This is a genomic window from Paenibacillus sp. EB106-04-04-XG159 (genome assembly GCF_058791835.1).
In genome coordinates this window covers 1-57671 of sequence record NZ_JBYTDY010000021.1, presented here as the reverse complement: position 1 = coordinate 57671, position 57671 = coordinate 1, and the positions used below count along the sequence as shown (strand labels likewise).

The 57671-nt window shown below is 47.9% G+C and carries 45 protein-coding genes (1 of these 45 running past the window's edge); 29 read left to right on the top strand and 16 right to left on the bottom strand.

What is annotated here, in order from left to right:
• Positions 1–1052, bottom strand: partial view of an ATP-binding protein gene (locus AC3WTP_RS20360; protein WP_492396465.1) — the 5' portion only. Its footprint begins 412 nt before the window's first position; 1052 of the gene's 1464 nt are visible here — the first part of the coding sequence; it begins with the start codon at positions 1050–1052; its stop codon lies off the left edge, out of view.
• Positions 1053–1503: 451 nt separating this feature from the next.
• The gene (locus tag AC3WTP_RS20355; RefSeq protein WP_492396464.1) at positions 1504–1764 is read right to left on the bottom strand and encodes a hypothetical protein; all 261 of its coding nucleotides are present in this window, start codon (positions 1762–1764) and stop codon (positions 1504–1506) included.
• A 195-nt stretch (positions 1765–1959) separates the two neighbouring features.
• Between AC3WTP_RS20355 and AC3WTP_RS20350 the strand changes: the two genes are divergently transcribed.
• Positions 1960–2784: a divergent polysaccharide deacetylase family protein gene (locus AC3WTP_RS20350; RefSeq protein ID WP_492396482.1), complete on the top strand. Its 825-nt coding sequence runs from the start codon at positions 1960–1962 to the stop codon at positions 2782–2784.
• Here AC3WTP_RS20350 and AC3WTP_RS20345 read toward each other — a convergent pair.
• Positions 2778–3512 (bottom strand): N-acetylmuramoyl-L-alanine amidase family protein, encoded by a 735-nt coding sequence (locus tag AC3WTP_RS20345; protein WP_492396463.1) that lies wholly within the window; start codon positions 3510–3512, stop codon positions 2778–2780. The two genes, AC3WTP_RS20350 and AC3WTP_RS20345, sit on opposite strands and share 7 nt — an antisense overlap.
• A gap of 147 nt (positions 3513–3659) precedes the next feature.
• Between AC3WTP_RS20345 and AC3WTP_RS20340 the strand changes: the two genes are divergently transcribed.
• Positions 3660–3917 carry a YqzE family protein gene (locus AC3WTP_RS20340; protein ID WP_492396462.1) on the top strand — a complete coding sequence of 86 codons (258 nt, stop codon included), beginning with the start codon at positions 3660–3662 and terminating at the stop codon, positions 3915–3917.
• 90 nt (positions 3918–4007) lie between these two features.
• Here the strand turns inward: AC3WTP_RS20340 and AC3WTP_RS20335 are convergent, their stop codons facing one another.
• From AC3WTP_RS20335 to AC3WTP_RS20325, 3 genes are all read right to left on the bottom strand, one after another.
• Complete coding sequence (locus AC3WTP_RS20335; RefSeq protein WP_492396461.1) at positions 4008–5102, bottom strand: hypothetical protein; 1095 nt, start codon at positions 5100–5102, stop codon at positions 4008–4010.
• A 204-nt stretch (positions 5103–5306) separates the two neighbouring features.
• Complete coding sequence (locus AC3WTP_RS20330) at positions 5307–6455, bottom strand: YqhG family protein (RefSeq protein WP_492396460.1); 1149 nt, start codon at positions 6453–6455, stop codon at positions 5307–5309.
• A 47-nt stretch (positions 6456–6502) separates the two neighbouring features.
• Positions 6503–8278, bottom strand: coding sequence for a DEAD/DEAH box helicase (locus AC3WTP_RS20325; protein ID WP_492396459.1), 1776 nt, complete (start codon positions 8276–8278; stop codon positions 6503–6505).
• Positions 8279–8622: 344 nt separating this feature from the next.
• On the opposite strand from AC3WTP_RS20325, the gene AC3WTP_RS20320 reads away from it, so the two are divergent.
• On the top strand, positions 8623–11187 hold the full coding sequence (locus AC3WTP_RS20320) for an adenosylcobalamin-dependent ribonucleoside-diphosphate reductase (RefSeq protein WP_492396458.1): 2565 nt from the start codon (positions 8623–8625) through the stop codon (positions 11185–11187).
• A 317-nt stretch (positions 11188–11504) separates the two neighbouring features.
• Here the strand turns inward: AC3WTP_RS20320 and AC3WTP_RS20315 are convergent, their stop codons facing one another.
• Positions 11505–12002 (bottom strand): hypothetical protein, encoded by a 498-nt coding sequence (locus AC3WTP_RS20315; protein ID WP_492396457.1) that lies wholly within the window; start codon positions 12000–12002, stop codon positions 11505–11507.
• 175 nt (positions 12003–12177) lie between these two features.
• Here AC3WTP_RS20315 and AC3WTP_RS20310 point away from each other — a divergent pair, with 175 nt between their 5' ends.
• The 9 genes from AC3WTP_RS20310 (at position 12178) to AC3WTP_RS20270 (ending at position 32367) form a co-directional block, all read left to right on the top strand.
• Positions 12178–20988, top strand: coding sequence for a fibronectin type III domain-containing protein (locus tag AC3WTP_RS20310; protein ID WP_492396456.1), 8811 nt, complete (start codon positions 12178–12180; stop codon positions 20986–20988).
• A gap of 227 nt (positions 20989–21215) precedes the next feature.
• Complete coding sequence (locus AC3WTP_RS20305) at positions 21216–22205, top strand: substrate-binding domain-containing protein (RefSeq protein ID WP_492396455.1); 990 nt, start codon at positions 21216–21218, stop codon at positions 22203–22205.
• The gene (locus AC3WTP_RS20300; RefSeq protein WP_492396454.1) at positions 22202–23662 is read left to right on the top strand and encodes a sensor histidine kinase; all 1461 of its coding nucleotides are present in this window, start codon (positions 22202–22204) and stop codon (positions 23660–23662) included. Before AC3WTP_RS20305 ends, AC3WTP_RS20300 begins: the two co-directional genes overlap by 4 nt.
• On the top strand, positions 23637–25004 hold the full coding sequence (locus tag AC3WTP_RS20295) for a response regulator transcription factor (RefSeq protein ID WP_492396453.1): 1368 nt from the start codon (positions 23637–23639) through the stop codon (positions 25002–25004). Before AC3WTP_RS20300 ends, AC3WTP_RS20295 begins: the two co-directional genes overlap by 26 nt.
• A gap of 302 nt (positions 25005–25306) precedes the next feature.
• Entirely contained in the window at positions 25307–26650 is a 1344-nt protein-coding gene (locus AC3WTP_RS20290; protein WP_492396481.1) for a sugar porter family MFS transporter, read from the top strand.
• A gap of 588 nt (positions 26651–27238) precedes the next feature.
• Positions 27239–28843 (top strand): DcuS/MalK family sensor histidine kinase, encoded by a 1605-nt coding sequence (gene dcuS / locus AC3WTP_RS20285; RefSeq protein ID WP_492396452.1) that lies wholly within the window; start codon positions 27239–27241, stop codon positions 28841–28843.
• Positions 28844–28857: 14 nt separating this feature from the next.
• Positions 28858–29568, top strand: a complete 711-nt coding sequence (locus AC3WTP_RS20280) for a response regulator (RefSeq protein WP_492396480.1) — start codon at positions 28858–28860, stop codon at positions 29566–29568.
• A gap of 180 nt (positions 29569–29748) precedes the next feature.
• Complete coding sequence (locus AC3WTP_RS20275) at positions 29749–31101, top strand: 2-hydroxycarboxylate transporter family protein (RefSeq protein WP_492396451.1); 1353 nt, start codon at positions 29749–29751, stop codon at positions 31099–31101.
• Between the two features lie 81 nt (positions 31102–31182).
• Complete coding sequence (locus tag AC3WTP_RS20270; RefSeq protein WP_492396450.1) at positions 31183–32367, top strand: NAD(P)-dependent malic enzyme; 1185 nt, start codon at positions 31183–31185, stop codon at positions 32365–32367.
• A 124-nt stretch (positions 32368–32491) separates the two neighbouring features.
• Here AC3WTP_RS20270 and AC3WTP_RS20265 read toward each other — a convergent pair whose 3' ends face one another.
• The 3 genes from AC3WTP_RS20265 to AC3WTP_RS20255 form a co-directional block, all read right to left on the bottom strand.
• Complete coding sequence (locus tag AC3WTP_RS20265; RefSeq protein ID WP_492396449.1) at positions 32492–32977, bottom strand: DinB family protein; 486 nt, start codon at positions 32975–32977, stop codon at positions 32492–32494.
• 877 nt (positions 32978–33854) lie between these two features.
• Positions 33855–34382 (bottom strand): hypothetical protein, encoded by a 528-nt coding sequence (locus AC3WTP_RS20260; protein ID WP_492396448.1) that lies wholly within the window; start codon positions 34380–34382, stop codon positions 33855–33857.
• A gap of 191 nt (positions 34383–34573) precedes the next feature.
• A complete protein-coding gene (locus AC3WTP_RS20255) occupies positions 34574–34738 on the bottom strand; it encodes a hypothetical protein (protein WP_492396447.1) in 165 nt (54 codons plus the stop codon).
• A gap of 212 nt (positions 34739–34950) precedes the next feature.
• Between AC3WTP_RS20255 and AC3WTP_RS20250 the strand changes: the two genes are divergently transcribed.
• The gene (locus AC3WTP_RS20250) at positions 34951–35502 is read left to right on the top strand and encodes an NADPH-dependent FMN reductase (RefSeq protein ID WP_492396446.1); all 552 of its coding nucleotides are present in this window, start codon (positions 34951–34953) and stop codon (positions 35500–35502) included.
• Positions 35503–35603: 101 nt separating this feature from the next.
• A complete protein-coding gene (locus AC3WTP_RS20245) occupies positions 35604–36293 on the top strand; it encodes a DNA alkylation repair protein (protein ID WP_492396445.1) in 690 nt (229 codons plus the stop codon).
• Between the two features lie 60 nt (positions 36294–36353).
• Here the strand turns inward: AC3WTP_RS20245 and AC3WTP_RS20240 are convergent, their stop codons facing one another.
• Together AC3WTP_RS20240 and AC3WTP_RS20235 are read right to left on the bottom strand one after the other, a co-directional pair.
• On the bottom strand, positions 36354–37172 hold the full coding sequence (locus AC3WTP_RS20240; protein ID WP_492396479.1) for an SPL family radical SAM protein: 819 nt from the start codon (positions 37170–37172) through the stop codon (positions 36354–36356).
• A 107-nt stretch (positions 37173–37279) separates the two neighbouring features.
• Positions 37280–37699: a VOC family protein gene (locus AC3WTP_RS20235; protein ID WP_492396444.1), complete on the bottom strand. Its 420-nt coding sequence runs from the start codon at positions 37697–37699 to the stop codon at positions 37280–37282.
• Positions 37700–37983: 284 nt separating this feature from the next.
• On the opposite strand from AC3WTP_RS20235, the gene AC3WTP_RS20230 reads away from it, so the two are divergent.
• The 3 genes from AC3WTP_RS20230 to AC3WTP_RS20220 all read left to right on the top strand — a co-directional run bounded on the left by AC3WTP_RS20230 (position 37984) and on the right by AC3WTP_RS20220 (position 40445).
• Entirely contained in the window at positions 37984–38496 is a 513-nt protein-coding gene (locus AC3WTP_RS20230; RefSeq protein ID WP_492396478.1) for an AAA family ATPase, read from the top strand.
• Positions 38497–38578: 82 nt separating this feature from the next.
• Complete coding sequence (locus AC3WTP_RS20225; RefSeq protein ID WP_492396443.1) at positions 38579–39319, top strand: WecB/TagA/CpsF family glycosyltransferase; 741 nt, start codon at positions 38579–38581, stop codon at positions 39317–39319.
• Between the two features lie 64 nt (positions 39320–39383).
• Complete coding sequence (locus AC3WTP_RS20220; RefSeq protein WP_492396442.1) at positions 39384–40445, top strand: hydroxyacid dehydrogenase; 1062 nt, start codon at positions 39384–39386, stop codon at positions 40443–40445.
• Between the two features lie 395 nt (positions 40446–40840).
• Here the strand turns inward: AC3WTP_RS20220 and AC3WTP_RS20215 are convergent, their stop codons facing one another.
• The gene (locus AC3WTP_RS20215; protein ID WP_492396441.1) at positions 40841–41329 is read right to left on the bottom strand and encodes a hypothetical protein; all 489 of its coding nucleotides are present in this window, start codon (positions 41327–41329) and stop codon (positions 40841–40843) included.
• Between the two features lie 364 nt (positions 41330–41693).
• Here AC3WTP_RS20215 and AC3WTP_RS20210 point away from each other — a divergent pair, with 364 nt between their 5' ends.
• The 6 genes from AC3WTP_RS20210 (at position 41694) to AC3WTP_RS20185 (ending at position 49202) form a co-directional block, all read left to right on the top strand.
• On the top strand, positions 41694–41963 hold the full coding sequence (locus tag AC3WTP_RS20210; RefSeq protein WP_492396440.1) for an ACT domain-containing protein: 270 nt from the start codon (positions 41694–41696) through the stop codon (positions 41961–41963).
• Between the two features lie 68 nt (positions 41964–42031).
• Positions 42032–43387, top strand: a complete 1356-nt coding sequence (locus AC3WTP_RS20205; RefSeq protein ID WP_492396477.1) for a PFL family protein — start codon at positions 42032–42034, stop codon at positions 43385–43387.
• 232 nt (positions 43388–43619) lie between these two features.
• Complete coding sequence (locus tag AC3WTP_RS20200; protein ID WP_492396439.1) at positions 43620–44645, top strand: LCP family protein; 1026 nt, start codon at positions 43620–43622, stop codon at positions 44643–44645.
• A gap of 142 nt (positions 44646–44787) precedes the next feature.
• Positions 44788–46128, top strand: a complete 1341-nt coding sequence (locus tag AC3WTP_RS20195; protein ID WP_492396438.1) for a murein hydrolase activator EnvC family protein — start codon at positions 44788–44790, stop codon at positions 46126–46128.
• A 328-nt stretch (positions 46129–46456) separates the two neighbouring features.
• The gene (murA, locus tag AC3WTP_RS20190) at positions 46457–47758 is read left to right on the top strand and encodes a UDP-N-acetylglucosamine 1-carboxyvinyltransferase (RefSeq protein WP_492396437.1); all 1302 of its coding nucleotides are present in this window, start codon (positions 46457–46459) and stop codon (positions 47756–47758) included.
• A gap of 172 nt (positions 47759–47930) precedes the next feature.
• Complete coding sequence (locus AC3WTP_RS20185) at positions 47931–49202, top strand: ABC transporter substrate-binding protein (protein ID WP_492396436.1); 1272 nt, start codon at positions 47931–47933, stop codon at positions 49200–49202.
• Positions 49203–49244: 42 nt separating this feature from the next.
• On the opposite strand, the gene AC3WTP_RS20180 is transcribed toward AC3WTP_RS20185, so the two are convergent.
• Both AC3WTP_RS20180 and AC3WTP_RS20175 read right to left on the bottom strand, forming a co-directional pair.
• Entirely contained in the window at positions 49245–49997 is a 753-nt protein-coding gene (locus AC3WTP_RS20180) for a metallophosphoesterase family protein (RefSeq protein WP_492396435.1), read from the bottom strand.
• A gap of 78 nt (positions 49998–50075) precedes the next feature.
• Positions 50076–50432, bottom strand: a complete 357-nt coding sequence (locus AC3WTP_RS20175; RefSeq protein WP_492396434.1) for a hypothetical protein — start codon at positions 50430–50432, stop codon at positions 50076–50078.
• A gap of 679 nt (positions 50433–51111) precedes the next feature.
• Between AC3WTP_RS20175 and AC3WTP_RS20170 the strand changes: the two genes are divergently transcribed.
• The 4 genes from AC3WTP_RS20170 (at position 51112) to AC3WTP_RS20155 (ending at position 53852) form a co-directional block, all read left to right on the top strand.
• Positions 51112–51816 carry a hypothetical protein gene (locus AC3WTP_RS20170; protein WP_492396433.1) on the top strand — a complete coding sequence of 235 codons (705 nt, stop codon included), beginning with the start codon at positions 51112–51114 and terminating at the stop codon, positions 51814–51816.
• 73 nt (positions 51817–51889) lie between these two features.
• On the top strand, positions 51890–52435 hold the full coding sequence (locus tag AC3WTP_RS20165) for a hypothetical protein (RefSeq protein ID WP_492396432.1): 546 nt from the start codon (positions 51890–51892) through the stop codon (positions 52433–52435).
• A 52-nt stretch (positions 52436–52487) separates the two neighbouring features.
• A complete protein-coding gene (locus AC3WTP_RS20160; protein ID WP_492396431.1) occupies positions 52488–52835 on the top strand; it encodes a DDE-type integrase/transposase/recombinase in 348 nt (115 codons plus the stop codon).
• A 12-nt stretch (positions 52836–52847) separates the two neighbouring features.
• On the top strand, positions 52848–53852 hold the full coding sequence (locus tag AC3WTP_RS20155) for a Gfo/Idh/MocA family protein (protein ID WP_492396430.1): 1005 nt from the start codon (positions 52848–52850) through the stop codon (positions 53850–53852).
• Positions 53853–53918: 66 nt separating this feature from the next.
• On the opposite strand, the gene AC3WTP_RS20150 is transcribed toward AC3WTP_RS20155, so the two are convergent.
• A complete protein-coding gene (locus tag AC3WTP_RS20150) occupies positions 53919–54794 on the bottom strand; it encodes a serine/threonine-protein kinase (protein ID WP_492396429.1) in 876 nt (291 codons plus the stop codon).
• Between the two features lie 239 nt (positions 54795–55033).
• Between AC3WTP_RS20150 and AC3WTP_RS20145 the strand changes: the two genes are divergently transcribed.
• Positions 55034–55720 carry a PIG-L deacetylase family protein gene (locus AC3WTP_RS20145; RefSeq protein ID WP_492396428.1) on the top strand — a complete coding sequence of 229 codons (687 nt, stop codon included), beginning with the start codon at positions 55034–55036 and terminating at the stop codon, positions 55718–55720.
• A gap of 115 nt (positions 55721–55835) precedes the next feature.
• Positions 55836–57530, top strand: a complete 1695-nt coding sequence (locus AC3WTP_RS20140; RefSeq protein ID WP_492396427.1) for a M3 family oligoendopeptidase — start codon at positions 55836–55838, stop codon at positions 57528–57530.
• Positions 57531–57671 lie beyond the last annotated feature (141 nt).

Below are 57671 nucleotides of genomic sequence, written 5' to 3'. Positions count from 1 at the left end.
CTCATTAATGTTACGACATGCTTCAGCATAGACACGATCTCAGTAGGCTTGAGTGATTGAGTCGCTTGAGGCTTAGACAGAATCAGCAGTTCATTTACAATCAATTCAATCCGCTTCAGCTCAGAATCAATAATTTCAAAGTAACGAGGTTCATGCCGCTGTGATGAACTGATCAGCTTGATAAATCCATTGATAGAAGTCAGCGGATTGCGTATCTCATGGGCTATGCCTGCCGCTAATTGTCCAGCGATCGACAGCTTCTCAGACTGCATCAGCCGCTCTTCATCGCGTTTTCGATCCGTGATATCTCGAAACACACCGACCACGGCTCTTTCCTCTTTATAATTGACATGAAGCGAGAATCCATCGACGTATTTCTGTTCTCCATCCAGACAATTGATAAGGTAAGTGACAGCGCCGGTCTTCTCTGCGTCGCGATATTTTCGCCTTCTGTCTGACAGATGCTTATGGTAAGTGCGATCTACTATGCTGTCCGTACTCAATCCTAATACGTGCTCAAGTGTAGCGGCTCCAATCAAGCGGAGTCCTGCTCGGTTGACATACTGAATGACCCCTTCGCGAGTAATAAGCACGGAGAAAGGCAGGTCTTCCAGCAGCTGCTGGAATGACTCTTCAGACTTAGCGAGCCTCTCCTTTGACGCAAGAAGCAAGGAGTGGAGCTGCTTCAGGTCTGATCGTTCTTGGTATTGAGCGAGAATCGAGTGAGGCACCGCATTTTCATTTTGCAATATCGAAAGGGTTATATCTATAGGGATGTCATCACCGGTAGGAGAGACATAATGCTGTCGGAGCTTTACCTGGTTCGTATCATGAGACATTAAGATCTGACTATGCTGCACGATCTCGTCTATATGATTCCGGTATATTCCGTCATAAGAGGTCTTAGAGGCTAGTTCCATCTCTTCACATGCAAACAGATCACACAATGCGCGGTTTGCCTTAAGCAATGTTCCATCTAATGAAAATAACGCCATACCAATAACGGCATGATCGAAGGCTGAGCTGCAACCATGTTCAAGGTAGAGATGCACGGGAAACCCCCTTTCATTCATCAATGAAAGCACATGATAAAATATGGAATATTTAATCATATTATAAGCATCTCTATCCGTATCATCAATGGTAACCATTATGTTTTCATATGATTCTGTACAGTCAGTTCACAATCTCAGTCTTTCTTCCATATGCTGCGGTCGTCAACTCGATCTCGAAGGAAGATCATTTTCATATGTGAAAAAATCGTGAACGGGGTGCATCTGGCACTGGGGGACAGCGAGTGGAGGGTGACTTAGAGCGTTTTATGGCTATGCGGGAGCGGGTCTCCTTCAGCCTTGATACACTTCTTTGGGTATATCCCACTTATGGAACGATGTATGAGATGATGAAGTTCGGACACAATAACAATATACTCAGACGAAAAATCCCCTTGAACTGACCTGGAATATATTTCAGGACGTTTCAGGGGGATTTGTCATAATCACTTTATTGCTTCTGCCAGTCCATCTCTTCTAGTTGTTCGTCAATGGCTTCGACATAGCTGTCAAAGCATGAACAGAAGAAATCTTTGCGGCATATCGGGCAGGGCTTCGTCAACAGGCGAGTAATCGACTTCGTGCCGTTATTGTCGATGATGCGAAGTTGTGTACCGTCTTGAAGGGTGACAACTATCTGTCCCAAGGTCATATTGCGGTCTAGGTTGGCTTCGGATAGTCTCTTATGTTTCACGATCGGTTGATAAGACATCGTCATAATCACCTTCATTCTACAAATTTTGCGCACTTAACATCTTAGGGCTTTTGCTGTAGCTTGTCAATTCCAACTGACATATTATTATGCGATTGCATGATGATACCTAATGTTGGTGCATATTAAAGGGTAGATTCATTCCAATAAGCTGTCCCAGAATATTAGTTGAAGAAGGCGAGTCTTATGAAAATGATGAAAGTATTTCGACAACGAACGACCAGATGCTTCGTGATCATGATCTTATGCATGGTGTTGACATCAGGCTTGTGGGGACCTATCCATCCAGTGTTGGCAAATCCTGAGCGATCCATTCCTGATCACAATAAACAAGTTGCGATCGTAATTGATGACTTTGGCAATCGGATGGTTGGAACAGACAAGATGCTTCAACTGCCAGTGAAAATTACGGTAGCTGTCATGCCGTTCATGCCAACGACGAAAGAGGATGCTGAAGCAGCGCATCGCTATGGACACGATGTTATCGTACATATGCCAATGGAGCCAATGCAAGCCCATCCGAAATGGCTCGGACCGGGAGCGATCATGGTTAATCAATCCGATGCAGAAGTAGAAGCTAGGGTCAGACAAGCGATTGACAATGTCCCGCACGCTGTCGGGATGAATAACCATATGGGTTCCAAAGCAACAGCTGATAAACGAATTATGCGCATTGTATTGAAGGTTTGTAAAGAGAAAGGTTTGTTCTTTCTCGACAGTCGTACCAACTATCGCTCCGTTATAGGTGAGGTGGGAAAAGAGCTGGGTGTGCCTGTCATTAACAATCATCTATTTCTAGATGATAAAGTGACGGAAGCGCATGTTTCAAAACAATGGTCGAAGGTCATGCAGCTGTTGAACAAACAGAATCCCTTTGTCGTGATCGGCCATGTGGGAGTAGGCGGTGCTAAGACTTCCGCGGTGCTGCATCGTGTCCTTCCTTCCGCCCAACAGCATATTCAGTTCGTTCGTGTATCTGAATTGAAGGATAATCCGCCGCCTCCATTGTATACTCAATGAAATAGCAACAGATAATGTTCCAATGCATCACATATTTGCTGTGCAATTGCAGCTTGTCCACGCGAGGAAGTCAGCAGCTCACGGTCGTTCGGATTGCTAATAAAGCCAGTTTCGACAATGACAGCGGGCTGCTTCACTTTCCGCAGCAAATAGTAGGTATTGCCTATTTCAGTTGCATGTGAAGCTTGCTTGCCATACAAGGCATTCAGATGCTGCTGAATCGTGGCAGCTAATAAACGGCTGCGTCCTTCCTCTTGATGCAGCACGACTGCGCCGCGGGTGTTCTTATTTTTACCCCAATTGACATGGATACTGACATATATACTTACCGGCAATTCTTCACTTAGCTGATACCGTTGAGCGAGATCTCGGAGGTGCCGTGAACGCGTAACTGACCAACGATTATCTTCGCTTAAGGCATAATCGCCTGTTCGATTAAGGACTGTGGGAATACCCTTGCTCTTCAGAAGTAAATACAGCTTCTGTCCGATAGCCAAGTTGATGTGTTTTTCTAATATATCCTGATAGCTAGTTCCACCGTCGATGCCGCCGTGGCCTGCATCAATTAGGATGAGTGGCTTAGTGAACAGTTGGGTGTCCGAATTTGACGGATCGCCATCATGTTGCTCCAGTTGAGCCGAATCTGCTGCAGCCGCGGCTGGAAGCAATCCAATATCCATTAAGCACAGGCATATTATTAGTAAGAATATTGTTCTGTGCATCTTCATGGATCGCACCTCATTTCCGATACTGACTTCAATAATAGCCTGCACAAGCCAAGCTTTCGACATGCTATAGGTTTACTGGAAACGTGTTTAAAAGGGGGGACAGTCGTTCACAATAGTAGTAAATCAATCAATGATGAGGTGTGTATGATGAGCAAGAGCAAACGTGATGATCTGATTAAATACATTACACAGCAAGTAATCACATATATGGAAACGCCAAAGGCAGCTCGCAAAGAACAAAAGGTGCGCAAGAAGGAGCAATGGTCTGTTCGCTGGTTTGGAGTCATGCCATTAAGCATGAAGATGACAGCGGGACGGATTGGACAAGCTGGCAAGCCTATGAAGCATGTGATTATACGTATCACAGACCGTATGCGCAATCGCAAATGGACCAAAATGACCTAAATGAGAAAATCGCCCAGCATCATGCCGCGCAGTCATGCGCAGGTTAATGGAGGGCGATTTTTTTATGTTGGAAGGGGGTGACATAGAAAGCTAAGGAACAAGTGGGCGAACTGGAGACAGATAGCCTTGTTGAAGAAGACTCTTGTCGGATACATATCGCACGCTCTCTCCGCCTGGCGGCTGTACAGCTATGTATCGCATATCAGCATCAGTGGAGTAGTTACTGGTATCTTTCCAGACTTGATCGCCTACAACCGCGTAAGGAAAGTTCATCGCTGTATCGAATGTGCCGCTGTTTTCCACTCGCTGAACGTATACAAGCTGCTTCGAATTCTTAACGGGCTGCCATTGCTTCAGCATAAGCTGCGCAGTCTCACCCTCCAACCTGCGGGTTCCATCCATCCAACCGATCTGATCATAAGGATCGAATGCCTGAAGCTTAGAAGGCGCTTGCGCTGTAAGTGAACAGCCATCAGTCTGAATGAGTACGTTATCAGCGGGGATGCTGCTGCTTGCGCTGAGCTTAGCTGTCACCAAAGGATTCTTCTTCATCCATTGACCGTTCTGTGTCGGCAGTATCTCGCCTGATTGAGCATCTATCCACTGTACGGCTGATTCCTGCTCAAGCTTCCATACCGTTAACAATGGTTGCACGTAATATGGGGTAACGATAACCGGCTTCTGATCGTCCAAGCCCAAAGAAGCTAAAGCGTTGTCCAGCGTATGCTGCGCAAAAGGATAGTTATCGCCTGTACCGTATTCCGTTAGAGAATAATCACCGTTTTCCGTCGCATGGATGATGAGATAGCCAAGCGATTTGTTCTTTTGCGATGTGATGTGAACGATCCAGCCGTGGGTTCCTGGACCAAGCGGCTGAATGTTCGTCGTTGCATATTTCCAAGAGGTAAAGGGCTCATGCTGTGATAAAGCTTGGATTGCATCTTTTACAGCTTGCTGGATGCCTGTTGCAGAGGACTTCGGACGGACCTGAGCGCTTGCTGGAACGATATCGAGCTTATTGCTAACCAATTGCTTAGGCACCGAGGCATGCGACGGCTTATTCGATTGTTTCCAGGAGTCGTTTCCTGCAATGATCAGATAGGAGATCCCGGCAGACAGCGTTGACGTTAATACGGCTGCCGAGACGATTTGAATCAACGGCTTCATCCATTTCGAGCGGTTCATTTCTACCTCACCTCTACCTCAACCGACATTTTAATATAGCTATGTCCCAAAATAATCCATTTCACTCATTGTATGGGACAAGCCTTTAAAAGACTGTCACTTTAGGGGATGAGAGGAACAAAATATTCATTCTATTTTTGCCGTAATGTGGCGCAATTGCTCATAACACACGACAACAAGTGGATTCGAGCTGGCTGTACACCTTTAGGAAGGGAGCAATTCATCTCCGAAGGGAAGATGAACGATAGCTGTGTTAATCAGCTGAACGACAATTCGAGGCTCAAGCTGCCAGCGAATCTCCTTCTGCCGCATCTCATATTGCTCACGCAGCGTAAGTTGAGACGGCTTGACAGCTTCCGGTTCGTCCTCAGCTGACGTTGGTTCGTTCTTAACCGCTTGTGTTCGTTTTCCTGTAGAAGCAGGTGCCGGCTTTTTCTGTTCCTGCTCTTGTCCTTGTTCTTGTTCCAACAGCGGCTCGTAGTAGGAGGCTAGCCTCGCCATTTCGTCCTCCAATCGCTCACTTGCGTCAATTGCCCAATCAATATCATAAGGCTCAATCTGGATTCTGACTGCTTGCTCGACGATATCCACGAGCTGTTCGATCGAATACCGCCACGTCATCGTATGGACATGCGGCGGCAGCTTAGGAGTCATTTCACGTTGCATCAGCCGTTCCATGAAGCGGTCGAGTACTCGACCGGAGACACATGAGATGCCGAAGGAATGGATCTCCTCACGTTTCAAGTCGCAGGCAAATTCAAGCTTTAGATTGATCAGCAGCCACGGCTCGTATGCTTTGGACAGCCGTGTACCGCGTGCGGCGGGCGCTGGAGAGCTTGCAGAGGTTTGCTGGTCAAACAGCATGTGGAAGCGGCCGTGCTCGCGCGCGGCCTGCATGAGTTGCTCCAAGCGTCGGCTTCCGTAATTGACGTCTTCTCGAGGTATGCGTCCGATGCCGCCGCCTCCTCCTGTAAATGCAGGAGCCACACCAAAGTAACGATGCAGGATGGAGTCTGGCGGAGCATCTTGAGCAGGTGACTCTTGATCAGGCGCCTGTGCGGCTTCTACGGCCTGTGACGGCATGGGAGGAGCCGCAGCGGGTGAAGTGACATAACTGATAGGACCGCGCTCTACAGGCATGGCAGCAGGCTCAAAAACGAAGGTGAAACGCATCGTTTCTGCTTCTGCTCCTGTACGGTCCACAAAGCCCCAGTAATACGGGCGGTTGGTCAAAGCCCGGTCCGCCTGCTCAGAGAGCTTGACGGTGACGTAGACGGGTGTCTTTTCGATAATGTGACACCCCGTCGCTTCAAGATATCGCATAACGAAGCTCGTGACCTGCTCAGTGTTCATTCTGTACTGCCTCCTCATCATTGCGGCTGTTGGCCCTGTCGTATCGGTTAAGCTTCTGCTTGAGTTCCAAATCGGTTAATTAACGCTTGCAGGGCGTTGTCGTCCCCTTCCGCATTCACCTCTTCATGAAGCTCAGTCCGTATCGAATTCAAGGAATGTCCCAGCGAGTGCAGCTGAGCCTGAATATCGTCCTCGTTATCCGCTTCGAGCAGGATGCGGGAAAGGCTCTTCTCGAAGCTGTTCTGCTGCTCGAATCGCTCCAGAATCATATCCAATCTACCAATTACCATTTCAAACATATTGATTTTTTCGTGAAGCAGATTTAGAATATGTTCTTCGATTGTTCCTTGCGTAGACAAGTTGTAGATCTTGACGTCTTGGGTCTGACCGAGCCGGTGAACGCGTCCTATACGCTGTTCTACTCGCATCGGATTCCACGGCAGATCGAAGTTTATCATATGGTGGCAGAATTGAAGATTGATGCCTTCACCGCCGGCTTCTGTAGCGATCATCACTTGAGCGCGTCCGCGGAACAGGTCCATCATCCAATCCTTCTTGCCGCGATTCATACCGCCGCGATAGGGAACCGCAATGAGACCATGCTTGCGAAAATATTGCAGCAGATACTCTTGTGTCGCGCGATACTCGGTAAATAGAATCACTTTCTCGTTCATATCGCGGACCAGCTCGATCGCGGCTTCCGCTTTCGTATTCGCCGTGATGCTCTTGATCAAGTCAACCAGATCCCAGATCCGATCGCGGATAGGCGAATCCTCGGGCAGCTTCTTCGATAGGTTGACGAGTGTGAGAAATACAGCATCTCGGCTGGAGCACACTTCACGCTGCAGCGTAATGAGTGAGAAGGCGCTGCCTACATCCGCGCCGCCCGTTCGATACTGGTCGCGGATGAAGGAAGTTACACCTTGGTATAAGGCTTGTTCCTCCGGCGACAGCGTTAACGGAATATTTTTCACGATGCGCTTGGTAAACTGAACACCGCCTTCTCCGCGCCGATTGCGGATCATGATCTTGGACAGCTCATGCTGCAGGTCGGATTCATTCTTGGGCACGCGTTTCTCCGCTACGAAGTTGGCGCTGAATTCTCCTTGTCCGCCAAGCTGCCCAGGCTTGAGCAGGGTGATAAGATTGTACAGCTCATTCATGTCGTTCTGTACAGGTGTGGCGGTGAGCAGCAAGCAGTACTTTTTCCGCAGCTGAGTAATGAATTGGTAGTTAGTCGTCTTGCGATTTTTTAATTTGTGAGCTTCGTCAATAATTAGCATGTCGTACTCCTGCTCGAGCAGGATGGAGCGGTGTGGTTCGCGCTTTGCCGTATCCATAGAGGCTACCACGATGTCTGACTGCCACTGGTATGCCTTCTTCTGTGCGATGGCGGGGATGCCGAATTTATGATTCAGCTCACGTACCCATTGAAGCACAAGAGAAGCCGGAACGAGAATAAGCGCGCGTTTGACGAGCCCGCGGATCATATATTCCTTGACGACGAGGCCTGCTTCTATCGTTTTGCCAAGGCCGACCTCATCCGCCAATATCGCGCGTCCGCGCATCTCATGCAGAACCTTCTGTGCGGTATCTATTTGATGAGGAAGAGGCTCTACTTGGCTGAGATGGGTTAAGCACTGCAATTCGTCGAAACGGTGAATGACTTTGGCTTGCTCCGCTTCATATGCGAGCTGGAACAATGTCCAATCGTCCCACGGGCCATTGCGGTCAATACGGGCTTGCATCTCTTCAAGCCAACTGCGGTCAAATTGGAAGGGGATGCGCTCATCAGTAAAATTGTTAGTTGTGTTATAATTCATGTTTCAGACCTCCCTCCACATGGTTGTACAGTGTATTTGTAGTTTGGGGAATGTTGGACGGGTCTATACACAGCTAAACACAGGTCTTTCTAACAGAGAAGCTATTCTAACGAAGTGTCAAATTGCCAATGTGTTAAAATAACGAGATTCATAGAGAAAATAAAAGCTTGACCTGAATCTTGAGCAGTTCTTCGATGAAATTACACGATTAACCATTAGAGTTTCTATATGTAGTATAGTAAAATGATTTTCGCACACAATATATTGTGGTGTTTACATACATTAGTGTTAAATCTACACAGTGTGCGAGTTGTTGAAATAGATGAATCGGGAGGTTGTTTTCTTTGAAAACGGTGCGTAAACAACAACGTTTGGAAGGTTTAAGCGAAAAAATATTTCTAGATCGTTACGCTTGGAAAGATGCGGATACGAACAATACTAAGGTTGGAGATGTCGTACTGGTATTGACGAAAGACGATCCGAAGTTTCCTGCGAAGGAAGTTGGGGAAGTAGTGGAAAGAAATGGACGGAATGTATCCGTTAAGCTGCGCAACGGCGAAATCGTGCAGTCCACAACTGAAAAATTGACCCTTACGATCGAGAAAACCCCGGAAGAAATGTGGGATCGCTTAGCCTCCGCGATGGCATCAGTAGAAACAACCGCAGAGAAGCAGCTCGAATGGACAGAGAATTTCCGCTATGTGCTTGATGACTGGAAGCTCGTTCCTGGCGGCCGCATTGCTGCTGGCGCAGGAGCAAGCGAAGAGTTGACATTGTTCAACTGCTACGTTATTCCTTCACCTAAGGATAGCCGCGGCGGTATAATGGAGACCTTGTCTGAGATGACTGAAATTATGGCTCGCGGCGGCGGCGTTGGCATCAACCTGTCTTCTTTGCGTCCACGCAGAGCGATTGTAAAGGGTGTAAACGGCTCTTCCAGCGGTGCTGTATCCTGGGGTGGGTTGTTCAGCTATACGACCGGTTTAATCGAGCAGGGCGGCAGCAGACGCGGTGCGCTCATGCTGATGATGAATGACTGGCATCCTGACGTGATGGACTTCATCACTGTCAAGCAGACGATGGGACAAGTAACGAATGCGAACTTGTCTGTGTGCGTCAGCAACGCCTTTATGAAGGCTGTGAAGGAAGATCTGGATTGGGAATTTGTGTTCCCGGATACGACAGATCCAGAGTACGATGAGCTGTGGGACGGCGACCTCGACAAGTGGAAGCAGATGGGTAAAGAAGTTATCCATTATCGTACAGTAAAAGCTCGCGAGATCTGGAATATCATTATTGAATCCGCTTGGAAATCGGCTGAGCCGGGCGTAGTGTTTATGGAATACTACAATCAGATGTCGAACAGCTGGTACTTCAACCCGATCATTTGCACGAATCCGTGCGGTGAGCAAGGGCTTCCAGGCTGGGGCGTTTGTAACCTGTCCGCTCTTAATCTATCTAAGTTCTATGATGAAGAGAATCATGATGTGGCATGGGATGAACTCGCGAAAGTTACGCGCTACTCGGTGCGCTTCTTGGATAATGTAATCGACAAGACTCCATATCATTTTGAAGAAAATAAACAAAATCAACAAACAGAACGCCGTGTCGGTCTCGGATCGATGGGTCTTGCTGAATTGATGATTAAGCTTAACATTCGATACGGAAGCCCGGAATCATTAGAATTCCTTGATAAATTATATGGCTTTATCGCTCGTGAATCTTATCTGGCATCTTCTGAGATCGCTGCTGAGAAGGGCTCCTTCAAGGCATTTGACGGAGAGAAGTTCCTGCAGAGCGGCTTTATGAAAAATATCGTGGAGACGTACCCTGAAGTGGGTGAAGCTATCCGCGCTCAAGGTATTCGCAACGTAACCGTAATTACACAGGCGCCTACAGGTTCCACAGGAACGATGGTTGGAACTTCAACAGGAATCGAGCCTTACTTCGCCTTCAAGTTCTACCGTCAGAGCCGTCTAGGCTTCGATGAGCAGTTTGTGCCGATTGCGCAAGAATGGCTTGACGCACATCCAGGTGAAGAGCTGCCGGATTACTTCGTGACTGCGATGAGCTTGTCCGCTGAGGATCATATCCGCGCGCAAGCTGCGATCCAACGCTGGGTTGACAGCTCGATCTCGAAGACAGCCAACTGTCCGAATGACTTCACAGTTGAAGATACGAAGCGCTTGTATGAGCTGGCATTCGATCTTGGCTGTAAAGGGGTAACGATCTACCGTGACGGCAGCCGCGATGTACAAGTGTTGACGACAGAGAACAAGGACGAGAAGAAGGAAGAGGCAGTAGAGCAAGGCAAGGCTGAAGCAGCAGTTGCTGCTGCGCCAGCTCCAGCAGCTCCATCTGTGCCGGCAGCGACTGGCCACGGCAGCAGCTACATGCGCCGTCCGCAAGTGCTCCGCGGGGCAACCTATAAGATCAATACGCCATTCGGCATGGCATATATTACGATTAACGATTATGATCACACACCAGCTGAGATCTTCCTGAACGTTGGTAAGGCTGGTTCTGATGTATTTGCAATGGCGGAAGCGCTCGGCCGCGTATGCTCCTTATTCCTGCGCTATGGCGATCATGGCAACAAGGTTGAGCTCTTGATCAAGCACCTTAAGGGTATTGGCGGCACCGGCGCGATCGGCTTCGGCGCGAACCGAGTGGAATCCATCGCGGATGCTGTAGCCAAGGCGCTTGAGACTCACCTCGTTGAGCATGGCGGCCACGATCATCACATCATCGAGCCTGCGCCGATTGCAGCGGCCATCGCGCCTGAAAATATCGCGATGAAGGGCGAAGTGCAATCGCGCGACCTGTGCCCTTCATGCGGCGCGGCAGCGCTCCTGAACGTGGAAGGATGCAAGACTTGCGCGAACTGCGGATACAGCAAGTGTAGCTAAGCGAGTAGAGTAATCAATAAGATACAATTTTTGTGATTAAAATGAAAACCCCTACGATATTCATCGTGACTGCATAATTATGCGACGTGAATATTATAGGGGTTTTATTTTCATTTGGTGGTGAAAACGTAAAATGAATGTACAATCCCTGACGACGTGTTGTCAGGGATATTTGTTTTGGCAGAAGCATAGTGTGGAGGAGGCGGCCAAGTGACGGACCTAGGTCGTAACGAGAAGGATGGGAGGGGAAGATACACATTTTCAAACGGAAACGATTATAGGCATTGTACATGGGTGACAGCTTCTTTTGGATCGTGTCAGCGCCTTGAATCACGTATTTGTTTTTTAATAAAATCATGCTTTAGAACAACAGTAAATCCGCGTAAAACCGCTCGAGCCACAGCCTGCTGATAGCGTTCTGGCGTCAGCATCACAAAGAAGTACTCCTCCACGTCATTCGAGATCGACCACAGTCCCACGTCGATGCGGCGAGCGATCTGATTACGGTTCGCGCAATGCATCGTATCGACGGAGATGTCGGACGTAAGATTAGCTTCTACGAAAACGTTCCTCCCCCCGACCTTGAACTGAGCGTCGAAGTTCGTCGGACCTTCCAACCTTTCTTTATCTGTAGCCGCGCCGTGAACATCACAAGCTTGATGGCCGGCTCGTCCTTGTACCCCTGCAGTTCCTCCTTGATGTGTTGTACCGCATGACCGCCCGTAACAGGGCACTCCTAGGTGATTAGAATCATTTAAGAAAGAAGAAAACCGTACTTTGCGCTTCGAAAAAGATGAGTCTTGCAGCCTACCCAAATTGTAACAAGCACTATAGAAATTCATAAAAAACGGTAATATTCGGAAGCATCTTATTATTGGAGAGAGGGAAACGGAAATGGATTTGCGTAGGTTGCGCAGAAGTAAGGGGCTGACCGGATGGGTTAGAATCCTTACAGTAATTTGTGTGTTGTTTACGAGCGTAGTGCCGGTAATGCCGATGCTAGAGGCGACGGCGGCGGCACCGGATGCGATCACCTCGGTCATCGCGACGCCGAGCGCCGTGCGTCCTGGCGAACAGGTGAGCCTGAAGGCATTTGTGACGGCGTCGAAGAGCCAGAACATCCGAGTCGAGCTTGAAATCATCGACGCCGCTGGCGGGAAGGTTTATCAGAATCGCGTGGATCATCAAGCGGTAACGGCGGGGGAGACGTTGACGATTCCTTTCGTCTGGGACGTACCCGTCACGCAAGATGGAGGCACGTACACGGTGAGCATTGGCGTCTTTAAGGCCGTTGGAGCTGCGAAGCTCGCGTGGCATGCCGGCGCGGCGACGATCCACGTAGGCGAGCAAGCGAAGGGAATCAGCTTTATGGCGAACGCCACGCCGAATCCCGCGACCGCCAGCGATGCGGTGGAAGTGATGGTGCGCGCGGTGAGCACGGCGAATCTGCAGGACGCTTTCGTCGAGGTCAGCGTATTCACGGAAAAGGGGTTCGTCGTTGCGCAGGAGCGGTTTAAGAACGTTGGAATGGCCGCGGGCGAGGAGGCGACGTTCCCCCTCGTCTGGAACGTTCCAGCAGATATTTTGTCGGGGCAGTACGCGGTCGGGGTTGAGGTATTGAGTGCGGACCGATCTACAGTCTACGCCAAGGAAACGAACCTGCTGGGGATTCGGGTAAACGCTCCGAACGAAGGGCAAAAGCCGCAGGAAGCCGAATCGTACGAGATGTCTGCCGTCGCGATGCCGGCGCAAGTCGAAGCGGGCGGTCTTCTCGAAATTAAAGCCAGCGTGAAGGCGTCTTCGGAGTCCTATGCGTTGGTGAACGTTGAACTGTACAGTCCGGCAGGCGGGAAGGTGCATCAGAAAGTGTTCGATCACCAAGTTCTCAAGGGAGGCATCGCTTCCGATTATGCGGTGTCCTGGAAGGTGCCCGATCATGCCGAACGGGGTAAGTATTCGGTTCGGATCGGCATTTACAAGCCGGTATGGGGGAAACAGTACGCCTGGAATGGAGATGCGGGCTCTTTTGTTGTGACCGATCCGGTCGAATCGCCGACCGTTCCAACCGGCGTGACGGCCGTGCCCGGCGACGGAAAAGTAACACTGACATGGTCGCCTTCTCCGGATGCAAATACGGCAGGCTATCGCATATTCGTGAGCGAGGACGGTGTGAACTGGACAGTGGCAGGAACTGTCGGGAATGAGGCGTCTTATACGGTGACGGGGCTGACGAACGGGAAGGCATACGCATTCGCGGTGTCGGCGTTCAACGGTGCCGGCAACGAATCGGAACGGTCCGAAGTGGTGCGGGCAACTCCGTTTAAAGTGCCTCCGGCCGGGACGGTCGCGGCACCGAAGCTGACACAAATCATTCCGCAAGGGGACGGCCGCCTGATCGTGCTTTGGGAGCCAGTGAACGAAAGCGATCTCGCCTATTATCGTGTATATTACTCATCCGACGCGGGGGGAACATGGACGGCGGGACCGAACTGGTCGGCTGCCTTTTATCCGTTGGCAGGCCTGACCCCGAACACGAAATACTGGATCGCGGTCGTCTCCGTGGATATTCACGGCAACGAGTCCGTGAAATCGAACATAAAAACAGCGATTCCGGTCATCGGGCAAGACGCGAACAAACCGGACGCGCCGACGGGGTTGAAAGCCGTGGCCGGCGACGGCAACGTCGGTCTGACGTGGAACGCGTCGATCGAAGGGGACTTGTCGAACTATAAGATTTATATGGGTTCGAACGGTCAGCCTCCGGTCGTCATGACGTCGACGCAGGCGACGTCGTACCTGAAGACGTTTCTGGAGAACGGCGTGACGTACACGTTCCAGATCTCCGCCGTCGACATCTATGGCAACGAGTCGGCGTTATCGAGCGCCGTAGAAGCGACGCCGGTGTACGTACCGGATACGACGCCGCCGCCCGTGCCGATCGGGGTCGTCGCGACGCCGGGTGACATGAAGGTCGACCTGACGTGGGATGGCAGCCAATACGGGACAATGACCGATTTCGCGGGGTTCCGCGTGTATCGGTCTGAGAACGGAAGGGAGCCGGTCGTCACGATAGCCAGCTACAACCAGCACACAGCCTCAGGCCTGACCAACGATACGACTTATACGTTCACGGTGACGGCGTATGACACGTCCGGCAACGAGTCGGCGCATTCCGCACCGGTCACAGCGAAACCGTTCGGTCCGGATCGGACGGCGCCAGGCGTTCCGACCAACGTAACTGCTGTTGATGTGGAAGGCGACGTTACCGTCTCGTGGACGCCGGCGTCAGACGAAGATGTCGCGAAGTATAAGCTCTACGTGTCCGAGGATAACGGGACAACGTGGCAGCCCGCGATCGACGTCGGACTCACGTCGTCTTACGTCTTCCCGTCTTTGACGGCCGGGAAGCAATACGCGTTCGCAGTGACGGCGGTCGATACGAGCAACAATGAATCGGCGAAGTCCGAGCCGGCGGTCCTGCAATATTCCGGCTTCGTCATACCGGAAGGATTGAAGGCACAGCCGGGCGACGGCACCGTCACGCTTTCTTGGGACGCGGCGACGGATACCCGATTGGCGGGCTATAAGGTGTACGTCTCCGAGAACGGCGGCGCCGCCTGGTTGCCCGCGATCAACGCGGGCACGAACCCGGCGTACGTGGCAACGGGCCTGACGCCCGGCAGCACGTACACATTCGCGGTCACCGCAGTGAGCGCAAATGGCAAGGAGTCGGCGAAGTCCGACACGGCGATCGCGAAACTGGTGGAAGCTGCGTTTATACCGCCGGATCCTGTCGCTGTTGCGCCGGTGTTGCCGACAACGGGCTACACGTCGTTCGCCGACACGATCTCTTTCCTCTATGAAGGAGAGACGCCGATTCAGCAAGGCGGTCGTCCGGGCGCAATCGAAGCGGAGCAAGCGACGGTGCTGCGCGGCCGCGTGACGGACGCCGCAGGCGCGCCGCTCTCCGGAGTGAAGATCACCGTCCTGTCGCAGGCGGATGTCGGCCGTACGTACAGCCGAGCGGACGGCAGGTTCGATATCGCGTCCAACAGCCGTTCGACGCTAACGGTGCATTACGAGAAGCCGGGCTACGCGACGATCCAGCGGTCGTCGGAGACGCATCCGGAAAGCTTTGCGTTCCTCCCCGACGCCGTCATGACGGCGCTCGATACGAAGTCGACGGAGATAGCGGCCAACGCGGCGGACTATCAGTTGGCGCAAGCGAATCCGGTGACGGATCAGGACGGCACGCGCCAAGCGAGCTTGCTCTTCGCACCGGGTACGACGGCGACGATGGCGCTGCCGGACGGCACGCAGAAGCCGCTTCGCGAGCTTACCGTCCGCGCGACCGAATTTACGGTCGGGGAGCTAGGGCAGGAAGCAATGCCGGCCCAGCTCACGAACATGGTCGCATATACGTACGCCGTCGAGCTTTCGGTAGACGAAGCGATCGCCGCGGGTGCGGAGCAGGTCATTTTCAATAAACCGGTTTATGTGTATGTGGATAACTTCCTGAACCATCCGGCGGGCATTCTCGTACCGAACGGGTATTACAACTTCGAAACGGGCAGCTGGGAGGCGTATGAGGACGGTGTCGTGATTAAAGTCGTCGACGTCGCGAACGGCGTAGCGTCGCTCGATGTCGACGGAGATGATCTCCCGGATGGCGAGGAGAAGCTGACGATGCTCGACCTGCCGGAAGCGGAGCGGGTGCAACTGGCAACCCTCTACAGTCCGGGGGAAAGCTTCTGGCGGGTGCCGGTGAAACATTTTTCCACCTTCGACTTCAACCAAGTGCGCGCAGCGCTGCCGAAAGATTACATTGAGCCGCCGTACGTGTCGCCGGAGCTGAAAGAGCAACTGTTCAAGAACTTGGAGGAGAAGCTGTCACCGAAAACGGCGGATAAGAAAGACGAACCGATCGAGTGTAAGGAGGGCTCCCTGATCGGCTGCGAGCAGCAGTCGCTTGGCCAGTTCATCCCGATCGCAGGCACACCGTTCGATCTGACGTACGACAGCAAGCGCGCGCTCGGCTACTCGGATAAAAATCGCATCGTTGTGCCGGTGACGGACGACCGCAATCTGCCTCCAGGCCTGAAGCGCATCGAGCTGGATGTGTTCCTCGCCGGCAAACGATACTCGCAGACGTTCGGTCTCGAGAAATACCAGAAGTACGAGATCGTATGGGACGGCAAGGATGCGTTCGACCGTCCGCTCGTCGGGAAGCAGCCATATTTCGTGGAAGTGCGGTACATTTACAAGAACGATATTGAAGCAGCGCGTAAGGATTACGCGAGCGGCGACAAGACGTCCGTCTTCGGACGGATTCCGGGCGGCGACATCGCCGACGGCGGCGCGGGCGTGTCGAACACGCTCGATACGGAATACGTGGGCGGCCGTGACGAGATTGCGGTGAAGCAAGAGTGGAACGGTTACGTGGAGAGCCCGACGGACGTGTTCCAGGAGATGGGCATTGCGGGCTGGAAGCTGACAGACCATCAGTTCCTGAAGGATTTCGATACGTACGCGGTCGAGGATTGGACGTCTTTAATCCCGAGCACGCTGACGAGTCCGCAAGGCGTGTTCGCGCAGCAGATGGTGTACGGCGAAGACGGCAACATGTACTACATCATCGGCGAAGGACCTTATAACAATATTAAATACGTCATTTATCGGATCAAGCCAAATGGCTTTAAGGAGAAGGCTTTCGAGTCTTATTTCAACTACCGCCTCGTTGCGGTAGGCGCCGACGGTACGATGTTCGCCGCGCTTGACTCCGCGCGCATCTTCCGGAAGCTGCCGGGAGAAACGGCGTTCACGCATTTCGCGGGCGGCGGCGACAATTCGGAATTCGCCGACGGCTCTTCGGCCATCGAGGCGCAATTCGGTCATACATTCGAGAGCGACGCCGAGGTCGGACCGGACGGCAGCTTGTTCCTGATCAACGGCGACAGCGGCACATGGAAGCTCATTCGGATCGATACGAACCGGCGCATCTTCTCCACGTTCCACTACGTGTCGACGACAAACTACGGTGAAAATCTGCTACGCGTCGGTGGGCTGCTGGACGGCAGCGTCACGACGTCGAACTTTGGCGCGATCAACAACTTCGAGGTGGCACCGGACGGCACGATCTACGCGGCGAAAGGCGGCGTCGTATGCACGAACCCGGAACTGGGAAAAACGTGCGTCTCCGGGAACGCGATGTGGACGAATATGGCGATCCGCACCGTATCGCCGGACGGCACGATCAAGCATGTAGCGGGCAAATACAAACCGTTTAATTTCACGAATTTTCCGAACGACGGCTACTATCACCAAACGAAGATGCCCTCGAGTATCGTGAACGGGATGGACGCAAAGGAAGCAGCGTTTAACCCGCGCCATATCGAGCTCGACGATAACGGCTATCTGTATTTTGCGGACGTCGATTTGAACCGGATTTACACAATTACGCCGGAAGGCGTCATCCAGCCGTGGGATCCGGAGACGGTCGAGAAGATCAAAGCGATCGGCGGTCCGAACGCTCTGAACGTCGACGCCGACTTCCGCATGAAAGTGCAGCCGGACGGCTCGATGTACTTCTGGACAGGTGAGAAATGGTTCCGAGTCGCGAAGAAAAACCAAACGCCGGGCGACGTCATCGTACCGGCGGCATCCGGAGCGATCGCCTACAAGTACGACGGCTCGACGGGCCGCCACTTGCAGACGCTGAACGGTACGAACGGCAAGCTGATGGTCGAGTATCTGTACGACGACAAGGGTCTCCTCGTGGGCCTGAAGGACGCGCTAGGCAAGGAGATCGTTATCGAACGAGATCCGGTCACAAGTACACCGACGGCGATCGTCGCGCCGAACGGGGCACGTACGAAACTGACCGTCGTCGGCGGGGAACTTCGAGCGGTCGAGAATCCGATCACGCAGACGTACCAGATGACGTACGACGATCGGGGTCTGATGGAATCGTTCATCGATCCGGAGGACAACGAGAAGACGTATCAGTATGATGATAAAGGTTTCCTCACGAAGGCTATTACGCCGGAGCTCGGGGAAAAGACGCTCGTACGCACGGAGCTCGAGGACGGCCATCGGGTGACGTTCACCGACCCGGATGGCCGCGTCACGACGTACGAGATGCGATACGTCGACGGCACAATGATCTTTACGACGACCGAACCGACCGGGGAAAAGGTTGTCTCGACAACGAAGCCCGACGGCACCGTCGTGGTGACGTACGGCGACGGTTCGACGAACACGACGAAGATGGCGGCTGATCCGCAATGGGGCATGGCCGTCCAGTACGCGAGCGAGATCAAGCTGGTGACGGCGGAGGGAAAGACGTCCATCACGAAGATCACGCGGGAAACGACGCTCGCCGATCCGGCGGATCTGTTCAGCGTGAAAACGGCGAAGACCACCGTCGACACGGATGGCGACGTGAGCTCCAGCTTCTACGACGCGGCGACGCGGCAGAAGAAGTACACGGGCATTGACGGCGAGTCGTACATCTACACGTTCGACGAGCACGATCGCCTCGTTCGTGAAGAAGAAGGTAACGGCGTCATCGCGCCGACCGTATACGACTACGACGAAGCGGGTCGGGTGAAACGCGTCGCGCAAGGAGCTGAGTTCCTCGACTACACGTACGACGCAATAGGGCGCGTGGAGACGGTCACCGACGCGGTCGGCAAGATAAAACGTTATGGCTATGACGGGCTCGGACGCCTCGACCGTATCACGACGCCGGAAGGCAAGGTATACCGGAACGAGTTCGACGACAACGGCCGCGCCGCGAAGGTGATTTTGCCAGACGGCACCGTCTATGGGCAAAGCTTCACCGCGAACGGCCTGTACGAAGGGCTGCTGCTCGGCAACGAACAGGTATCGACAACGCTGTATTCCGCTGGCGGCTTGAAGGATCGGACGACGCTGAAGAGCGGCCGCGTCATCGAGTACGTGCGCGATTCGTCCGATAACACGGTGATCGGCGTCAACGATCCAGACATACAGCGCACGTTCGGCTATGACGACCAAGGCCGGATGGATGACGCCACGACGACGCTCGCCGGAAGCACGCAAGGGCTCGGCTTCACGTACGCGAACGCTGACATGCGTTTCGGCAGCATAACGTTTACCGGCGCGGCGAACGGGTCGTTCGACTACGGCTACGACAGCGGTTCAAACTTGTCCAACATCCACGCGACGCTGACGTCGGCGACGGGCGCCGCGACTTTCGACCTCCCGATCGTCCGCAACCCGGACGACACGCTGGCGCAGTACGGTCCGTTCCAGTATAAGTACGAAGCGGCCGGTAAGCGATTCAGCGCCATGAACGATGAATCGCTGCGTGTTTCGGTAACGTACGACGAGCGCGGCCGTATCGACGGCTACGTCTATACGCTCGACGGCGTTGAAGTGTACCGGAAGAAGTCCGTGTTCGACAACCGCGGTATGCTGGAGTCGATCACGGTGACGACCCCGGACGATAAGGTGACGTATGCGTATGAATATGACGGAGACGGCCAGCTGAAGATGGTTACCCGCACGAGCGCCAAGGAAGGCGTCACGACGGAGTCATACGATTATGACGAGAACAAGAACATGACCAACCGCAAAGCTTCTGGACGCCCGGATCTCATCAGCGTGTACGGAGACTACGATCTCCTGCAGCAGGTAGGCGACGACGCATATTCGTACGATGCGGACGGTCATCTGTCCGGACGCGGCAGCGATACGTTCCGCTTCGCGGCCAAGGGTGAACTGCTCGAGGCTACCGTGGACGGCGAACACGTGACGTATACGTACGACGCACTTAGCCGAAGAACGACAAGGACGGACGCGGCGGGTACGACGCAATATTTGTACGGAAATCCGCTCGACTACAACCAGCTCACGCATTCCATCGATCCGGCCGGTATCGTCACGGCGTATATCTATAACGGCTCCGGACTGCTGATCGCGATCGAGCGGAACGAACAGCGTTATTACGTGATCACGGACGCGGTCGGTACGCCGGAGCGCGTGCTGGACAGCGAGGGCAACGTAGTAAAGCAGCTGCGCTACGACAGCTTCGGTGTACTGTTGTCTGATTCCGCGCCGGACATCGCGCTTGAGATCGGCTTCGCGGGCGGCCTCGAGGATAAGAAGACGGGCCTCGTGCGTTTCGGCCTCCGGGATTACGATCCTGCGGCGGGCCGATGGACATCGCGTGATCCGATCGGCTTCGAAGGAGGGCAAGCGAACCTATACGCATACGTGAAGAACGACCCGATCACCCAGCGGGACCCGGGCGGGACGTTCTCTTGGGGAGGCGGATTCTACATCGGTGTCGGCGGCGGGCTGACATACCATCTGTCGCCGCAAGGCTGGCGCGTTTGTTCCGAGATGGGCTTCGGCGCCGGCGGCGGGCTGAATCTCGATCCGGATCCGTTCTCCGAGCTGCCGGCTAACGAATCGTTCACATTCGACGCAGGCTTCTCCTTCGCAGCCGGACCGTTCGCCTCCTTGGAGCTCGGGGAAGTATACGACCTGAACGCGTTAAGTAAGGGCGGCAGCATCTGCTCGAACACCGACTTCGTCGGGAAGGGCAATCTCGGTCCGGTCACATTCGATGACGAGGAGGGCTTCGATTGGGACAGCGAGAAGCCGTCCGACCGCAAGTCCGCGCAGAAGGACCTGGAGAACTTGAAGAAGTTCAACTGGCGTAAACCGCAAGAATGGGAGAAATGGGGCAACAACTCCGGCGGCAAAGCCGAATTTCACCTGAAATTCACCATTTGTACGGGGCAAGATTTTTAAGCGACTAAAGAGTGGAAGTCTCGAGTAAACCGCAGATATTCATTCGATTTGTAAAAATAATCAATGGGCTGGGCAATTATGAATAATTGTCCAGCTCATTTTTTTATCAAGGATGATAAACGTGCGTGCATCTCGATTATGAACTTCAAAAAGCGGTTACTCCTTGATATAATTGGCTATACTTTGTTTGCATACTGAGACTTTCTCATACACCTCGGAGGTACTCCGTGTTAAAAAAGAGTTGGACATTAGGGCTAATTATCATACTTCTTGTTTTCTGCTGTTTTTTATTCCAGTTTATATCTTCCACGTTGAAAATCGATCATTTGGTTCAGGAAATGGATCAGGGCAGAGTCGAGAATACACCATTGAAACACGTTGTACTGATTGCTCAAGAGTTAGATAATCCGTTCTGGAGAATGGTGGAAAAAGGGGCGAAAGAAGCAGCGGAGCAGTACGGGATGGTGATCGATTACATGGGTCCGATTCGCATCGACCCTTCCGAACAAACGAGGCTTCTGAAAAAGGCGATTGCTGCAAAGCCGGATGCTATTCTCGTGCAAGGAACCAAGGACCAGCAATACATTCAACTGATCAACAAGGCCATCGATCAAGGTATTCCCGTGATCACCGTAGATGCGGATGAGCCGGAGAGTAATCGGCTTGCTTACGTAGGAACCGATAATAAGGAAGCAGGAAAACTCATGGGAGAGCTTGTAGTAAGAGAGGCTGCCGAGAGAGGCTCGATCGGCGTCATCATCGGAAGTGAATTCGCAGACAATCAACGGCTAAGGTTGGAAGGGTTTCGTTCCATCATTAACGAAACACCGGGTTATGAGATCGTCGCCGTTCGCTCATCGAATATATCTCGAATTCAAGCCGCGCAGCAGACAGAAGCCTTGCTGAATGAGTACGCGGATATTCAGACGATGGTGGGATTTAGCTCCTTGGATGCTGCAGGAATCGTTGAAGGAATGAAAATGGCAAATAGAACGGATGTAAGTGTATTCGGATTTGATGATTTAAAAGTAACCAGGAAAGGTATCTCGAGTAGAGCCATAACGGCTTCGGTGGTTCAGCAGCCGCAAGTGATTGGAACCCAAGCTGTTGAATTGTTAAATACGTTTTTCAACGGGGACTCTATCCCGATTCAGAACTTTATACCCACGAATATTCTGGATCAATATCAGTTGAAATCAGCGGTGGGTAGCCCATGAATATACGCAGAATGCTGTTGATTGTGATTCCGTCCCTTTTTGTTGTGAGCAACGCAGTCGCGTTCTACATTTTCCAGAGCGGAATAACGGTACAGCAAAGTTATAATGTGATGCTCGATCGGGTATTATTATACAAGCAAATTGCCGAGCAGACGCAGGACAATCTCCGTGATCTGAATGTCTACATAACGGATCGAAGCGATCTTAGCCGACAGGCATACATACGTCAACGAGATGAGCTGAATCTTCTGCGGGAAAGCCTGTCTGCACTAAACACAATTCCATCGACAGAGCTTACAGTCCGCAGCTATAACCATATGTTCGACACCTTTATGGAGCAAGAAGATAGTGTAATTCAAGCTTTAAGCCGTACAGATTCATTAGCGTATGCGACTTTCTATGAAGAAGCTGATCAAACAGCCGCGTTCATTCAGGAAGAGGGACATGATCTCATTGACTTGGAGCTTAGTTATTATCAACCCTTGTATCAACAAATTCTAGACCAAACGAAAAAGATGAATTATTGGGGAGTCGCGGTCTTTATCCTGAATACGCTGATCAGTGTTATGTTTGCTTATTGGATTTCTCTAAGGATTACCAGACCGATCAAGCAGTTGACGAGAACCGCACAGCAAATCTCGAACGGCAATTTACAAGCTCCTACTCCACAGATCAACGAACATAATGAATTTGGGATATTATCCAGAACATTTGAGCATATGCAAGATAATCTGAAGGAACTTATTGAGAAAGAGAAAGAAAGCTTCGAGAAGGACAGGCTGGTCAAAGCACTGGAGCTGGAGGTGCTGCAGAATCAGATAAATCCGCATTTTCTCTTTAATTCCTTAAATGTTCTATCCAAGCTGGCTTTGCTCGAGGGCGCTGAGACAACAAGCGATCTGACGGTCACCATGTCGAATCTTCTTCGGTATAATCTCCGAAAGTTAGATCGTCCGGTACCGCTCAGGGATGAGGTGGAGCATGCCAAAGAATACTTTACCATTCAACAAGCTCGTTTTCGTGATCGGATTCGGTTTGTAACGGATATTGACGAGAGAGGACTGGATGTGTGTGTTCCAGTGCTAACCCTCCAACCTTTATTGGAAAATGTCTTTGTCCATGGCATTGAGGGTATGGAGGATGGGGCTGAGATTAAGCTTGTTATTGCATGCGAACCTGGGGAGGTCAGGGTTTCCATTTCAGATAATGGGATTGGGATGAGCGAAGAGGTCCGAAAGTCGCTGCTTCAGGTGGATTCCGAGTCATCGCCTGTGCATAATAAGGGACAGTCTACAGGCTTAGGAACGCGCAATGTGTTCAAACGACTTGAATTATTTTATGATAAAAAAGATCTCATTGACATCTACAGTGAGCCGGGACATGGAACGACTGTTAGGATTCGGATTCCTGCTGCAGAAAAGGAGGGTGGAGATGTATCGCCTAATGATCGCAGATGATGAAGCCCTGGAGCGAGAAGGTATTGAATGGATCGTTAACCGGATGATGCCGAATACTTTTGAGATTATTCATGCGGAGAATGGTCGCATCGCGATTCAAAAGGCCTATGAATTTCGTCCGCACATCATTATGATGGATATCAAGATGCCCGGAATTCAAGGACTTGAAGCGTTAAAGGAAATCAAAGCTCACAATCCGCAGGTCAAGATGATTCTGGTTACAGCCTATGAATATTTTGAATATGCCAAGGAGGCTCTTTCTATAGGAGTTAAGGAGTATTTGGTCAAACCGGCAAAACGCGATCATATCGTCGAGCTCCTGAAGCGGCTGTTAGCTGAGATTGATCAGGATCAAAGAAAGCGCGATGAGGAATTCGCGATAAGAGATAAGTTCTACCAACTGCTTCCGTTAGCGGAAACGGAACTGGCGCTGGTCTTTATGACCGATCAAGTGAATGAGATGGAAGCAGGACAGCTTGTTGATATTCTCGAGCTCTCCACAGCTAAAGGATGTGCGCTTGTGCTCGCCTTGTCGGATATGAGTCAGCCATCCCAAATGGAATTGGACAACGAAAAGAAAAGGATTTACGAAACAGTCAAAACCGTTGCAAAAGGATATATCAAGGGTAGAATCGGCTGTGTGGTCAGTTCCATGGTTCATTGGCATATGGCCATTTTTCTGCTTGAGGAGGATACTGTAACGGATAATACTTTACGGGAAGAGGCTCTCGGTCTCGCTGCGAAATTGATAGAGAATCTTTACGAACAGCAAGGTATCGACGTTATTGCAGGCATTGGCTCCGTCCAGGTAGATATTGAGGGAATCCGAAGATCGTATTTTGAAGGTGTATTCGCATCTACGTATCATAAGCAATGGGGCAGTGTATGTCATTTTGAGGATCTGATCATTCCTTCCCTAGAAGGACCACGAGGACCTGCCGATTCTGATATTGCAAACCATTTAACTGAGCCTACTTACGTGGAATTAGCAATCCAGCAAATCCGGGAAGAACGAGAACGGCGCACATGGAGTGTTATCGATGATGCCATCACATTCATTCAAGAAAAATTCTGCGAAGAGCTTTCCCTTGAGGATGTGGCGGATCATGTCCACTTAAATTCACACTATTTTAGCAAAGTATTCAAGCAGCAAACCGGGGAAACCTTTATTGATTATGTGACAAGGCTGCGGATCAACAAGGCCAAAGAATTGATAAGGGACGGCCAACTCAGCTTAAAGGAAATCTGTTATTTGGTGGGATACAAGGACCCTAATTATTTCAGCCGGGTTTTTAAGAAGGCGGCGGGGGTATCACCTACAGAATATCGCAATCAACTATAATGCCAAATAGAAGGTTCATGCGGGTGCGCATGGACTTTTTTGTTGTTTGGATGTCTATATAATGCTAGTCCAAGGTTATAACTCCTACTGCGAAAGGATGGAATTAATATTATGCTGGTAAACATCAAATAAGTGAAGGTAATTAGCCCCTTAGTTGAACAAAACACATGATATAATGATCTCTCATAACATCGATTTGCTATTTTGTTATAAGAAAAAGAAACCGTATGCAGTTATAGTAAGTATAGAAAGGACAGTCGTTTGTGAAAATAAGCACTAAAAATGAAGGTCAACAAGCAAGTATGAAGTTTGTAATCCTTGTCTCCATCGTGGCGGCTCTGGGAGGATTATTATTTGGATTCGATACCGCCGTTGTATCGGGTGCGGTTGGTTTTATGAAAGAACACTTCGCCTTGAATGAGGTACAAGTAGGTTGGGCTGTCTCCTGCTTGATCGTCGGATGCATTGCAGGAGCTGCAAGCGCTGGCGTACTTGGCGATAAGTTTGGTCGCAAAAAAGTGCTGATGATGGCTGCGATCCTCTTTATCGTTGGGTCTATCGGTTCCGCTATTCCGGCTACGTTCAACGGTTATATTGTTGCCCGGATCATCGGCGGAATTGGGATTGGGATTACCTCAGCGCTATGTCCGCTTTACAACGCGGAGATAGCGCCCGCTAAATATCGCGGTCGGCTGGTAGCCCTGAATCAGTTCGCAACGGTAACGGGCATTTTCCTCACCTATTTTGTCAATTTGGCTATTTCCGGATACGGCGATAACCTGTGGGACATTACGATGGGCTGGCGCTGGATGTTTGGTTTCGGGGTTGTTCCTGGGGTGCTGTTCCTGGGGTTGTTGTTCTTTGTGCCTGAGAGTCCGAGATGGTTGATTAAACAAGGAAGGGCAGCAGAATCCCTTCCGATTCTACTGAAGATCCATGGCGAGGAATTAGCGAAACAAGAAGTATTGGACATTAAAAAATCGTTCGAACAGGAAAACGGATCGATCCGTGAATTGTTCAGTCCTACGTTGCGAATTGCTCTGATCGTAGGTGTTGGATTAGCGATTCTCCAACAAGTTACGGGTATTAACGCCGTTATGTACTACGCACCGGAAATCTTTAAGGAAACGGGTGCAGGCACAAACTCTGCGTTGATTCAGACCATCTTGGTTGGATTCATTAATTTCGTGTTTACCATACTTGCTATCTGGCTTATCGACAAGGTGGGACGCAAGGTATTGCTGCTCGCTGGGACGGCTTTAATGACACTGAGTCTGGCTGTGATTGGTGCTGCTTTCCACACAGGGCATACTTCAGGACCATTGGTACTCATCTTTATTTTGGTGTATGTAGCCTCCTTTGCTATGTCGCTTGGACCTGTCGTATGGGTGATGATGTCCGAAATATTCCCGAATCGTATTCGAGGTAAAGCAACAGCTCTTGCAGCTATGGTGCTATGGGCTGCGGACTATATCGTGTCCCAGACCTTTCCACCGATGCTTGCTTCCGCAGGACCGGCGATTACCTTCTGGATCTTCGGTATTATGTCCTTGATCGCGTTCTTGTTCACTTGGCGTGTTGTACCCGAAACCAAGGGGAAATCGCTGGAGGAAATCGAAACCATGTTGTCTTCGAAGAATGTGTAAATAGAGAAAATGACAGAGAAGCCGGAACAATGATTCCGGCTTTTTTGGCATTTGTATACTTGGCTGATTATCGCCTGCTCGTTTGCTCATTTGCGGAACAGCAGTACCATGTTTGGATGGGGAGGCTCGAGTGAGGTAACAGGTTTTTTCCCTGTTACAGCGGTCGAAACTTGCAAGTTAGGTGAGATAACGGGGAATAACCGTGTTACAGAGACGAGGCACTGCAGGGATGGGGAGGCATGAGCGAGATAACAGGTTTTTTCCCGGTTACAGCGGTCGAGACTCGCAGGTTAGGTAAGTTAACGGGGAAAAACCGTGTTACAGAGACGAGGCACTGCAGGGATGGGGAGGCATAAGCGAGATAACAGGTTTTTTCCCTGTTAACCAAGCGGGTGCCCCTCATCAAGCGAGCAATAAACTTCTAATATTCAGACAAGTGTGATGTTTGTTATGAGAAGATACATTAGATTTAAGGTATTATATTGGTCTGAAAACATGGATACCATCGTAAGTTCTCAAATTGAAAAATGGAAATCATGGGAATATTACATGGTAAAACCACATTAACAAGAGCTTAGAGGTGGCTAGGTGAGAATCGGGAAAATAACATTGAGACTGCGGACGACGATTACCTTGATGATCTGTACCGTTCTACTTATGGTATTATTCGTTGTTTATGTATTGTTCGGTATGAAGGTAACCTCAATGACAGAAGATGCGCTGCAAAATAAAGCTCTCTCCATCGCCCGTACTGTTTCATTAACACCAATCGTAATTGAAGGACTAGAGGGTCAGGGAGATCCTGAGGCTATTCAGCGATATGCAACGGAAATTCTTAATCTCACCGGTGTAGAGTTCGTGGTCGTCATGGATATGAACGGCATACGCCTTTCCCATCCCGATCCGGCCATGATCGGGAAGCACTTTATTGGCGGCGATGAAGTTGCAGCATTACATGGAAGTGAAAGCGTATCTATAGCCAGAGGTTCATTGGGGGATTCCGTAAGAGCATTTTCACCGATATATGGTGATGATGGAACACAGGTTGGTGCTGTAGCGGTAGGTATCACACTGGAAAGCGTCCACACTGCGGTGCAACAGAATCGGTGGATCATTTATCTGGGATTGTTGATTGGTGCTGCAGTTGGGGTAGCGGGAGCCGTATTTCTAGCGCGTAAAATTAAAAAAATGATGTTCGGCATGGAGCCCAGCGTCATTGCGAAACTGCTGGAAGAGCGCAGTGCCATGCTTCAATCCGCGCGTGAAGGTATACTAGCCGTGGATAAAAATCTAAATATCACACTGGTGAATACGGAAGCACGACGATTGATGGAACGTATTGGTGTTAATGAGGATCCTGTAAATCAATTGGTAGGACTTATATGGCCGCAACTACGGATGGAGAAGGTGCTGGAAACGGGTGAACCGCTGCAGGATATCGAGGTGGAGCAGAGCGGGATCACGCTGCTGGTCAATATAGTTCCAGTCCGAGTTGGCGGGCAAATTGAAGGTGTTATCGCGAGCTTCCGTGATAAGACGGAAATATCCGTTCTGATGGAGAGACTGACTGGTATTTCGATGTATGCCGAGACACTGCGAGCACAGACTCATGAATTCATGAATAAGCTTCATGTCATTACAGGGTTGACCCATATGCAGCGATATGAACAATTGGAACAATATCTGGCAGGTATCTTAAGTCATATTCACAATGAAACGGATGCTGTAATCCGGTTGGTGAAGGATCCGGTTATGGCTGGATTTTTGCTCGGCAAGCAAAGCAGGGTGCGCGAGGCGGGGATTAAGCTGGAGCTGCTGGAAGAGGGTATGCTTCCTGAAGCCGCTGATCCAGATCTATCGCGTGAACTCGTAACCATCGTTGGTAATTTATTGGAAAATGCGTTGGAGGCCTGTCAAGGCAGCGAAGGCAAAGTGATTTGCATCGGCTTCCAGTATGAAGACGATACCCTGTATATCCGAGTTGTAGACAACGGAATGGGGATACCTGGAGACAAAGCAGAGCAATTGTATGAGCAGGGTTATTCTACAAAGGGCAAAGACCGTGGAATTGGTCTGTATCTGGTTAAAAAAAGCCTGGACAAGCTGGGGGGCTCGATTTCCTGGGAAAGCCGCCCTGAACAAGGTACTGAATTTACCGTACAGTTACCCTATGAAGTGAAGAGTGAGGAGTAATTATGAATAACTCGATAATTTCAGTATTAATCGTCGAAGATGATCCGATGGTTGCGGAGATGAACAAATTTTATTTAGAACAGGTAGAAGGCTTTAGAGCGGGAGGTTGGGCTTCGTCCGCGAATGAGGCATTGGGTGTACTAGAACAGGGTAGCTATGATCTGATTCTGCTTGATATTTACATGAAAGAAAGCAACGGACTCGAACTATTGTCTGAAATACGACACAGAGGGATTAAGGTCGATGTCATTGTCATCTCGGCTGCCAGCGATAAGAAGAGTATTCAAGTGGCCCTTCAAAACGGGGCTGTCGATTATTTGATCAAACCGTTCGAATTCAACCGATTCCAGGCTGCATTAAAAGGCTACAGAGAGCAAAATCAGCTGTTCCGCAGTCAAGAAAGTCTCAATCAATCCGATCTGGATGCAATAAGACGCGTTCGTCAAGAACAGAGAGTGTCGCAGGAATTGCCCAAAGGGTTTACCAAGCAGACGCTTCAAACCATCTGGAATGTTATTGAGTATTCTGGATTAGGATTGTTTTCAGCAGAGGATATATCGATATTGTCAGGAATCTCGCGGGTATCGGTCAATAAATATTGTGCCGGTCTAGTGGACATGGGCGTGCTGGAGATGGACTATGTATATGGAACAGTAGGGAGGCCGGTTCAGAAATACCAGATCACGCCAAATGGAAGAACGACGATATCCAAGTATATTGTATAAATATGAATCAAAAGTCAATTTTTGCTGCCAATTTGGCAGCTTTTTTGTTATATAACAGCAAGAAAATGACAGCGCTTACTTAAATAATTTACAAAATGTATTCTTTATTTACATAAAAACAAAAGCGCTTTCAAAACGTTTATGATGGGGTTGTAAACGATACAAGGAGGTTATGACGACATGGAAAACGCAAAAAAGATGTCAGTCCAACTAGAGACAGAGCAACCGAAACCTAAAGAGAAACAAGGATTATGGCAAAGATTTATGAACCTTAAAGTAGGTGTCATTCCGTTACCGTTATATATCATATTCGCATTTATAATTTTCGCTGCCGCCGCACTTGGTGAACTTCCAAATGATATGATTGGCGGGTTCGGGATTATTATGATCCTGGGTATACTGCTAAGTGATTTGGGAATGAAGATTCCGATATTGAAGAACATTGGTGGTCCTGCGATTCTGTCGTTAATGGTTCCTTCATTTCTAGTATTCTGGAATGTATTGAACCCTGCAGCTGTTGAATCCGTTACTACATTAATGAAAACGTCGAACTTCCTATATCTATACATCGCTATTCTAGTAGCAGGTAGTATAACAGGGATGAATCGCACCACGCTAATCAAAGGTTTCAGTCTTATCTTCATCCCGATGCTGCTTGGAACGGCGGCTGCTGTCGCTGTAGGCGTTGGAGTTGCTATGTTGTTCGGATACACTGCACATTATGCTTTATTCTACATCGTTGTGCCTATTATCGGCGGTGGTGTTGGTGAAGGTATTCTGCCATTATCCATTGCATTCTCTCAAATCCTTGGCGGCGAATCCGCTCAATATGTAGCACAGATGATTCCGGCTGCGGTTATTGGTAACGTATTTGCGATTATTGCCGCTGGTATCCTTAAAAAGATGGCTGATAAAAATCCGAAGATTAATGGCAATGGCGTACTGGTTAAATCTAAAGATGGCACGAAGCTCGGCGGAAGTACCTTTGATTCATTGAAACCTGACTTTTTGCTCATGGGAGCGGGATTGTTGTTCGCCTGTGTTCTGTTCATCACAGGTCACCTGTTGTCACCGTTCGTAGGAATTCCAGGACCGATCTTGATGATCTTTGCGGCTGCTTTGCTTAAAGTGTTCAATCTGCTTCCAGAGAAAATTGGGCAAGGCGCTTATCAATTGTACAAATTTATATCCAGCACATTGACATGGCCCGTGATGGTTGGTCTAGGAATATTGTATATTCCATTGCAGGATGTAGCAGCACTGATCTCTATTCCTTACATTATTGTTTGTGCATCTGTTATCTGCGCTATGATTCTTACTGGGTTCTTCGTTGGCAAATGGATCAACATGTATCCTGTGGAAGCGGCGATTGTAACAGGCTGCCGCGGCGGTCTTGGAGGTACAGGCGACGTAGCTATCCTGTCAGCATCCGGACGTATGGAGCTGATGCCGTTTGCTCAGATTTCTACACGTATTGGCGGTGCACTTACGGTAGTTTTGGCTACAATGCTCATTTCAGTATGGGGCGGCTGATTATAGAACTAAATGTTTGAACATCTGGAAGATCAATAGTAGATAGAGAAAGGCATTAGTCAGATATTAGGAGGAGATAGTATGGAACTATTACAAGAAATCATGAATTTGCATAAAGGCGGCAAGCTGGAAACGACATTGAAGAATCCGATTCGCAACAAAGAAGACTTATCCAAGGTCTATACTCCAGGTGTAGCTAAAGTGTGTCAGGCGATTGCCCAAGATGATAACCAAGCGTATGAACTGACCACGAAAAAAAATACAGTAGCGGTCGTATCAGACGGAACTGCTGTATTGGGACTCGGCGACATTGGTCCAAAAGCAGCGATGCCAGTTATGGAAGGGAAGGCTGCGCTGTTCAAACAGTTCGCTGACGTGGATGCTGTGCCGATCTGTCTCGATACGAAAGACACAGAGGAGATCATCAAAATCGTTAAGGCGCTTGCGCCGACATTTGGCGGTATCAATCTGGAGGATATCTCTTCACCGCGCTGCTTTGAGATCGAGAAGAGATTAAGAGAGGAACTAGACATTCCGGTCTTCCATGATGATCAGCACGGAACTGCCATTGTTGTACTCGCCGGATTGCTGAATGCATTGAAGGTATGCGGCAAAGATATCAAAGAAGTTAAGATCGTCGTGAATGGTTGCGGTGCTGCTGGTATCTCGATTTCCAAAATGCTGCTGCACGCAGGTGCCGTGAACCTGATTGGGGTTGACCGTGAAGGTGCGATTAGCCGTAGCCTACAATACGATCGTCAACACTGGAGTGACTTTGCTCAAATCACCAATCCTAATCTCGAAACCGGTAAGCTATCGGAGGTCATTAAAGGGGCAGATGTATTTGTCGGTGTATCCGCACCGAATATACTGACCGTAGAGGATCTTCAAAATATGGCGAAGGACCCGATTGTATTTGCAATGGCTAATCCGACGCCGGAAATTGATCCAATCCTAGCGGCTCCATATGTAAAAGTAATGGCGACGGGTCGTTCCGACTTCCCGAATCAGATTAACAATGTACTGTGCTTCCCTGGTATATTCAGAGGCGCGCTGGATTGCGAAGCGACGGATATTACCGATGAGATGAAGCTTGCGGCAGCAGAAGCTATTTCTTCCGTGATTGATCCAGCAGATTTGAATGAAAACTACATTATTCCTGATGCATTTGATAATCGTGTGGTAGAAAGAATCCGTCAAGCTGTTGCTGAAGCAGCGCAAAAGAGCGGTGTAGCGCGTAAGAATCTGATTCCAAGCATGAGCTAGAGCTCACGACTGTTGGTAGAATACACATAAGATGTCGGCAAATAAAAAAATAAGAACAACAGAGGATATTGCGTCTAATGAGTAGGCGAACATCCTCTGTTTTTTTGCGTTTAACGTGAAGTTCTTATTTCATATTCTGCTGTTCTTCTCTTGTTGGTCCTAATACACCTGGAACAGGCAAGCCTGCTTGACGCAACAATACCGTCATTTGACCGCGATGATGTGTCTGATGATCAATCATCATACGGAGCACAGCGCCTCGCGGTGCTGGACCCATAAATGTCTCAACATTTTCAACCATTGCTTCATCTGTTAATGTATGTACTGCTGCACTGGCTAAGCGATCTACCATAGTTCTGTAAGCTTGAACGATATCGCTCGCTTGAGAAGGAACCGACTTCGAATCACCGACTGGCTCCATCTTTAAGCCGGCCAAGCCTGCGAAGAACATAGGACTATTTGCAAGATGCCAGCCTAACCAGCCAAGAGTGCTATGACCTTCTACGATGGATTGATTGAGCTTATCATCTGTCAATGCCTCAAGCACCTTAATCGTTCCACCTGCTGCACGCGTCCACTCAGCTGTAAAATCTTCTACTGTTCTATACATCTTAATCGCTCCTTCGTAATTGGTGTAGAATAGCACACTAAACAACGTTCATCATTCATAATAGTCAAATTTGAAGTAATTATCAAATAGCTAATTTGACCGATTATCGATAAGAAGGCAATGGAATGATGGCTGTCGAATTATTCAAAATTTATTAAGAACGCGCATTAATCGCATGCTATTTCGCGGTTCGTTAACATTAGCGCCTCAGCCGCTGAACGTTTCGGTTTCAGGCTGAGATGCAGAAAAACGACGTCTCAGCTACTAAGATCAGCCTCGCCGAGCCTAAAACAAGGCTGAGACGTCGAAAAAATGCATCTCAGCCTCCAAAACGTCTCGTTTGCGGGCTGAGATGCAGAAAAACGATGTCTCAGCCGCCGAGACAGGCCTCGCCGAGCCTAAAACAAGGCTGAGACGTCGAAAAAATGCATCTCAGCCTCTAAAACGCCTCGTTTGCGAGCTGAGATGCAGAAAAACGACGTCTCAGCCTCCGAGCCAGGCCTCGCTGAGCCTAAAACAAAGCTGAGACGTCGAAAAAATGCATCTCAGCCACCAAACCGCCCCGTTTGCGGGCTGAGATGCAGAAAAACGACGTCTCAGCTACTAAGATCGGCCTTGCCGAGCCTAAAACAAGGCTGAGACGTCGAAAAAATGCATCTCAGCCACCAAAACGTCTCGTTTACGGGCTGAGATGCAAATAAACGACGTCTCAGCCTCCGAGCCAGGCCTCGCCGAGCCTAAAACAAGGCTGAGACGTCGAAAAAATGCATCTCAGGCACCAAAACGCCCCGTTTGCGAGCTGAGATGCAAAAAATCGACGTCTCAGCCGCCAAGCCGGCTCCGCGGGGCCTTACAACAAGCCCAATATCTCTTCAATTTAAGCTCTTCTCCACACAAAATACGATAAGCTGATCAGCAAGTCGATTGCCAGCACGGCGCACCATAACGTGGATATGCTCACCAAGGCTTCGGTCCGAGCACTGTCGTTGATCCAATATATGATGCCCCACAGCATTCCTTGTCCGATCACGAATGCCAATGCATGAAGAAGCCAACTGCCAAAATACTGTTTCGCGTAAGCCAATCCGGTCAAGCGAATCGGCTTAGGCCCCTTCATCACATAATAACGAAAACGTTCATCCGCCCATGCGATCATTCGCTTTCCATAAGCGACGGAGACGCCGATGTATATAGCGGCAAGTCCGTGAGCCGTCGTAGCGGTTGCACCGTTCTTCATATCGATTGCCGTTGCGACGAGCAGCACGAGGTCAATCAAAGGGGTTAACGCGAATAGTATCCAGCTTAATCGCTCTTGTTTCCATATGTAGCGTGCGAACAAGCCTGCTAATATGACAACCCAGAACCCAATCTCACAGCCAATGATAAAATAAACTAACATATTCATAATGCATGCTCACTCTTTCATTTTTGATATAAGAGTTGTTAATGATTTACATCAAACTCTCTACAGAAGTATACAAGATGACGTTACGTCACATGCAAGCATTCTTTCTCGAAATGAATGAAAAGCAGTTGTAAAGAAAGCATGCAAAAAACCGGAGGCGAAGGCGCTCCGGCTTAAGGGAATTGAACTGGTTATTGCACCTTTTTAGAAGACTCCTCGGAGGTTGACTGCTGCTTGAATACTTCTGCCGCTTCCTCTGCTGAGAATTCAGTGTCGGACGCGCCTGGCACTGGAAGCTTGTTTAGTTTAGTAGTTTGTACTTCTGCTTTCGTCGCTGGCTTCTGTTGCTCGGACATGGTAACACCTCCTCGTTGTGCATTTAATTACAGTGTTAGGTTTCCGATTAGCAGATGGGATTATTCCCAGCCTTACGTTTCAAACGGACTAAGCCGTACGCGTGAGAAAACTTCATAGAAAATTCACTATCAAAAAGTAAGTTTGAGAGCCATAATTAAAATGTAGTATATTTACTTATAAACAATATTGAAATAAAGGAGTAGAGTGAAAGATGACAACAAAGCATATCGTAGGTATTTCCGGAAGCTTGCGTAAAAATTCATTGAACACAGCATTGCTGCTTAACGCGAAGGAAATGCTCCCAAGTGAGTATACATTCACATTAGCTGATATTTCAGCTCTTCCTTTGTATAATCAGGAACTAGAAGGCGATCTGCCGCAATCTGTAAAGGATCTTGCGGGGCTGTGCCAAACAGCGGATGGCTTCTTGATCAGCACACCAGAATATAACGGCTCGATCCCGGGTTCTTTGAAGAACGCGTTGGATTGGATGTCCCGCCAATTCCTAGGCACTCCGCTTGCGTTGAAGCCAGTAGCAGTTATGGGCGCAACACCAGGCCTTTACGGTACTTCCCGCGCGCAAACCCATCTGCGTGATATTCTGTTGTATCTGAATATGGATGCAGTTACGCGTCCGGAATTGCTGATTGGACAAGCACATCAGAAGTTTGACGAGTCCATGAACTTCACTGACGAGATGGGCAAGCAGTTTATGAAGCAGCTGATGGACAAATTCGTTACAAAAGTGGAGAGTGCAAACTAAGCAGCATAGCGAACATTAATAGAAACGAGGCTGGTTCGAGGCAGTAGATATTGCTAAGGGTCAGCCTTGTTCTGATATCACAAACGTTAAGGAGTCGTACGGTGGAATATAAGCAGATTAAAGATCATTTAATTGAATTATCGGAAGAGGGGTACCGGCAATTCTCCTCAAGACTGATACCTAATACGGATCATATACTAGGGGTTCGGCTGCCTGCATTGCGCAAATTGGCACAACAGATCGCTAAGGGAGATTGGCGAGCCTTTCTTGCGCATGCTGAGAGTGAATATTTCGAGGAGATTATGCTGCAGGGCATGGTGATCGGGTATGTGAAAGCGGATGCTGAAGAGATTCTCAAGCAGGTTGCCAGCTTCGTGCCTAAGATCAGCAATTGGTCAGTATGTGACAGCTTCTGTATCGGACTGAAATTCACCAAGAAGAACAAGGAGCTCGTATGGAACTTCATTCAGCCCTATTTATCTTCAAATAAGGAATACGACATACGCTTCGGAGTGGTGATGCTTCTCAATTATTTTATCGACGACGAACATATCCGCAGTGTCCTGCGACTACTGGACGGTGTGAAACATGAAGGGTATTACGTCAAGATGGCAGTGGCATGGGCGCTTGCTGATTGTTATGTGAAGCTTCCCGAGCAGACGATAGAATATTTGAACAGCAATACGCTGGACGACTTTACTTACAATAAAGCGCTGCAGAAGATGACGGAGTCCAACCGTCTGGATCAGGCTACGAAAGCAATGATCCGCAGCATGAAACGCAAATCATGATGTGAAGGTATTGAGGCTGAACGATGGTCCACAGAATTGGACTCGTATTAATTTTCCGCATTAAGGTTCGAATCCGTGTTGACTCACATAGAGCTGGTCTTCTGGAAAATGAAGCTTGAATTGGTCGTATACCCTGTTGTAGGCGGCAGGGTGATACCATTCTTCTAAGTCCGGCTGTTCATATAACTGCTGGATGCCTAATTGGCGGGTGCGCCTTCCGCCGCTTCCGTCTCCCATAAAGTAATCGTCGATGCAGACTCGATTCACGAACGGCCGCAGCGCTTCCGCAAAACGATTGCTGCATGGCAGCATTGGCGCAACTGTGGCTTGTGTCGGAATACCAGCCTCTGCTAGCAACTGAAGTGTCTGTAATCTAGCGGCAATAGGAGGGGCGCTCGGCGAAAAATGCTTTCGAAGCTCTTCACGGTCAGTCTCAACCGTCATGCTTACACGAACTTTCTTTCCAAGCTGCAGCAAGAGATCGATATCTCTTCGCACCAATGGGCTTCGTGTCTGTACAAGAACAAAGTCAGGCGAGTCGCTAACCATTACCTCAAGCAGGGATCTTGTGATCTGTTCTTTGTACTCAATCGGTTGATAAGGGTCGGTGCTTGAGGACATAAAGATCGTGACAGGTCCCTTCGATTTCGCTCTTTGCAGTTCTTTGCGAAATACGACTGCGGCCTCTTTCTTGATATCTACCCATGTTCCCCATTGCGATTTACGGAAGACGGAAACCGGCATCTGTCGGACATAGCAATACGAGCAACCGAACGAGCATCCTGTGTAAGGATTAAGGGAGTGGCTATAGCCTGCAAGGAAGCCGGTTCCTTTATTCAGGAGGGTCTTCGGTAATTTGTATTCATATGCAATGCCCATCATGGTCCACTCCCTTTCGTACAGATCGTATATTTCTCCTCAGCCTATACAGATAACAATTGAAAAAGGCTGGTTAGTCCCCAGCCCTCACAGTTGTTTATTTATTCTTATGCTTCATTTTCATAATTGAACTGCCACTCGATGCCGAACTTATCCGTTAGACTGCCGTAGCATTTGCTCCAGAATGTTTCTTGGAGCTCCATTGCAACCTTGCCGCCTTCCTTCAGCTGGTTAAACCAAGACTTGATATTGTCTTCATTGTTGCTGACGACCGATAAGCTGACATTGTTGCCCGCAACAAACGGCATTCCTGGAAATACATCAGAAAACATCACAGTGCTTCCATCAATATTAAGCCGCGTGTGCATGACGAGATGCTTGGCTTCCTCCGGGAGCGGGTATTCAGGGTTAGGCGGCGTAGCTCCGAAGGTCATAATCTCGGGTTGTTCTGTACCAAACACTTGTGCATAGAACTCAACCGCTTCACGACAGTTGCCATTGAAATTAAGGTACACTTGAATAGCCATAGCGAGCACTCCTTTTAATTTGAAATATTAATAATTTAAGTGGTTTGCTGGGTTATTATAACATAGTTTTCTTGGGATGCAAAAAGCTCGATAGCGGGAGTACTTAAGCTTGTTTCGACATTCAAAAATGGGTGTACCGGATTGATGCTGCAAGGCGATAGTTGTGCATTATCTTGTTCGTGATAGGGTGTAATTGCGATATACTAGAGACAGGGCAATTGCTCATCGTTCAGCAGAGGTGATAAAAGTGATCGTTATATGGTAATAAACGAACTGTATATGTCATATCGGGACCTGCGGGAGTTGGCAAATCCACCACTTCTCAAGCACTCGTTCGACGATTCTGCAACAGCGCATATGTGTCTGGAGACGACATCAGCCATATGCATATCAATGGACGCAGGAAGCCGTGGGAGAGCCAAGAAGAGCTGTCGCTCATATGGAGCAATATCCTGCAAGTGACTAGAAACTTTGTGGAGCATGGTAATGATGTAGTTGTGGATTATGTTGCATTTCCAGATGAAGTGAAGTGGTTCAAAGAGCAGCTGAAGGGATTGGACGTGCTAGTCGTTTATGTGGTGTTGTGGACGGATAAGGAAACCTTATTGAGCCGAGATGCGTTGAGAGATCCAGAGTGTCAAGTGGGCGAACGCTGCTTGATTCTAATAGATGAGTTTATGGAATCGGGATTAGATCCGAAGCACGTGCTCGATACGAGCACGATGTCAGTTGCTACCCTTGATCAAACGATTGATGAGATTATCAATTTCCCAAGATACCGGTTGGTCGAATCCTAGTAAGTTGTGCATTTAATAGCGCAATATATGAAAATATGATAATATCTGCCTATATTAATTAGGGCGGTGAGCATACTCTCCTATGGAACATGTTGCGAAGATCATGGGGATTCCATTTCCCAAGATGACATTAGATCAGACGCTGCAGCGTGTCAGTGAGGTTATTGATCAGGATAGATCTGATCTGTTTCATGTGGTTACGGTTAATCCAGAAATCGTCATGTCGTGCCAGAAGGATCAGCATCTGCGGTCCATTGTGGATGAGGCGGGGCTCATAACGGCTGATGGTATCGGTATCGTCATGGTGTCCCGTATCAAGGGTGGCAATCTTCCAGAGCGGGTAACTGGCTGTGATCTTCTTATTAAAATGCTGGAGGTCGGCAACGAGAAAGGATGGTCCTTCTACTTGCTGGGTGCAGACGAAGAAACGAGCCGCAAAGCGTCAATGGTGATTGCGCAAAAGTATCCGAACGTCTCCTTGCTAGGTAGGCATCACGGGTTCTTCCGTCAGGAAGAGGAGAGCGGTATCGTTGAGGAAATTCGAAGTCTAGAACCTGACGTACTCGTTGTAGCGCTTGGCGCTCCATATGCGGAACGGTGGATTCATAAGTATAAATTATCTCTACATTCGAAGATGGCAATAGGTGTCGGCGGGAGTCTCGATATCATTGCCGGCAAGGTGAAGCGGGCGCCGCTGATCTGGCAGCGCATGCATCTGGAGTGGCTGCACAGGCTGCTTCATCAACCGTCCAGATGGCGCAGACAATTGATCTTGCCTCGATTTGCGATAAGAGCCATCTTATATAAGGAAAAAAATTCATAGACTAGTAATAAGAAGACATCACACCAAAGCTGCGAATGGCGATACCATGACAGTGAGGATGCGTATGATGCAGTTACTATCCCCATTCAGCATGACTGGTGAACAGAAGGGTGAGAGTGGAATGAGTAACCTGAACATATTAGTCGCTATACCGAAGGGAAACATCTTTAATACTTTTTTTAATGAGGAACTGATTCGGAAGCTTGAAGAAGTAGGGGAAGTCTACTGGAATGAGCAGAGCGCGCACTATACTCCAGAACAGTTCAGTGAGCAGCTGAAGGATATGGACATCTGCATAACAGGCTGGGGAGTGCCTATTCTGGATGAAGCTGTGCTGCAGAATGCGAACAAGCTGCGCTTGATCGCGCATACAGGCGGATCGGCGAAACCTTATATTACGGATGCGGTGTACGATAAAGGTATTCGTGTCGTCACCGGGAATGAGGTGTTTGCGGAGTCGGTTGCAGAAAGTGTCATCGCTTATGCCCTCGCGGCGTTACGAGACATTCCTCGGTATTCAGGAGAATTAAAGCAAGGGAAGTGGCCGTCCAGCTTCTATAATGAGGGGCTGCTGGATAAGACGATCGGCATCGTAGGGTATGGCATGATCTCTCAGATGGTCGTCCAGATGCTGAAAGTATTTCATGCTAAGATTAAGGTCTATTCAAGGCATATTTCACAAGAGGAGCTGGATAAGCACGGGATGCAGAAGGCTTCCTTGGAGGAGATATTCTCTACTTGTGATATTGTGTCCATTCATAGCGCCATGACGTCTGCTAATTATCATATGATCACAGAAGAGCTGCTGGATATGATGCGGGATGGAGCTTTACTAATTAATACCGCTCGCGGAGCGATTATACACGAAGAGGCGATGTGCAGAGTGCTTGCGCGCAGAAATATAAGAGCCGTGCTCGATGTGTACGAAGTTGAGCCTCTTCCTCCAGGTCATCGACTGATGGAGCTGGATAATGCACTGCTCATGCCTCATATGGGAGGACCTACAATTGACCGTCGCCTTATCGTAACCGAGTCTCTCATCGATAATATTCATCGATATATCGAAGGCAGAGAGTTGAAGTGCGAGATCGATCGCTTCTACGCGAGCAAGATGACGAATGCATAAACCAAAAGGACCGTGGATGCGTTGTATCCACGGTCCTTTTGGTTGTCTGCCGGGGCTGAGCCGCCAAAGGCGTGCTCGTGGCGGCGAAAAAGAGGCTGAGATGCAGAAAACGAGCATCTCAGCCCCAAAAAGGCCCCGCACGCGGTTTGAGACGTCGCAAATTGGCGTCTCAGCCGCCAAAGGCGCCTGCGCGGCGGCAAAAATGGGGCTGAGATGCAGAAAACCAGCATCTCAGCCCCAAAAAAGCCCCGCGCGCGGGCCGAGACGTCGCGAATTGACGTCTCGGCCGCCAAAGTGGCCTGCGCGGCGGCGAAAAAGAGGCTGAGATGCAGAAAACCAGCATCTCAGCCCTAAGAAAGCCCCGCGCGCGTGCTGAGACATCGCAAATTGACGTCTCAGCCACCAAAGGCGTGCTCGCCTTTCAGAGCGTGAATATTTCCGCTGACAGGGTTAATTACATACTCCACTTCCACACCATTTTCGTTCACTGCAAAATAATACCCGCGCTCAATAAACGGATTTCCAGTATTGTCAAGGCTAATGTTCTGCTTCTCCATGTTTTGAATCTGGAATTCTCGGGCATCTAGCTTGTGTGTCATGAGCAATGTCTTAGCTTCTTCGTAGGAGTAGTTAGGATAGAAGACTCCGATGATGATCGGAATTAGGAGTAATAACGTGATCTGCAGGCCAGTTAATATCTTGAATCTTATAGGTGATAATTGCTTCGTGAACGTGCATGATAATAAACCAATCAAAGCCAATGAAAGAAGAAATCCGCTGCTCATAACACCGCTATAACGTGTGAATAGATCATAGAGTACGAACAAGACCCCGATGAACTCCACTGTAAACAAGAGTGCAAATAGGAGCCGCAATTTTTTCATCCGATCACCTTCATTTCATGTGCAAATAAAAATCACCAACAGGTTGGTGCATAGCCATTCAACTTATCAATTTATACAGAGTATACCTTCCCTGTAGGTATGTGGAAAGGAGATTATCGTAAACCAAGTGTACAATTTACCTTTACTGGGGAAGAATACCGATGATAAGGGCTGTCAGACATAAACAACTGCTTTAATGTGTGAAAATATATGGCGATATAGGCTGGTTTGTAGGATAATAAAATATTGAAACTAATTTTGACTGATGGACATGCTTTCTCGAAAATGCGATTCCGTTGAAATTAGTGGAGGACACTCACAATGAATAATGGTTTTGATAAGCCACAAGAAAGGAACATCCAACATGAGAGCAGTAATTACAGTAACGGGGAAAGACACAGTCGGCATTCTTGCTCGAGTCAGCACAATGTGTGCAAATCATAACGCAAACGTAATCGAAGTTAGCCAGACTGTACTGCAAGAATTGTTTGCTATGATTATGATCGTGGATATCGCTCGAATTTCCTGTGGCTTAAGTGAGCTTGCAGATAGAATGAAAGCAGAAGGCGAACAGCATGGACTGGTGATTCACGTGATGCACGAGGACATCTTCAATTCAATGCACCGCATTTAAGCTGCATTTCAGAAGAGCTTACAACCACATATTGCACATCTAAGGCTTGAAAGGAATGTACGTTAATGATAAATAACTCGGAAATATTAGAAACGATTCAAATGATTCAGGATCAGAATCTGGATATTCGCACGATCACGATGGGGATCTCGTTGATTGATTGTGCTGACACCGATATTGAGAAGAGCTGTGAAAAGGTATATGCGAAAATATGCCGACTGGCACGTGACCTTGTTAAGGTTGGCGACGATATTGAAAAGGAATACGGTATCCCGATTATTAATAAGCGGATCTCGGTTACTCCGATCTCTGTATTGAGCGCAGTAAGCGGCGGCGACCCGGTTCTATACGCAAAAACACTTGATCGCGCAGCCAAGACGGTAGGCGTTAACTTTATCGGCGGCTACTCCGCTTTGGTGCAGAAGGGCTTTGCAGCGGGAGACCGCGAGCTGATCGAATCGATTCCGCGTGCGATGAAGGAAACGGAGCATGTCTGCTCCTCTGTTAATGTAGGATCGACGAAGGCTGGTATCAACATGGATGCCGTCGCGTTGATGGGCAAGATCGTGCGTGAATCCGCTGAACTGACGGTGGACACCAACTGCTTCGGACCGGCTAAGCTGGTCATCTTCTGCAACGCGGTTGATGACAACCCGTTCATGGCAGGAGCGTTTCACGGTGTGGGTGAAGGAGACTGCGTGATCAACGTAGGCGTGTCCGGACCAGGTGTTGTTCGTGCCGCAATCGCGAACGCGCCGGACGATATCGATCTTACACAAGTAGCGGACATCATCAAGAAGACCGCCTTCAAGATTACACGGATGGGGCAGCTTGTTGGTACGGTAGCGAGCGAGCGTCTCGGCGTTCCATTTGGAATCGTGGATCTCTCGCTAGCGCCAACACCTGCAATCGGTGATTCGGTTGCCCATATACTCGAAGAGATCGGGCTGGAATCCTGCGGTGCCTACGGTACGACTGCAGCGCTGGCTATGCTCAATGACGCTGTGAAGAAAGGCGGCGTTATGGCGTCATCGAGAGTTGGCGGCTTGTCTGGCGCATTTATCCCTGTATCGGAAGACGCAGGCATGATCGCGGCAGCGCGTTCCGGCGCGCTCAGCCTTGAGAAGCTGGAAGCGATGACGGCTGTCTGCTCCGTCGGACTCGACATGATCGTTATTCCAGGCGACACGCCGAGCGAAGTGATCTCGGGTATCATTGCGGATGAAGCCGCAATCGGCATGGTGAACTTCAAGACAACAGCAGTTCGCGTCATTCCTGCCATCGGAAAGAAAGAAGGCGAACAACTAGAGTTTGGCGGACTGTTCGGCACAGGGCCAGTCATGAAAGTAAACCAATATTCGCCGATGAAGTTCATTAAGCGCGGCGGACAGATTCCAGCACCGCTTCAGAGCTTGAAAAACTAAAATCGCAGCAGATGCTGCCATATGCACCCTCTATAGTCCGTTAGGAAAGTACTTTGATGTACTCGCCTTCCGGTGCTGTGGAGGGTTTTTTTTGCGAATTTCAGCTTTTTTGATGGAAACATTTTCAATATAGATGCGTCATAAGTATTATGCTTGAGTATATATTTCGAAATAAAGTGCCATTGTTGGACAAAGTGCTACACGACTGTCATGCGATCAAGGAGGAAAGACAATGAACCCCAATCATACCGTATTGACTAGAAAGAGGCCGAAGAAATGGTATACGAGGAAATGGGTAATTGCTGTATTTGCAAGCGTCATTTTGCTTGGCAGCTTAGGATTCATCTTTCAGAAGCAGTTAGCGGTAGTGTTGTTTAAGGCCACTATCGCCCCTAATGTAGTGGAAGCAATAGATAGAGCTTATGTTCCAATTGGTATTGAAGTTGAAAAAGAGGAAGCCGTCGATCATAAGAAGCCATTTTCGCTCCTGCTGCTAGGGATTGATGCGCGTAAGAACGATAGTGGACGCTCAGATACGATTATATTCTCTGTACTTAGACCAGATGACAATAAAGTGCTGTTGGTATCGATACCGCGAGATACGTATGCTGAGATCGTCGGTCGTAAAAATCCTACGAAGATCAATGAAGCTTATGGGTATGGCGGGATCAAGATGAGCATCGATTCGATCGAGCTGCTTATGGACAATCGAATTGATTATTATGGCACGATTAATTTTCATGGTCTGATTGATGTAGTCGATGCAATAGGCGGTGTGAAGCTGCCGATCACTAAAGTTATTGAGAATAAGAATCCGATTCATGAGAAGTTAAGAATTGAGCCAAATAAACCGATATATAATGGTGAAGATGCTCTGAGCTATGTTCGTTACCGCGAAGACTCGGATGAGAATCGAACGATGAGACAGCGAATCTTTCTAAGTTCTTATATGGATCATTTGTTACAATTGAAAAATATTACGAAGGTACCGGAACTGATCGAGATCGCTGGGAACAATTTCACTACGAATATGACGTCAGACTTTATACTAGAGACGGCTGAAAGCATATATCTGAAGGACGGTATGCCAAGCATCAGCAGTTATATGCTGCATGGAGAGGGCGCGATGCGAAACGGCATATGGTATTACGATGCTGATGAAGAGGATCTTACTTATACGAAGCAGCTAATCGCGAATTGGCTTGATCCGAATACGACGCTGGCAACATTGATGGAGCCTAAGTCCCTGACGAACTAAATTTGGATGATGCATGCGATGGTACATGTTAAGGCTCTTGCATAGTGCGAATGAAGCTGCACTTGTTGGGAGCCTTTTCAAACCAGTCCGTTTCGCACATTATACATAAGCTTGCAGAATGGCTGATAAAGGAGGAGTCACCTTGAAGAAGAAAGTGTGTTTACTCATCTTGTGTACTTCCGTTCTATTTTCGATGGTGAATCCGCATATGGGACAAGCTTCAGAGGTCAACAATATCTCGAAACAGCTGCAAGAGCTGGAAGAGCAGAGCCGCTCTGCGGAGAAGAAGCAGCAGGAAGCGAAGGATTCCATCTCGACAGTGGAAGCGGATAAGAATCGGACTGAGGCCGATCTTAATCTCATCACTTCTCAGATTGATTCGAAGATGAAAGAAATGGCTGAGGTTTCGAAAGATATCGAGCAGTGCGAGATGAGTCTGGAGGAGAACGGATATCAGCTGGAAGCAGCGAATCAACGTATTGAAGAGAGATCCAAGATGTTGGACTCTCGAGTTCAGCTCATGTATATGAATGGCAGAGCATCCTATCTGGATGTGCTGTTCGACGCGACAAGCTTCTCCGATTTTATCAGCCGAATGGATTCGCTGGAGATGATTGCTCGAACGGATAAGAAGATGCTGGAGGATCATAAACGCGACAAACAGCTCGTTATCGAGAAGAAGCAGGAGATTGAGAAGGAGCTTAAGCGAGTTCGCAGTCTGTACGCGCAGCTGGATGCAACGAAGCAAACGCTGATTCAGAAGGAGCAAGAGAAGGAAGTGATGATCGCGGGCTTCGATCAGGAGATCGAAGAGATGCACAGCTTAAGTGAAGAGCAGGACAAGCTGTTGGTCGAAATTGCGATGATGCGCTCTGGTTTGCAACAGCAGCAGCTTGAAGAGATCGAGAAGGAGCGCAGAGCGCGCGAGGCGGAACGGAAGCAGAAGGAACAGCAGAAACGCGAAGAAGAACAGCGGCAACGCGAAGAAGAGATGAATCGCGAGGATGAGCAGAGTAACTCTGAAGCAGAGAATCAGGAATCGGAGTCAGCGGAAGAGACGGAAAGCGAGAGCTCGAGCGGCTTCGGTGTGATGTCGATTCCTCTGAAGGATGACTATGTGATCACGTCGCGATATGGTTCGCGCACCGATCCAGTCACGGGTAAGCAAAATGTATTCCACAGCGGCTTAGACATGGGTGCTCCAGCGGGAACGCCGATTTATGCTGCGGAGAGCGGTATTGTTACAGTAGCGGAATGGTGGGGCGGTTACGGCAACTGCGTCATCATTGACCACGGTGATGGCGTATGGACGTTATACGGTCATATGCGTGAAGGTGGCATTAAAGTATCTAAAGGGGATATGGTCAACGTCGGTGATCAGATCGGTGAAGTCGGAACGACTGGGAATTCGACGGGCAACCATCTGCATTTTGAGGTTCGACTGAATGGCAATAAGGTCGATCCTGAGCCGTATTTGTGGTAATAAGATGCGGTCATGGTAAGAACCGTAATCGCTAGATTAATATTGGACATGAACAGGGGGCCCTTGGGCTCCTTGTTTTTTTTCATACGAACGAATCCGCAAGAAATTTACTGGCAGTCTACTACTTTTGAAGGATTGTATCTGAAGGCAGCAGCGAATATGATGAGAATATGTTTTGCAAACCATTCAACAAACTTTAACAACATCTTAGCGACTATCCTTTCTTATATGAACTAGATGTAATATAATGGATGTAATTTTGCATAATCATGAACCATAATCAGCATAATAATGAAACTATAATAGGACGAAAGTGTGGATATTGCTAATGAAATGGATTGAGGTAGAAAAAGCGGCACCTATTAATGGAAGTGTCATCATCCCAGGAGGCAAGAATAGTTCACTGGCGCTTATACCAGCAGCGTTGCTGGGTGATACGGAAACCGTGCTGCAAGGGATACCGAATATATATGACGTACAAGCGATTGAACGAATTGGACAGTCTATCGGGTTAAAGATCGAGCATAAACTTAATGGTGATCTTGTCGTCAATTCCGACGATGTGTTTTCTGCTGAACTGGATATTTCATTAACATCTTCTTATAGAGCATCCTATTATTTCATTGGTGGACTACTGCATAGATTTAAGAAAGTAAAGCTAGGTTATCCTGGCGGCGATAACTTTGTAGACCGTCCGATTGATCAGCATATTAAAGTATTTAAGAGCTTCGGCGCGACTGTTACTCTGGAGAATAATACATATACGGTTGAAGCAAAGAAATTAGAGGGCTGCAGCATCTATTTTGATGTCATCACATCAGGCGCAACGATTAATGCGATACTGCTTGCTTCCTTAGCAACGGGTAAGACCACACTTCTAAACTGTGCGAAAGACCCTGAGATTGTGGATGTATGCGAGATGCTGAATACGATGGGCGCGAAGATTACTGGAGCAGGTACGGATACGATATCGATAACGGGCGTACAATCTCTAACTGGATGCACCTATAGGGTTATTCCGGATCGCTTAATTGCGGGTGCATTTCTAATGACCGTTGGCATTACAGAGGGAACCTTGACATTGGAAAATGTAATTCCTGAACATCTGAAATCATGTATAAGCAAACTTGAGGAAATCGGCATGGAGTTTGAAATTGGTGATGACAAGATCATCGCGTACGGCGGCAATACGATTAGAGCCACTCGAATTCGAACAGGAATGTATCCGATATTTAATTCAGATATACAGCAACCGATGACAAGCCTTCTCTTGAAAGCTAAGGGAAAGAGCATTATTGCTGATAAAGTTTATCCGTATCGTTATAATCATCTGGCGCAGCTGGGAAGATTAGGCGCAGAGTATCAGTTGAGAAAGGGAGTTGCTCGCATTACAGGCGGCAAGGAACTGTATGGCAACATCGTTCATGCTACGGATGTCCGTGCAGGGACATCTCTCATCTTAGCCGGACTGATGGCGGAGGGAGTCACTAAGATTACGGGAATCGAGCATATTGAACGCGGATATGAAGATGTAGTCAAGCTCTACGCGAGCGCAGGAATCACGCTTAGAAAATGTGAAGGTGAGTTTACCAACAATATGATCGGCGGCGATCAAATTACGATTGCATAATTTTAGATACAAACTGAACATTTCATGATCAAGTCTCGTACGAAGAGATGACGATTGCTTTAACTCCAGCCCTCTAGCTGGAGTTTTTTGCCAGTTAAATCCCTTCCTTTCATTTACAATAGTGTAATATGATAGGTTTCTGAATAAACGTTTCTTCTCATGAGGTGAAGTGATGAAAAGATTAATGTTAACTTGCTTGTTGTTCGTATTGCTTACTGGCTGTGCTAAGGCCGAATCGAGTAAACCAATTACGTTAAAGGTGGTTTACCATAACGAGAGTGAGTTCATGCAGAACTACGGAAATGTATACAACATGAAATATCCGAATGTTAACTTCGAAGTTATTCCTCTTGATCCTTATAACAAAAGAGGCCTCTCATCGGCAAATTACGACGCGTTAATCGATAATGAAGAGCCTGATCTATTGTACAACTTCGGCATAGAGTGGTTAGTACAACAAGGGAAGCTAATCAATCTCGATCCCTATATTAATCAATCGAAGAGCTTTAATCTGGATCAGATAAATCCGAATCTTATCGCTGATTTACGCAGCAAAGGAAGTGGTAATCTTTATGCCCTGTCTAATACGTTTGTAGGGAAAGCTTTATATTATAACAAGGAGCTGTTTGATGAATACGGAGTCGAATATCCGGTGGACGGCATGACTTGGAATGAGGTATTCCAAACAGCAAAGCAATTCACGGCGATGAAGAATCGCGATCAAGCAGATGGTATAACCGGACTCTATTATGCTGGACAAGATCTGTTTAGCCTGGCGACTGAAATGGCCTATTCACAGCAACTTAGATTAGTAGACCCTGCAGGCAAGCATGCGGAGATTAGCTCTGATAAATGGCAGACGATATTTTCTGAAGTGATAGAAGGTTCTAGGAGCGGGTATATCAGTACGATGAAAGATGTAGATGCTTCTCTTAATCCACTGGAAAGTGGTCTATTCGCAGAAGGTAAGGCAGCGATGACAGTAGATTACTCGTATTTGCTCTATAACATGAAAGAAAAGGATTTCGCATGGGATATTGTATCTGTTCCGGTTGATCCTGTCACCCGTGGCAGTATATTTTCCACCATACCTAATCAAGTATTTGGGGTCAACAGCGAAACAGCGCATGTAGAAGAAGCATGGAAATTCCTCGAATATATAAATGGGGAAGAGTTTGCTAAGCTGAATCAAATGAGCAGCGTCTATGATTCACTGTCAGCGCGAGAACCCTACAACAAGCAGAGGGATAAGGTTCATCTGCAATCCTTCTATACTGTTCAGCATGTGGACGAGCCTAGTTCTCCTCTGGATTTGCAGAAAAGTACGGATATCTATTCAATCGCTTCCCATACAATTGAAGTAGCAGTCCAAACAGATTATGACATGGATCAATTCATGGAAATGCTACAAGCTAACATGCAGGCTGTGCTGGATAGGCCCTGATGAACGACTCTATTGGGATCAGACACTTTTTCATAATGAGAGTTATATTCCGGTTTGATTCCCGTGGAATATTTTTAAAATGAACTCACGATCAGGTACCTCGAACTTAGCGTAAGAAGCGAGGAAGGCGGTATTGTCGTATGCTGCCGCCTTTAATTCTATATGTATTCCCTGTTGACTGATTAACACGATCGCGTATCTCGCAAATGGTTTATCGTAACAGCCTAATGAGCCCGGATTCAGATAGATGCGGTTGGCACTCTGAATATAATGAACAGGATGATGATGTCCAAAGGAGATTAGATCGAATTCATATCCAGCAAATAATCGCTCTAGTTCATCTAGCTTCGGTTCAACTATGGAACTGAATGGATCCTGCGCAATCGGTGCAGCGATCAACTCTTTGTCGATGTGGTAATGAATGAACAGTGCTGAATGACCTTCCACTTCTGCAGACAGCATACGAGGGAGGGCTTCCAATCGTGAAATATAGGTGCTGTCTAAGCGCTTAGCGATCCATTCATGATGCTCCCTTACGTGCGTATGACTTGTTGGGTACTCTCTGCCCTTCAATAATGCCAATACCGCTTCATCATGATTGCCAGTAATCATAGAGACATCTTCTCTATCGAATAGCTGCTCCAATACCTCATTGGAATCAGGACCGATTCCAATCATATCCCCTAAACAATAGATGTGATCAACTGTATACAGATGATCTATCTCAGCTAATGCCGCACGCAGTGCGGGTGAATTGCCATGCACATCTGTTATAATAGCAAGCTGTTTGCTCATCGACTGTCCCCCATAAAGTTTATTACATTTCTATTTAGAATTTAGTATTTTTAATGAGACACCCATATTCAAGTTTATTCAAACCGAGATCTTCAAGACGTCATAGGCCACCAGTATCTGATGAGGTTCAAAAAATGCGCATAGATCTTCATGCGTATTGATTGCGTTGTGAGAGAAGCACGTTACGTTTACTATTGATCTCCCATCGATACAACATTCTGCACGCAACGGTTCCTTCGTCTTCAACATGGTCTCCGCATTCATATGCGTGCCTGAGTGCGGCAGTAGCCCAGAAGTGCATAACAAGATGACAATGTCCAAGTGGTAATTTTTTAAGTACTGCCAGGTTTCCTCTGGAAACCTGGAGCTGTCATGGGCGTGAAGCAGCTTGCGGTCGTTCTTCTCGATTAAATAGAAGAATACAGTTTCTTCCATAATGTGATAGGCCATCAGTGGATGGATATCGGCCGTTTACGTTGTTACTGGCTTAGAGGGTTGAATTCAATTCATCTCATATTTGCCAGTAAGTCCGTTTTTCACCTTATCACTTAGATCGAAATTTATAAAACCAGTCACGTCAGGATATCGAAAAGAATTAATTCTGCTTAAGTAAAATCATCATCCACAACAAATAGGGTTGTTGCAATATCTATGCATTTATTGCTCTTCCTGCAGAAAATTTTCTAAAGAAAGCTTACCAGCGTTCTTATCTAGTTCTTTCTTCAATTTCAAGATCTTTTCCACTGTTCCCTCAATTTCCATACCTTAAAAATTTGCTTTCACCTTCTCTTCTTCAAGATATTCAAAATGGCTGAACTCACTCCATATTTCATAAAGGATCGTACCATCTCTTCTCTATGGTCTCTTATACCGCAAATTCAACAATTGATACCACACTTAATTGCCACCTTTTTTCACTAAGTTCGTTTTTCATATTTTCCTTATAAGAGCCTCATTTCAAATAGTCAGTATGAAAATATAATTATGACCACGCAATTTTTATGTGGGATATACTGGAATACATTTCGTTCAGTAATAGTTATGTAAATGTTATATTATGTATGTAACAAAATTCGTGCAAAAAAACCTAAGTACAGCAGACAATAATATTAAGATGATTAAAAATTCGAGATCAGGAGTTTTATCTGCCGCTGAAATTAATGAAATTGAATCGGCACAATATGCTAAAGCAGATAAAGCAATAATGCTTGAGACTGATGCCCTTTTAGAAGAATATGGTTGGGTGAAAATACCACAATCTGAAGAAAATACGATTTCTCCTAGAACTACTTCTGCAAATGCCCAAATATCAAGTTCTATTTATGTAAATACTCAAACAGGAGCTTACAGAGCTGAATCTACTTTAGCTTGGAGTCAAATGGACGAGTTACACGACGCGGAAGACATAATTTCAATTGGTGCTGATAAAAATCTTAATATCAGACAGACATATGGTAATTCCTATAGTAGAACTGGTATCAATACAGGCACTTCTTCCAATGGTAGTTGGAGTTCTTGGAGCTTAATCACAGACCGTAAAACAGAATCAAACGGTTTTTTATGGAACGTGATCGATGAATATCATCAAGCATACAAGGTTACTGTGTCAATTTATTTCGAGTTAACTGGTCATGCTAAACTTTATTCATCCTATGCCCATAATTATAAAACGAAGGAAACTCAAGTTTCTGCGAGTATTGGTAATTCGGGCTTACAGGCTCTTAATGGACAATTAACCATATCTTATAATACTGTGAACTCAGCTTGGGGACCGATTCAAGGTCCACTTATGAATACACAGTATCCTGATAATCCATAATTATTGTTTACATAGAACCGTAACTTATTTAAACTTGTTATGGTTCTATGTTTTTTTTGAAAGGAGTTTGGCAATGGAAGGGAAATTCATGCTATTTTGTCTTGTTGTGTTAATTTGCGCGGGAAGTTCGAGAATCGATAGCAACAATAATTTAAATATAGATTTAAAGAGCGCGATTGAATACAAGGTTAGTGGTAAAATTGAGATTCTACAGACAAATGAGACAGATACAAACAATTTCGTTATTTATAAAGATGAGTCATCAAACATTATAGGTAATACTTATTTTAAAGATCAATATGGTATGTTTAAATATTCTAGCGATAATGAGCAATCATTTCAATTTGATATCAATAAAAAAAACAATGATACTTTTCGTTGGGCTATATACCCTCTAAATGATTATAATCAAATTATTTGGGGAGTAGTATTCGAGCCAAATGATTCGAAAGAGATTTCATTTGAGTTCGTAAATGAACTTAATGAAAACTCCTCATTTAGAGTGCCCATAATTAATAATTCATTTTGTATCAGTCTGAATAATTCCTTCAATATCAAGAATGTTACTTCAATTAAGGTTTTTAACTCAACTGGTGAAAATATAGCGACATTCAAATAGTATAATATTCATTCTATTGTTCAGGGTTGTTACAACAGACTCCAATCATGACATGCCAATCGCTCAGAACATCCTGCAACAAGACTTCACTGCAACGAAACCAAATGAGAAATGGATGGCCAACATCACCTACATTCCGTGCTGCCAAGGAAAGCTCTATCTCCCCAGCATCTTAGACCTATACACGAAACAAATCGTTGGATGGAAATTAAGCGACAGAATGACGACTAGTTCGACTTATTCCTATCGGTTCCTTCCTGAGATTATTCATTTACACGTGAGTTATACAATTCTACGATCCCGCTTCATCATGTTATCGATAAATGTTTTATGTTATTTTAACTTTATATTACGTTCAACTATGCTATATTGGATGCAGGTTTATGAAATTTACGATTAGGGAGAGATCATAATGTCACTGCGCATTGGTAAGATTAGCTATTGGCATGTACATGCTTGGGATTATACGAAACAAGCGGCAGAGCATCCAGACACTGAGATTGTTGCAGTATGGGATGAGCTTACAGAACGCGGGAAGGAAGCTGCCAATAAGCTGGGAGTGCCTTTCTATGAATCTTTAGATGAAATGCTCGCTAGCGATATCGACGCTGTTATCGTTGATGCGCCTACACGCATGCATCGAGATGTCATGATTGCGGCTGCCAAGGCAGGCAAGCATATCTTCACTGAGAAAGTTATTGCGCCAACCTTGCATGAGGCAAATGAAATACTGAAGGCTGTCGAAGAAGCGGGTGTTAAGCTTACCGTATCTCTTCCTCGTCTGAATGACAGTTATACACTGACGATTCAACAGATTCTGGCGGAGAAGCTGTTGGGTCAGATCACGAACGTACGAGTGCGCTTGTCGCATAATGGAGCGATTGCGAATTGGCTACCAGACCACTTCTACAGCTTGGAAGACTGCTTAGGCGGTGCACTGATCGACCTTGGGTGCCATCCGATGTATCTCACAGCTTTGTTCTTAGGAGAAGAGCCGATCGATGTAGCTGCTCAATATGGATACGTAACAGGCAAGCAAGTGGAGGATAACGCGGTATCTGTGCTGAGAACGAGCTCAGGTGCAGTAGGAATCGTAGAAGCTGGTTTCGTAAATACATATTCACCGTTTACGATCGAAGTACATGGTACTGACGGTTCGCTCTTCTACGGCACTCCGGAAGAAAAAATGCTGCTGCGGACGAATCGCAAAGGAGCAGAAAATGCGGACGGATGGCAGGAGCTGTCGTTGCTCGCTAATCGCGAGAGCGCGTTCTATCAATGGGTCAACCATATTCAGAATGGAACAACAGCTGACGTAAATATCGCAGCGGCACTGCAATTGACGAAGCTGATGGAAGCTTCCAACCGCTCGGTGCAAGAACGTCGCGCGATATCCCTGGAATCGCTGGAACAATAGGCAATAACGAATAGATAGCAGCCGGTGCCGTGAAGATAGGCTTCACTCATCGGCTGCTATATTTGTTTAGGTATGTATGCCGCTTAGCGCTTCGTTCCAAGCCGCAATGAAGGCCTTGATCGATGGATACCGTTCGCTTCGATCCGCGCTGACGGCTTTCTTGGCTACCTCGTACAGTGATGGGGAGGCTTTCCACTCTTCCAAGCAGCGGTTATGGTTGCTGCCTAGCAGCTCATATGCCGTCGCGCCCATCGTAAATACATTCGTGATCTCATCGATCACTCCGCCCTGTTCGAACTCTTCAGGTGACATGAAGCGAGAAGAGCCCCACATTCTGCCTATCGTGTTGATGTACGGCGCTCTTTGGTAGAAGTCGATATCGCATATCGTAGTCTTATGTGTGTCGAAGTCATACATGATGCTGCCGTCATAGAAGTCGATGGCGACATAACCGCTCTCGGCAACATTCTGATGCAGACTAAAAATGGTCTGGAGGCAGTTCAGCTTGTGCTTCAATTCCAGCTGCTCGAATCGGTAATTTGGCGATTGGGGATGTGTGTATTTCGGATACTTGTCAAAGTTCCAATGCGCATGCAAGGATTCGCCATCGGCCCATTTATATACCGCCGCATATCCGCTGCCAAATTCAGATTGCTCAAGCAATTGAATCAGAGCAGGATGCTGGATATCCTCATATACGGAGATCGAATGCTTCAGCCTTGCAACGGCATCTTCAGTACTTCCCCCATAATGAATCGTTGGTGCTCCTGCATACTTGATAAATAATTTCTCATTTCCGCTCTGTACGCCGAAGCATAGATTGCCGGAATCCTGCTGATCGAATACAGCAAACACTTTTCCATACCTCGCGAGCCAGTCGAAATCATGATCTTTCCTGAGCGTGAACGAGATCCCGTCAATGCATTTCTCAATACCTGTCATTCATACACCTCACTATTTTTTGTTTATACGTAACTCAGCATCAACTCAGACTCGGCAGTGAATCGCACTGTTAATGACCCATAGGAACTGTTGTCATCTGCATACAAGTTAATACTGTAATAGTGTATTTCCTAGCGAAATGGCATAATTGCGGCTTAGCATAGATAGTGATGAACATGGTACAATAATCCTGTTAAACTTGCAATAACATTATGGGTATCGGAAAGGGGAAATCACACATGTCCACAACGGTTGCCTTCATATTTGCGCATCCCGATGATGAAACGTTCTCTTCGTCATGTTTAATTCGTGAAATCGTTGCACGCGGCGGCAATCCCGTATTGCTAAGCGCTACACGCGGGGATGCAGGCAAGACCGGTCTGCTGGCGCCGATGAGCAAGCAGGAGCTCGCCGTTGTTCGTGAGCAGGAGCTGAAGACAGCTTGCGAAATATTAGGAATGACGACGATTGAGCACTTGGGATATCCAGACGGACAAGTGACTCAGGTGCCTCGAGAAGAGCTGGTTCGGCATATAGAGAAGTTTGTCAAAGACCATCAAGCGGACATCGTCATCACGTTCCCGGCGGATGGTGTCAGCGGTCATGCCGATCATATTGCGGTGCATCATGCCGTCAATGAAGCGATTATGAACGGACACTGTCCAAGTGTGAAGAAGCTTTACTATTGCACGCCGGTGCTGCCGGAAGATCGTCATAAAGTGACAATTATGCTCGATATTACACCTCATTGGGAGTGTAAGGCTCGCGCGCTGCAAGCGCATGAATCGCAGAGCTTCTCTGTACAGCGCGTGTTTCCGAATTTGCCTGAGATGCCAAGCTTGGGAGCGATGCGGACTGAGGCATTTACATTAGTATGGGAAAACGGCAAGCCGTCCGAGGGTAAACAAGAAGACTTTATTTTCTAGTCCAAAGTAGATCATCCCATTATAAAACTTAATTATATTAGAAGTTTATGGAATCTTGTTGTCGACATCTAGTATAATAGAAGGTACTTTATGCAGAGAGGAAGCGTAATAATCGATGAAATTTACTGAATATCCGTACAAACGCCCTGAGCTAAGTGAAATTGTACAACAGTTCAAAGAGTTGTTGGACCAGTTCAATAGCGCAAGCAGCTTCGAAGAGCAAGACAAAGCGATGACTGACATCAATGCATTGCGCCGCAACATTGATACGCAAGCCACGATTGTCAGCGTTCGTCACTCCATCGATACGAATGATGAGTTCTATAAAGCTGAACAGGAGTACATGGATGAGTCAGGGCCGATCATTCAGGAGTACATAACGAATTATTATGAGGCGCTCGTGAATTCGAAGTTTCGTTCCGAGCTCGAGAGTAAATGGGGAAGCCAGTTGTTCCGTTTGGCAGAACTATCGCTGAAGACATTCAGCCCTGAGATCATTGAAGATCTGCAGCTCGAGAACAAATTGACAACGGAATATTCGCAATTGATCGCATCTGCTAAGATTCCGTTCGAAGGTGAAGAGCGGACTTTAGCTCAATTGGTACCGTTCGAAACTTCAAAGGATCGTGATATGCGCCGTCGCGCGTTTGAAGCTCGCTATCTGTTTATGGCTGAGCATGAGGCTGATTTCGACCGCATCTATGATGACCTTGTTAAAGTTCGGACGAAGATGGCGAAGAAGCTTGGCTTTGCGAACTATGTTGAGCTCGGCTACGCGCGTATGTCCCGTACGGACTATAATGCGGAGATGGTTGCCAACTTCCGTCAGCAAGTACTTGATAATATCGTTCCTGTAGCTACTAAGCTGAAGGAACGTCAACGTGCTCGGATTGAACTGGACCAATTGAAATTTTACGATGAAAGCTTAATATTCAAGTCCGGTAATGCAACGCCGAAGGGAGATCCGGAATGGATCGTGGCGAATGGCAGCAAGATGTATTCCGAGTTGGCACCAGAGATGAATGAGTTCTTCAGCTTTATGGTGGACAACAACTTGATGGATCTAGTTAGCAAGAAAGGCAAGCAGGGCGGAGGATATTGCACATTCTTCCCTGAATACGGCGCACCGTTTATCTTCTCGAACTTCAATGGAACTTCAGGCGATATCGATGTATTGACACATGAAGCGGGCCATGCGTTCCAGTGCTATGAGAGCAGAAGATTCGAAGTGCCGGAGTATAACTTCCCGACTTATGAAGCGTGCGAGATTCATTCGATGAGCATGGAATTCTTCACTTGGCCGTGGATGGAGCTATTCTTCAAGGAAGATACGGAGAAGTATAAGTTCATGCATTTGGCTGATGCGTTGCTCTTCATTCCGTATGGTGTATCTGTGGATGAATTCCAACATTTCGTATATGAGAATCCAGAAGCGACTCCTGAAGAGCGCAAAGCGGCATGGAGCAGAATCGAGCGTAAATACCTGCCGCATCGCGACTACGATGGCAACAGCTATCTTGAACAAGGCGGCTTCTGGCAGAAGCAAGGCCACATCTTCCAAACGCCGTTCTATTATATCGACTACACCTTGGCTCAATTGTGCGCATTCCAGTTCTGGAAGCGCCTGAACGAGAACTATGAAGCAGCATGGACGGACTACTTGAAGCTCTGTCAGGTAGGCGGAAGCCAATCGTTCGTAGAGCTGGTGAAGTATGCGGGACTCATCTCACCGTTTGAAGACGGCTGCATATCCTCCGTCATCGGGGATATTGAAGGCTGGCTGAACAGCGTAGATGATAAAGCGCTGTAATTGCATATCATCTTAATAAGGCGTTCCTTGAGCATCTCCGTGCTTGAGGAATGCCTTTTATCGATTGCGTGCCCAGAAGCACGCTTCATCTAACCGGTGTAAGTCCGGTCACGGGAGGGGCCAAGCCCCCGTGTAGCTTGG

Excerpts from the sequence above, each read along its gene's own strand:
- AC3WTP_RS20235 (WP_492396444.1), bottom strand. The coding sequence starts at position 37,699 with ATGGCTATTCAAGTGTACCTTAATTTCAATGGCAACTGTCGTGAAGCG.
- AC3WTP_RS20325 (WP_492396459.1), bottom strand. The coding sequence starts at position 8,278 with ATGAATTATAACACAACTAACAATTTTACTGATGAGCGCATCCCCTTC.
- AC3WTP_RS20340 (WP_492396462.1), top strand. The coding sequence starts at position 3,660 with ATGAGCAAGAGCAAACGTGATGATCTGATTAAATACATTACACAGCAA.
- AC3WTP_RS20355 (WP_492396464.1), bottom strand. The coding sequence starts at position 1,764 with ATGTCTTATCAACCGATCGTGAAACATAAGAGACTATCCGAAGCCAAC.
- AC3WTP_RS20270 (WP_492396450.1), top strand. The coding sequence starts at position 31,183 with ATGGAACTATTACAAGAAATCATGAATTTGCATAAAGGCGGCAAGCTG.
- AC3WTP_RS20215 (WP_492396441.1), bottom strand. The coding sequence starts at position 41,329 with ATGAAAAAATTGCGGCTCCTATTTGCACTCTTGTTTACAGTGGAGTTC.
- AC3WTP_RS20150 (WP_492396429.1), bottom strand. The coding sequence starts at position 54,794 with ATGACAGGTATTGAGAAATGCATTGACGGGATCTCGTTCACGCTCAGG.
- AC3WTP_RS20260 (WP_492396448.1), bottom strand. The coding sequence starts at position 34,382 with ATGAATATGTTAGTTTATTTTATCATTGGCTGTGAGATTGGGTTCTGG.
- AC3WTP_RS20275 (WP_492396451.1), top strand. The coding sequence starts at position 29,749 with ATGGAAAACGCAAAAAAGATGTCAGTCCAACTAGAGACAGAGCAACCG.
- AC3WTP_RS20165 (WP_492396432.1), top strand. The coding sequence starts at position 51,890 with ATGGAAGGGAAATTCATGCTATTTTGTCTTGTTGTGTTAATTTGCGCG.
- AC3WTP_RS20290 (WP_492396481.1), top strand. The coding sequence starts at position 25,307 with ATGAAGTTTGTAATCCTTGTCTCCATCGTGGCGGCTCTGGGAGGATTA.
- AC3WTP_RS20170 (WP_492396433.1), top strand. The coding sequence starts at position 51,112 with ATGATTAAAAATTCGAGATCAGGAGTTTTATCTGCCGCTGAAATTAAT.
- AC3WTP_RS20155 (WP_492396430.1), top strand. The coding sequence starts at position 52,848 with ATGTCACTGCGCATTGGTAAGATTAGCTATTGGCATGTACATGCTTGG.
- AC3WTP_RS20240 (WP_492396479.1), bottom strand. The coding sequence starts at position 37,172 with ATGGGCATTGCATATGAATACAAATTACCGAAGACCCTCCTGAATAAA.
- AC3WTP_RS20220 (WP_492396442.1), top strand. The coding sequence starts at position 39,384 with ATGATGCAGTTACTATCCCCATTCAGCATGACTGGTGAACAGAAGGGT.
- AC3WTP_RS20335 (WP_492396461.1), bottom strand. The coding sequence starts at position 5,102 with ATGAACCGCTCGAAATGGATGAAGCCGTTGATTCAAATCGTCTCGGCA.
- AC3WTP_RS20180 (WP_492396435.1), bottom strand. The coding sequence starts at position 49,997 with ATGAGCAAACAGCTTGCTATTATAACAGATGTGCATGGCAATTCACCC.
- AC3WTP_RS20145 (WP_492396428.1), top strand. The coding sequence starts at position 55,034 with ATGTCCACAACGGTTGCCTTCATATTTGCGCATCCCGATGATGAAACG.
- AC3WTP_RS20225 (WP_492396443.1), top strand. The coding sequence starts at position 38,579 with ATGGAACATGTTGCGAAGATCATGGGGATTCCATTTCCCAAGATGACA.
- AC3WTP_RS20185 (WP_492396436.1), top strand. The coding sequence starts at position 47,931 with ATGAAAAGATTAATGTTAACTTGCTTGTTGTTCGTATTGCTTACTGGC.
- AC3WTP_RS20250 (WP_492396446.1), top strand. The coding sequence starts at position 34,951 with ATGACAACAAAGCATATCGTAGGTATTTCCGGAAGCTTGCGTAAAAAT.
- murA (WP_492396437.1), top strand. The coding sequence starts at position 46,457 with ATGAAATGGATTGAGGTAGAAAAAGCGGCACCTATTAATGGAAGTGTC.
- AC3WTP_RS20295 (WP_492396453.1), top strand. The coding sequence starts at position 23,637 with ATGTATCGCCTAATGATCGCAGATGATGAAGCCCTGGAGCGAGAAGGT.
- AC3WTP_RS20175 (WP_492396434.1), bottom strand. The coding sequence starts at position 50,432 with ATGGAAGAAACTGTATTCTTCTATTTAATCGAGAAGAACGACCGCAAG.
- AC3WTP_RS20345 (WP_492396463.1), bottom strand. The coding sequence starts at position 3,512 with ATGAAGATGCACAGAACAATATTCTTACTAATAATATGCCTGTGCTTA.
- AC3WTP_RS20200 (WP_492396439.1), top strand. The coding sequence starts at position 43,620 with ATGAACCCCAATCATACCGTATTGACTAGAAAGAGGCCGAAGAAATGG.
- AC3WTP_RS20210 (WP_492396440.1), top strand. The coding sequence starts at position 41,694 with ATGAGAGCAGTAATTACAGTAACGGGGAAAGACACAGTCGGCATTCTT.
- AC3WTP_RS20310 (WP_492396456.1), top strand. The coding sequence starts at position 12,178 with ATGCCGATGCTAGAGGCGACGGCGGCGGCACCGGATGCGATCACCTCG.
- AC3WTP_RS20265 (WP_492396449.1), bottom strand. The coding sequence starts at position 32,977 with ATGTATAGAACAGTAGAAGATTTTACAGCTGAGTGGACGCGTGCAGCA.
- AC3WTP_RS20140 (WP_492396427.1), top strand. The coding sequence starts at position 55,836 with ATGAAATTTACTGAATATCCGTACAAACGCCCTGAGCTAAGTGAAATT.
- AC3WTP_RS20160 (WP_492396431.1), top strand. The coding sequence starts at position 52,488 with ATGCCAATCGCTCAGAACATCCTGCAACAAGACTTCACTGCAACGAAA.
- AC3WTP_RS20330 (WP_492396460.1), bottom strand. The coding sequence starts at position 6,455 with ATGAACACTGAGCAGGTCACGAGCTTCGTTATGCGATATCTTGAAGCG.
- AC3WTP_RS20300 (WP_492396454.1), top strand. The coding sequence starts at position 22,202 with ATGAATATACGCAGAATGCTGTTGATTGTGATTCCGTCCCTTTTTGTT.
- AC3WTP_RS20255 (WP_492396447.1), bottom strand. The coding sequence starts at position 34,738 with ATGTCCGAGCAACAGAAGCCAGCGACGAAAGCAGAAGTACAAACTACT.
- AC3WTP_RS20350 (WP_492396482.1), top strand. The coding sequence starts at position 1,960 with ATGAAAGTATTTCGACAACGAACGACCAGATGCTTCGTGATCATGATC.